This window comes from uncultured Fibrobacter sp. (assembly GCF_937877005.1).
Taxonomy (GTDB): Bacteria; Fibrobacterota; Fibrobacteria; order Fibrobacterales; family Fibrobacteraceae; genus Fibrobacter.
Map to the genome: position 1 here is coordinate 1 of NZ_CALEFV010000286.1, position 52,731 is coordinate 52,731.

At 52.1% G+C, this 52,731-nt stretch carries 47 protein-coding genes, 3 tRNA genes and 1 pseudogene; 20 read left to right on the plus strand and 31 right to left on the minus strand.

Annotated elements, in window-relative coordinates:
- Window positions 1-164 precede the first annotated feature (164 nt).
- Window positions 165-1,739, plus strand: a complete 1,575-nt coding sequence (locus tag Q0628_RS12625) for a glycosyl hydrolase family 8 (protein WP_298771503.1) — start codon at window positions 165-167, stop codon at window positions 1,737-1,739.
- A gap of 64 nt (window positions 1,740-1,803) precedes the next feature.
- Here Q0628_RS12625 and Q0628_RS12630 read toward each other — a convergent pair whose 3' ends face one another.
- Entirely contained in the window at window positions 1,804-2,871 is a 1,068-nt protein-coding gene (locus Q0628_RS12630; RefSeq protein ID WP_298771506.1) for a glucokinase, read from the minus strand.
- 175 nt (window positions 2,872-3,046) lie between these two features.
- Between Q0628_RS12630 and Q0628_RS15780 the strand changes: the two are divergent.
- The 3 genes and pseudogenes from Q0628_RS15780 to Q0628_RS12640 form a co-directional block, all read left to right on the plus strand.
- A pseudogene (locus tag Q0628_RS15780) lies at window positions 3,047-3,394 on the plus strand (Gfo/Idh/MocA family oxidoreductase); the annotation flags it as partial.
- Between the two features lie 609 nt (window positions 3,395-4,003).
- Window positions 4,004-4,936, plus strand: coding sequence for a transporter (locus Q0628_RS15785; protein ID WP_366979162.1), 933 nt, complete (start codon window positions 4,004-4,006; stop codon window positions 4,934-4,936).
- A gap of 23 nt (window positions 4,937-4,959) precedes the next feature.
- A complete protein-coding gene (locus Q0628_RS12640; RefSeq protein ID WP_298771510.1) occupies window positions 4,960-5,397 on the plus strand; it encodes a hypothetical protein in 438 nt (145 codons plus the stop codon).
- 2 nt (window positions 5,398-5,399) lie between these two features.
- Here Q0628_RS12640 and dacB read toward each other — a convergent pair whose 3' ends face one another.
- Genes dacB through aroA form a run of 3 tightly spaced genes read right to left on the minus strand, consistent with a single transcriptional unit; the run spans window position 5,400 to window position 10,423 of the window.
- Entirely contained in the window at window positions 5,400-7,538 is a 2,139-nt protein-coding gene (gene dacB, locus Q0628_RS12645) for a D-alanyl-D-alanine carboxypeptidase/D-alanyl-D-alanine-endopeptidase (protein ID WP_298771512.1), read from the minus strand.
- A gap of 4 nt (window positions 7,539-7,542) precedes the next feature.
- A complete protein-coding gene (locus tag Q0628_RS12650) occupies window positions 7,543-9,099 on the minus strand; it encodes an extracellular solute-binding protein (protein ID WP_298771514.1) in 1,557 nt (518 codons plus the stop codon).
- Window positions 9,092-10,423, minus strand: coding sequence for a 3-phosphoshikimate 1-carboxyvinyltransferase (aroA, locus tag Q0628_RS12655; RefSeq protein ID WP_298771516.1), 1,332 nt, complete (start codon window positions 10,421-10,423; stop codon window positions 9,092-9,094). Before aroA ends, Q0628_RS12650 begins: the two co-directional genes overlap by 8 nt.
- A gap of 48 nt (window positions 10,424-10,471) precedes the next feature.
- Here aroA and Q0628_RS12660 point away from each other — a divergent pair, with 48 nt between their 5' ends.
- Window positions 10,472-11,236, plus strand: a complete 765-nt coding sequence (locus tag Q0628_RS12660) for an acyl-ACP thioesterase domain-containing protein (RefSeq protein WP_298771518.1) — start codon at window positions 10,472-10,474, stop codon at window positions 11,234-11,236.
- A gap of 5 nt (window positions 11,237-11,241) precedes the next feature.
- Here Q0628_RS12660 and Q0628_RS12665 read toward each other — a convergent pair whose 3' ends face one another.
- Window positions 11,242-12,165, minus strand: a complete 924-nt coding sequence (locus Q0628_RS12665) for a ComEC/Rec2 family competence protein (RefSeq protein WP_298771520.1) — start codon at window positions 12,163-12,165, stop codon at window positions 11,242-11,244.
- Window positions 12,166-12,273: 108 nt separating this feature from the next.
- Here Q0628_RS12665 and Q0628_RS12670 point away from each other — a divergent pair, with 108 nt between their 5' ends.
- Together Q0628_RS12670 and Q0628_RS12675 are read left to right on the plus strand one after the other, a co-directional pair.
- The gene (locus tag Q0628_RS12670) at window positions 12,274-12,639 is read left to right on the plus strand and encodes a hypothetical protein (RefSeq protein WP_298771522.1); all 366 of its coding nucleotides are present in this window, start codon (window positions 12,274-12,276) and stop codon (window positions 12,637-12,639) included.
- A gap of 80 nt (window positions 12,640-12,719) precedes the next feature.
- Window positions 12,720-12,793: transfer RNA gene (locus Q0628_RS12675), tRNA-His, on the plus strand.
- 135 nt (window positions 12,794-12,928) lie between these two features.
- On the opposite strand, the gene Q0628_RS12680 is transcribed toward Q0628_RS12675, so the two are convergent.
- The 7 genes from Q0628_RS12680 to Q0628_RS12710 form a co-directional block, all read right to left on the minus strand.
- Window positions 12,929-14,089: a sodium ion-translocating decarboxylase subunit beta gene (locus tag Q0628_RS12680; protein ID WP_163437804.1), complete on the minus strand. Its 1,161-nt coding sequence runs from the start codon at window positions 14,087-14,089 to the stop codon at window positions 12,929-12,931.
- A 13-nt stretch (window positions 14,090-14,102) separates the two neighbouring features.
- A complete protein-coding gene (locus tag Q0628_RS12685) occupies window positions 14,103-14,462 on the minus strand; it encodes a biotin/lipoyl-containing protein (RefSeq protein ID WP_073321322.1) in 360 nt (119 codons plus the stop codon).
- A 47-nt stretch (window positions 14,463-14,509) separates the two neighbouring features.
- A complete protein-coding gene (locus Q0628_RS12690; protein WP_298771525.1) occupies window positions 14,510-15,364 on the minus strand; it encodes a hypothetical protein in 855 nt (284 codons plus the stop codon).
- A gap of 92 nt (window positions 15,365-15,456) precedes the next feature.
- On the minus strand, window positions 15,457-17,466 hold the full coding sequence (locus Q0628_RS12695) for a phosphoglycerate mutase family protein (protein ID WP_298771526.1): 2,010 nt from the start codon (window positions 17,464-17,466) through the stop codon (window positions 15,457-15,459).
- Between the two features lie 111 nt (window positions 17,467-17,577).
- Window positions 17,578-18,789: a histidine phosphatase family protein gene (locus Q0628_RS12700; RefSeq protein ID WP_298771528.1), complete on the minus strand. Its 1,212-nt coding sequence runs from the start codon at window positions 18,787-18,789 to the stop codon at window positions 17,578-17,580.
- Between the two features lie 18 nt (window positions 18,790-18,807).
- Window positions 18,808-21,135, minus strand: a complete 2,328-nt coding sequence (locus Q0628_RS12705; protein WP_298771530.1) for a histidine phosphatase family protein — start codon at window positions 21,133-21,135, stop codon at window positions 18,808-18,810.
- A 92-nt stretch (window positions 21,136-21,227) separates the two neighbouring features.
- Window positions 21,228-22,715 (minus strand): acetyl-CoA hydrolase/transferase C-terminal domain-containing protein, encoded by a 1,488-nt coding sequence (locus Q0628_RS12710; RefSeq protein WP_298771532.1) that lies wholly within the window; start codon window positions 22,713-22,715, stop codon window positions 21,228-21,230.
- A 126-nt stretch (window positions 22,716-22,841) separates the two neighbouring features.
- Between Q0628_RS12710 and Q0628_RS12715 the strand changes: the two genes are divergently transcribed.
- A complete protein-coding gene (locus Q0628_RS12715; RefSeq protein WP_298771534.1) occupies window positions 22,842-23,255 on the plus strand; it encodes a GtrA family protein in 414 nt (137 codons plus the stop codon).
- A gap of 186 nt (window positions 23,256-23,441) precedes the next feature.
- Here the strand turns inward: Q0628_RS12715 and Q0628_RS12720 are convergent, their stop codons facing one another.
- Window positions 23,442-25,892, minus strand: a complete 2,451-nt coding sequence (locus tag Q0628_RS12720) for an OmpA family protein (protein WP_298771535.1) — start codon at window positions 25,890-25,892, stop codon at window positions 23,442-23,444.
- Between the two features lie 141 nt (window positions 25,893-26,033).
- On the opposite strand from Q0628_RS12720, the gene Q0628_RS12725 reads away from it, so the two are divergent.
- The 3 genes from Q0628_RS12725 to Q0628_RS12735 all read left to right on the plus strand — a co-directional run bounded on the left by Q0628_RS12725 (window position 26,034) and on the right by Q0628_RS12735 (window position 28,719).
- On the plus strand, window positions 26,034-26,783 hold the full coding sequence (locus Q0628_RS12725) for an ABC transporter ATP-binding protein (RefSeq protein ID WP_298771537.1): 750 nt from the start codon (window positions 26,034-26,036) through the stop codon (window positions 26,781-26,783).
- 23 nt (window positions 26,784-26,806) lie between these two features.
- Window positions 26,807-28,012 carry an ABC transporter permease gene (locus Q0628_RS12730; RefSeq protein ID WP_298771539.1) on the plus strand — a complete coding sequence of 402 codons (1,206 nt, stop codon included), beginning with the start codon at window positions 26,807-26,809 and terminating at the stop codon, window positions 28,010-28,012.
- 77 nt (window positions 28,013-28,089) lie between these two features.
- Entirely contained in the window at window positions 28,090-28,719 is a 630-nt protein-coding gene (locus tag Q0628_RS12735; protein WP_298771541.1) for a bifunctional 4-hydroxy-2-oxoglutarate aldolase/2-dehydro-3-deoxy-phosphogluconate aldolase, read from the plus strand.
- Window positions 28,720-28,867: 148 nt separating this feature from the next.
- Here Q0628_RS12735 and Q0628_RS12740 read toward each other — a convergent pair whose 3' ends face one another.
- Window positions 28,868-29,731, minus strand: a complete 864-nt coding sequence (locus Q0628_RS12740; RefSeq protein WP_298771543.1) for a diguanylate cyclase — start codon at window positions 29,729-29,731, stop codon at window positions 28,868-28,870.
- A 98-nt stretch (window positions 29,732-29,829) separates the two neighbouring features.
- Complete coding sequence (locus Q0628_RS12745) at window positions 29,830-30,651, minus strand: menaquinone biosynthetic enzyme MqnA/MqnD family protein (protein WP_298771545.1); 822 nt, start codon at window positions 30,649-30,651, stop codon at window positions 29,830-29,832.
- 84 nt (window positions 30,652-30,735) lie between these two features.
- Between Q0628_RS12745 and Q0628_RS12750 the strand changes: the two genes are divergently transcribed.
- Both Q0628_RS12750 and Q0628_RS12755 read left to right on the plus strand, forming a co-directional pair.
- Window positions 30,736-31,026, plus strand: coding sequence for a hypothetical protein (locus Q0628_RS12750; protein ID WP_298771547.1), 291 nt, complete (start codon window positions 30,736-30,738; stop codon window positions 31,024-31,026).
- Between the two features lie 33 nt (window positions 31,027-31,059).
- Window positions 31,060-32,139 (plus strand): glycoside hydrolase family 5 protein, encoded by a 1,080-nt coding sequence (locus Q0628_RS12755; protein ID WP_298771549.1) that lies wholly within the window; start codon window positions 31,060-31,062, stop codon window positions 32,137-32,139.
- Between the two features lie 74 nt (window positions 32,140-32,213).
- On the opposite strand, the gene Q0628_RS12760 is transcribed toward Q0628_RS12755, so the two are convergent.
- From Q0628_RS12760 to Q0628_RS12805, 10 genes are all read right to left on the minus strand, one after another.
- A complete protein-coding gene (locus tag Q0628_RS12760; protein WP_298771551.1) occupies window positions 32,214-32,684 on the minus strand; it encodes a TraR/DksA C4-type zinc finger protein in 471 nt (156 codons plus the stop codon).
- An 82-nt stretch (window positions 32,685-32,766) separates the two neighbouring features.
- Window positions 32,767-33,684 (minus strand): MlaD family protein, encoded by a 918-nt coding sequence (locus Q0628_RS12765; protein ID WP_298771553.1) that lies wholly within the window; start codon window positions 33,682-33,684, stop codon window positions 32,767-32,769.
- Window positions 33,677-34,693 (minus strand): HPr(Ser) kinase/phosphatase, encoded by a 1,017-nt coding sequence (hprK, locus tag Q0628_RS12770; RefSeq protein ID WP_298771555.1) that lies wholly within the window; start codon window positions 34,691-34,693, stop codon window positions 33,677-33,679. The genes Q0628_RS12765 and hprK overlap by 8 nt, the downstream gene beginning before the upstream one ends.
- Window positions 34,694-34,720: 27 nt before the next feature.
- On the minus strand, window positions 34,721-35,038 hold the full coding sequence (gene raiA / locus Q0628_RS12775) for a ribosome-associated translation inhibitor RaiA (RefSeq protein ID WP_072979834.1): 318 nt from the start codon (window positions 35,036-35,038) through the stop codon (window positions 34,721-34,723).
- Between the two features lie 151 nt (window positions 35,039-35,189).
- Window positions 35,190-36,821 carry an RNA polymerase factor sigma-54 gene (gene rpoN / locus Q0628_RS12780; protein ID WP_298771558.1) on the minus strand — a complete coding sequence of 544 codons (1,632 nt, stop codon included), beginning with the start codon at window positions 36,819-36,821 and terminating at the stop codon, window positions 35,190-35,192.
- 78 nt (window positions 36,822-36,899) lie between these two features.
- Window positions 36,900-37,637: an LPS export ABC transporter ATP-binding protein gene (lptB, locus tag Q0628_RS12785; RefSeq protein ID WP_298771560.1), complete on the minus strand. Its 738-nt coding sequence runs from the start codon at window positions 37,635-37,637 to the stop codon at window positions 36,900-36,902.
- Complete coding sequence (locus Q0628_RS12790) at window positions 37,634-38,974, minus strand: hypothetical protein (RefSeq protein WP_298771562.1); 1,341 nt, start codon at window positions 38,972-38,974, stop codon at window positions 37,634-37,636. The genes lptB and Q0628_RS12790 overlap by 4 nt, the downstream gene beginning before the upstream one ends.
- Entirely contained in the window at window positions 38,971-39,780 is an 810-nt protein-coding gene (gene lptC / locus Q0628_RS12795; protein WP_298771564.1) for an LPS export ABC transporter periplasmic protein LptC, read from the minus strand. The genes Q0628_RS12790 and lptC overlap by 4 nt, the downstream gene beginning before the upstream one ends.
- A 92-nt stretch (window positions 39,781-39,872) precedes the next feature.
- Window positions 39,873-40,211 (minus strand): hypothetical protein, encoded by a 339-nt coding sequence (locus Q0628_RS12800; RefSeq protein ID WP_298771566.1) that lies wholly within the window; start codon window positions 40,209-40,211, stop codon window positions 39,873-39,875.
- A 166-nt stretch (window positions 40,212-40,377) separates the two neighbouring features.
- Window positions 40,378-40,466: transfer RNA gene (locus Q0628_RS12805), tRNA-Ser, on the minus strand.
- A 137-nt stretch (window positions 40,467-40,603) separates the two neighbouring features.
- Here Q0628_RS12805 and Q0628_RS12810 point away from each other — a divergent pair.
- Window positions 40,604-43,921, plus strand: coding sequence for a transglycosylase domain-containing protein (locus tag Q0628_RS12810; RefSeq protein ID WP_298771568.1), 3,318 nt, complete (start codon window positions 40,604-40,606; stop codon window positions 43,919-43,921).
- A 24-nt stretch (window positions 43,922-43,945) separates the two neighbouring features.
- Window positions 43,946-45,181, plus strand: a complete 1,236-nt coding sequence (locus tag Q0628_RS12815) for a hypothetical protein (RefSeq protein ID WP_298771570.1) — start codon at window positions 43,946-43,948, stop codon at window positions 45,179-45,181.
- A gap of 64 nt (window positions 45,182-45,245) precedes the next feature.
- On the opposite strand, the gene Q0628_RS12820 is transcribed toward Q0628_RS12815, so the two are convergent.
- The 6 genes from Q0628_RS12820 to Q0628_RS12845 all read right to left on the minus strand — a co-directional run bounded on the left by Q0628_RS12820 (window position 45,246) and on the right by Q0628_RS12845 (window position 49,357).
- Window positions 45,246-45,704: a hypothetical protein gene (locus Q0628_RS12820; protein ID WP_298771572.1), complete on the minus strand. Its 459-nt coding sequence runs from the start codon at window positions 45,702-45,704 to the stop codon at window positions 45,246-45,248.
- Between the two features lie 64 nt (window positions 45,705-45,768).
- Window positions 45,769-46,875, minus strand: coding sequence for a glycosyltransferase family 2 protein (locus Q0628_RS12825; RefSeq protein WP_298771574.1), 1,107 nt, complete (start codon window positions 46,873-46,875; stop codon window positions 45,769-45,771).
- Between the two features lie 41 nt (window positions 46,876-46,916).
- Window positions 46,917-47,417, minus strand: a complete 501-nt coding sequence (locus Q0628_RS12830; protein ID WP_298771576.1) for a thioredoxin family protein — start codon at window positions 47,415-47,417, stop codon at window positions 46,917-46,919.
- Window positions 47,417-47,830, minus strand: a complete 414-nt coding sequence (locus Q0628_RS12835; RefSeq protein ID WP_298771578.1) for a hypothetical protein — start codon at window positions 47,828-47,830, stop codon at window positions 47,417-47,419. Before Q0628_RS12835 ends, Q0628_RS12830 begins: the two co-directional genes overlap by 1 nt.
- A 3-nt stretch (window positions 47,831-47,833) precedes the next feature.
- Complete coding sequence (ftsY, locus tag Q0628_RS12840) at window positions 47,834-48,754, minus strand: signal recognition particle-docking protein FtsY (RefSeq protein ID WP_298771580.1); 921 nt, start codon at window positions 48,752-48,754, stop codon at window positions 47,834-47,836.
- Window positions 48,755-48,775: 21 nt separating this feature from the next.
- On the minus strand, window positions 48,776-49,357 hold the full coding sequence (locus Q0628_RS12845) for an ATP-dependent Clp protease proteolytic subunit (protein WP_298771582.1): 582 nt from the start codon (window positions 49,355-49,357) through the stop codon (window positions 48,776-48,778).
- Between the two features lie 126 nt (window positions 49,358-49,483).
- On the opposite strand from Q0628_RS12845, the gene Q0628_RS12850 reads away from it, so the two are divergent.
- The 5 genes from Q0628_RS12850 to Q0628_RS12870 form a co-directional block, all read left to right on the plus strand.
- A complete protein-coding gene (locus Q0628_RS12850; RefSeq protein WP_298771584.1) occupies window positions 49,484-50,254 on the plus strand; it encodes a type I 3-dehydroquinate dehydratase in 771 nt (256 codons plus the stop codon).
- A 63-nt stretch (window positions 50,255-50,317) separates the two neighbouring features.
- Complete coding sequence (locus Q0628_RS12855; protein ID WP_298771585.1) at window positions 50,318-50,782, plus strand: PTS sugar transporter subunit IIA; 465 nt, start codon at window positions 50,318-50,320, stop codon at window positions 50,780-50,782.
- Between the two features lie 47 nt (window positions 50,783-50,829).
- A tRNA-Val gene (locus Q0628_RS12860) sits at window positions 50,830-50,904 on the plus strand.
- A gap of 85 nt (window positions 50,905-50,989) precedes the next feature.
- Entirely contained in the window at window positions 50,990-52,294 is a 1,305-nt protein-coding gene (locus Q0628_RS12865; protein WP_298771587.1) for a TolC family protein, read from the plus strand.
- Window positions 52,295-52,501: 207 nt separating this feature from the next.
- Window positions 52,502-52,731: Hsp20/alpha crystallin family protein (locus Q0628_RS12870; RefSeq protein ID WP_298771589.1), on the plus strand; the 230-nt coding region annotated here is incomplete at its 3' end.

Sequence of the window (52,731 nt, forward strand, 5' to 3'; positions counted from 1 at the left end):
CAAGGCCCACCAGAAGTAAGACGGCGCAGCGGGGTAAATCGCCCCGAGCCTAAAAATTAAAAAGGCCGCGACTAAAAGTCGCGGTCTTTTTATTCATCCTAAAACATAGCATCCACTTTTATTATATATTTGAATGGAGAGTGTTCGGGCATGTTGGAGATGTCATGAAAATTTCAAAATATACCCCACTCTGTATCGCTGCAACGTTTTCTTATTCGCTAGCAGTCCTCGACCTGCCAAATGCACAACCTAAAGTAGACGCTTCCTACTGGAAGGCCGCTCTTGACAGTACTTGGCAAGGTTTAATTCGTCGCAACATCGACCCCTATTCCGAAGGCAAGGGACTGATACACCGCCCCAAGAGCGAAACGCCGGGCGACGCCGTCAGCGAAGCCGTCGGTTACGGCATGCTGGTTGCCCTGTACGCCAACGATCAGGACCACTTCAATACCATCTGGGATGCGGCCAACAACAAAATGTGGGGCGGCTGCTACTACAACTGGCAGATGGCCCCCAGCGGAAATATTAGCGGCAAGGGTGCAGCCACCGATGCCGAAGAAGATGTAGCGTTAGCCCTGATTTTCGCAGACAAACTCGTATCCGCCGGCAAGTGGAAGCCCTACACTTCGACAAAATTCGGCTATGGTTATGCCGATCATGCAAAAAAAATTCTCGACTGCATGTGGAGCACCAAGCAGATTACAAGCAACGGAATTCTCGCGCCCGGCGCAGACTGGGGTGGAAACGATTTTGTGAACCCCGGTTACTTTTCCCCCGCATGGTACAAAGTTTTCGCCAAGTTCGACAGCAACGGCGATCGCTGGAACAATGTTGTCAACAAGACATACGAAATCTTGGAAAATAGTCCTGGTTACAGCATGGGCATGATTCCCGACTGGATGCGCCCTGACGGCGGCTGGGCCGGAAGCCTCGGCTACAACGCCTACTTCAATAGCCGAGCCTTTTTCAAGGACGCCATACGCATCCTTTGGCGAGTCGCCATTGATGCCGTATGGTTCGACGAATCTCGCGCCAAGGCTTTTCTCAAGAACTCCCTCAGTTTCATTAATTCAAAAGGCGGCGCAGCGGCCGCCAACTACTACCAGATCGAAAATCCCGGAGAACTCCTGCCTGCCGACGACATCTGGACCGATTTCAACGACAGCAAGAACAAGGACACCTGGCGATACCGCAGAGAACACAGCCACTTGACAATCGGCATGTGGTCCACGGCGGCGCTTGCCGTGGGCGAATCCAAGGACCGAATCGATTTCAGCGAAGAGCTCGGCAAGTTCTATGAAGGCGGCGACTACTTCGGATTGGCCGTCGACCCGACGGGTGGCCTCGAAGACACCCTGCACAACGAGATGTACTTCGACCAGTTCCTTGCCTGGTTTGGAGCATCCATGATGAGCGGCACCTTCGTGAACGTCATCGATGCGATCGACAATCCCCAAACCGCAACGCCGGGCGATTCCTCCTCGCTCACCTCCAGAAAAACCGACGCCCTCTTGACCAAGGCTACCGCACCGGGCAAAATAAGATTCAACCGTATCGGGAACGATATCCTTTTCTCGACTTCAAAGACGGCCTCGTGGCATGTCTACGACATGAACGGGAACGAGATGACCACGGCCAATGGTAGCGAATTTCTCTGGAAAGACGCTCGACGCGGCATGTACATGGTCACTGCACGCGGAGCAGGCTTCCGCCATGCACAAAAAATCGTGATCCGATAATGTTCCTATCATGAAACATAAAAAAGGCCGCATCAATGCGGCCTTTTTTATTCTTCTGCAACAATTACTTCTGCAAGTTCAGGCTCGCATTCGCAGCGCCGTACAGGCTGATGCTGTAATCCTTGATGATGTACACCGGAATCTTGTTCAAAAGCGGACGGATGTTCGGGTTGTAGTTCTTTTCGAAATACTTCATGAACAGGTTGTCGCGTTCGAGCCAGCGCAGGTCCTTCTGCACCGTGCCGCCAGCCAAGTAGAAACCACCGAGCGGGAGGAACAGCGTTGCGGCGTCACTTGCAAAACGAGCAAGCATCTTCACGAACAGGCGCATCATTTCGGCCGCCACCGGATCGGTATCACTTGCGCGGCTGATGTACTTCGGGCGATCGTTAGGTTCAGTTTCTTCAATCTTCTTGAAGGCTTCGTTATCGGGAACGCCGCGGGTCTCCTTCCACCATTCGTACATGTTGCGGAGCCCCATGCCAGAAACGAGCGGTTCCACGCCGGGAACCATGCCAATCTTCTTTTCCATGTAGTCATGAAATTCTTGGGAGTCCTTGTCGAACGGAGCGAAAGTGGAGTGTCCGCCCTCCGAAGAAGCGGGGATATACTTTTCGCCATCGAACGCCAGGAAGCCGACGCCCATGCCAGTTCCCGGACCAATCACGGCCTTCGTCGCCTTCTGCGGGGCGGGCTGACTGCCATCGGTATGCGTGAGCTTGAATATCTGCTTAGGGTCGTCCACGTCGAGTGTCGGGATACCGTAGCTGATGGCCATGAAGTCGTTGATGACAAGCGTCGGGATACCCGTCGCAACCGTCAGGGCATCACCATCAACGCTCCAGGGCAGGTTCGTCATGACGCACTTGTTATTCGCCACCGGGCCCGCAGCGCTAATGCAGATATGCGAGGGCTTGAGGTCGGCACGGGATTCAGCAGCGAGCTTGAGCGTTTCGCGAATGGGGGCGTCGAGGCCGTCAATGTCCTTGCTGGGGCACACGGTTTCAAGAATCAAGGTGAACTTGCCGTTCTTGTAGCCAACCAGGCCAAGGTTCGTATTGGTTCCACCAATATCGCCTGCCAGTACGAGGCGGTCAAACTTTGCATCGGGATTAAGCCATTTGATTTCCATAATAAAGCTCCATGTTTTACGACGGGAATATAGGTATTTTTTGGTCCTTTCGTTAATGACCATTCGCATTATTCCATGTTTACACCTGAATCCATTTATGTGGATTTTCCACCAGTTTCACCAAGCGAAATAGCCTATATTTTGAAAACTAAATAGGACACCAAAAGGAGCCGTCATGAAACTTGGAATACTCGGAAGCGGATACATCGCAGGCAAGATGGCCGAAGCGGTCAAGGCTCTCGAAGAAAAGGGATTGGGCGTCGAGGCATACGCGATTGCCTCCCGCGACTTGAGTCGAGCACAGAACTTCGCCAAGGAAAGAGGGTTTCAGAAAGCTTACGGCAGCTACCTGGAACTGGCCCGGGACCCGGATTGTGACCTGATCTATGTCGCCACGCCCCATTCCGAGCATTATCGTGACATTCTACTTTGTCTAGAATACAAAAAAAATTTACTCGTTGAAAAGGCTTTTACCGCAAACGCCTTGCAGGCATCCGAAGTCACGGCCTTGGCAAAGGAAAAAGGGGTGTTCTTATGCGAAGCCATGTGGACACGATTCCTGCCCGCCGTGCAGATAATCAAGGACCGCCTTGTCCAGGGATGCATCGGAAAGGTGGAAAGCATCGAAGCGGATTTTTCGCAGCCAATTTCTCATGTTGAACGTCTACAAAATCCATCTCTTGCCGGCGGAGCCCTTCTAGACCTCGGTATCTACAGCCTCACATTCGCAGACCTCTTCCTGACCGACCCGCAGATCGGCGGCGACAACAACCATATCGTCAAGACACAGAGTCACTGCGTCAAATTCCACACGGGCGTCGACGCTAGCGACTGGATTGATCTCACCTACAAAAACGGACAGATTGCCCATCTCAAGACATCCATGGTAGCGCCTCTCCACAACGAAGGTTTTATCTACGGTTCCAAGGGTTTCATCAGGGTACTGAACTTAAATGACATGGTCGAGGCCCAAGTTTACGACAACTCCGGGACCCTGACCGAAACCATCAATCCGCCGCGAATCGCGAACTGCTACGAATATGAAGTTCTTGCCTGCAAAAAGGCTCTGGAAGAAGGCCATACAGAGTGCACCGAAATGCCGCTCGTCAAGACCATGCAGATGATGACGCAAATGGATGGGCTCCGTCAGAATTGGGGAATCGCCTACCCCTTCGAACAGAGCGCAAGCGAAGTATGGGACCGTTCCGGCGACAAGTCCTTCTTGCAAATCTACAACATTGAAACAGGCGAAACCAAGCTTCTCAAGGAATTCGACCATGTCATCGAGGCTCCAAACTGGAGTGCCGACGGAAAGTTCCTCACCTACAATGCGGGCGGACGTATTTACCGCTACGATATGGATAGCGGAAACATTTCCGAAGTTCCTTCGTACTATGTGAACAACTGCAACAACGATCATGTTCTCGCCCCTGACGGGACGGGGCTCTACGTCAGTCACCATACCAAGGAAGACGGACTTTCGCGCATCTACAAAATTTTCTTTGACGGCAGGATGCCCGTACTCGTCACGCCGCTTGCGCCTAGCTATCTCCACGGCATTACCCCAGACGGAAACACGCTCGCTTACTGCGCCGAAAGAAACGGAGAATACGACATCTACACTATCCCCGCCATCGGAGGAAACGAAAAACAGCTCACAAATGCCCTAGGGCTAAACGATGGGCCTGAATACGACATGGACGGGGAATACATATGGTTCAATTCCGTACGCACGGGCCGCATGCAAGCCTGGCGCATGAAAGCCGACGGTTCCGAACAGACCCAGATGACCGAAGATCCGCATTGGAACACCTGGTTCCCGCACATTTCGCCGGACCGCCAAAAAGTGGTGATGGTCGCCTATCATGAAAAGGACGTGCGCCCCGGAGACCACGTGCCGAACAAGTGGGTCGAGCTTAGACTCATGACCGGCAGCGACAAGAACGGTTGGAGCGAGCCACGAACGCTTCTCAAGCTCTTCGGCGGACAGGGCACGATTAATGTGAATTCCTGGTCCCCCGACAGCAAGCAATTTGCCTTCGTTAGCTACGAGAGAACGAAATAAATTTTTTTAGCTATAATTGGGGCATGGCTCCCAACGAGATCAATGCTCTCATCAAGAAACTTTCGCCCTTTCTGGACGAAGGTTCCGAAGTGTTTCAGGAACTCTCCCGTTTCTTTGGAGAGGGGAGCAAGATTGATGTCCACCACGGGGATCTTTCCAAGTTTCTGGGCGCCAAGAGGCTCTTCCGCGTCATCCGTCTGAAAGGGGAAAGCTACAAGGACTGCGTCTACCAGCTAGTGGATGACCATCCCGAATCGATGGAAGCTCTGGGAATGCTGAGATACTACAGGTCTCCCAACGGGCCCATCCACTGGGAAGAAGTCGAAGCCGCCGAAATCGCCATGGGAAAGGAACTTACTACCAATGCCTACGGCTGGAAGCCCGATGCATGGACTCTTTTTGAAGGGAACGACACCGCCCACGAACTGACGGCCATTCTCGCCTTTGACTACGGCGACTGATTTTAAGGCTTTACGAATTCAAAGAAGGTAACGCCCGGAACCTTGGCCCTGCTACGACCCTTCAGGTAATCAACTAGCGGAAGTTCCAGCACTTGCTTCTTGAACGCAGCATGGCGAAGCACAGGCTGTTTTCCCGGACGGAATATGACAAGCCCCGTATGAGTCGCATCCAGGTTCTGCTGCGGTGCAACGAACGCAATCCCCGTCACCATGAGTGGGCCTTCATAGACCTTAGACGCCATTTCAACGGCACGGTCATAAGGCAGGTAACGGAGATTCATCGGGACATCTTCCTTGTCCCATTTTAGTTTCTTCGACTTGAACAAGGCCTGTTTCGCCATCGTGCGCCGAACAACCGTATCACCCGCCATGGGCATGACACGGGCAAAGCGACCTTCGTAAACCCAATCGGCAAGCAAGTAATGCTTACGATGAGTGTATTCAATAATGCCGTCGTAATAGCGAATCTTCTGCAGCGTACTGAAAATTTCGTTTTCATTCGGGGCTATAGCCATGGCGAGCACATGTTCAATGAATGTCACGCAGTCTACGGAATCCATGTACACCACAGGCTTGTTCTCTATCGAATCCAGATAGCTTTCGCCCATGGGGCCGAGCCTATACGGAGTTCCCATCATCTTTTTCGAAAAGTAATCAAGCCTTTCCGGAAGTCCCGCCACATACTGTCCCGAAAGCCAGAACTGCTTCATCTTCATCAGCGAAGTGTAATTGTCATTCACCTGATAGATGATGCGAATCCACAAGGTATCAAGCACATCCTTGAGCGTGGCATCGGAATTCTTTCCCGTTTCGTTCAGATACATGGCCACCGCTAGGGTATCCCCGTCAAGAGTATATATATACCCCGCCAGGGCATGCGCTCCACCGATAAATCCCGTCTTGAAACGCGTAAGCCACGGATAAGGCAAATCAAGCATCCGTTTGCCCCCCGTTCCAAGTCCTGGGCCAGCGAAACTGTTGATGTAATACTTGCCCTTAGGATGCCGCGCCATCGTTGCAAGCAGTTTCGTTTCCGTCGAAGGCTGCACCTTATTTTTTGGAGAGAGTCCGCAACCATCCCAAATTTCAAAATCAGCCGTATCAATTCCTATTTCCGTCAAGAACTTCATTTCCATCGCACGACCGCCCTCGACACCGCCCGTTCCCGCCTTTTGAGCACCCAAGTTGCGGAAAAGCGTTTCTGCATGCATGTTCTGACTACGCTGATTGATTTCGTCCAGGATACTCAGGAAAGGCGCCGCGGAATAGGAAAATTTTTTTATCTGAATTCCATCCGTTTCGTTAGCCTTTTCGACAAATGTCACGCCACGTTCGCTAAGCGCATGAATAAAGGCGGCCTTGAAATAGGCAATCGGATTGCGCACGGGGAGAACAAGCTGGCTCGAATCAACATCGATACCAATAGCACCTCCAATCGTAATTTCAGGCTTGGCGGAATCGAGTGCCCATGTCCATTTTCTCTTTTTCCCAGGCACCGTCAGCATCTCATTTTTAAGAACGACATAACCGACATCAGGCAAAATTTCTGCACGAGCCGTATCCCCCACCTTCTCGCCCGGTTTAAAGCGAATCATGGTACAGTTGTCATTAAATCCGAGAGGCGCAATTTCAGCACCGTACCAGGCATCATAAAAATTCTTGCGCCAATGTTCAGCGCGCCACGGACCCGTGTAATAGCTGGAATCCAGATTAATCTTTCCTCGGACCGTGTCAATGCCAAGGGCATGTATAGAATCGGCCATCAAATACAGCATATAGAACGGATCCGCATAATAGCGTCCCGAGAAATTCGGATCGCCTTCGCCACGAATTCCTATGGAACCGACGAAAACATTCCTGCGCACGCTACCATTCAACGACACTTCCGTCTTGGGCGCATAATCCAGCGGCAAGTAATGAAGCGCCGTCGCCGTCGTCAAGGTTTTCAGGGTACTTGCCGGAGTAAATTTTTCCGTGCCGCGAACATTTCCCAGTTCCTTGCCGGTCTTCACCGAACGGACCGACAGCCCGTAACGAGAACCCGGAACCATCGAGTCAACATACGCCTGAACGGAATCCAAGTCCAAAGCAGCACTGGCAAGTGCAACAAGCAAGCAGACCAATCCAACCAGTTTCTTCATAAGACTATCGTTTACGGACACGGATAATGTATACCAGTAACAAAACGATTGCAACGAGACCTAAGGCAAGGACAACAACCAACCGCATGCTTACATTCGACTTTTCCTCTATACCGATTTTACCCATATAAAGTTCCTCTTCAACCGGCTGCATCAGAATCTTCTTGATACGGGCTATTTGCAGTCCCCGATCCATTTTGTCTTCGCGCCCTAGAACCTTGTTCACGTTAACATGCGTGTCGTAAACCAACCCCGCAATAGTTTCATTGATGTCGGAATTCTCTCGAGTCAGACTTTCGCCAACCTTATTCACCATCGCATTCACGAGGGTCTCGATTTCACTCCACTCGGGAATGTTGGGACAGCTGCGTCCAGCTCTTTCTAGATCGTTGACTAGTTGACTGTACCGGGAATCCTGCATCCAGATGCGAATCAGGCTACGATCCGATGGAATAAAGCCGCTGTGTCGTGAATAGAAGTCAATATTGTCGGCGCGCAACATGAAAAGGAAAAATTCCCTGGCCAAGTCCTTCTTCGCGAGCGCGTTGTTCTGGGCTAGCGCCAAATGGCTTCCTCCGACAAAGGTAAACGCTCCTGCAGGCCCCTTCGGCGCCGAGACGGTAATCAGGCCATCCTTGGCAATCGGAGATTCCATCAGTCCACCGGAAGCATTATCGAACTCGATTTTTCGAATCAGCTCGGAGGTGCCATATATAATTAGTTGTTCCGAACGAATAAAGCGATCCGCCGCACCACTTGAGTTTTCATGCAAATTATATGGAGAGACATCAACATCGCGCAGGAACTTGAAATAATGACGCAGACCAACTAATGTCAGCGAGTCAACGAGCGCACTACGATAGCTGCCGTTTTCTTCGGCGACGAAATCACCGCCGAAATTCCAGAGGATTGGAGCCATCTGCTGATAGCCCGTCCAGTCTCCCTTGACGCCATATTCAAAAGGCACCACCTGGTTTCCCGCCTCATTCTGAACATTGGCTTCGGCTACGGCTCGCAACACTCCAAAGAATTTCGGGAACGTTTCGATGTCGCCATCGTGAAGTCCCAGTTCAAGCCAAGCTTTCTCGTTCACGAAAAAGCAACGGACATCCAGGAACCAAGGCAACGAGTAAAGTGTATTTCCGCGGCCGACATAGGCAGACTTCATAGACTCTTCATAAAAGCGACTCGTATCCGCCCGGTCAATCAAGTCTGTTATCGGAGAAATCAGTCCCTGTTTAGCAAAGTACGGCACCCAGCTGGAGCCCAGCTGCAGCACGTCGGGACCTGCACCTTCTTCTGCAGATGCCGACAGGGCATGAGTCAGCACGTCAAATGCCGAACCCCAGTCAAGAAAACGTATCTTGACCGGAACACCCGTCTGCAGAGTAAACTTACGCGTGAGTTTCTGAAGTGAACTTCCCGTATTAATTCCCTGATCCATGACCCAAAGGGACAGCGTATCCATTTTCGCAGGACCCGCATGTAACTCAGGAACCGCTAGCGATAGCACCGGCAGCAAGGCAAGAAGCGCACCTATTTTTGACCAGCATCTAGGCATTTTTCGAATTTCTCAGGAAGTCCTCGAAATATTTCGGATAGGTCTTGTTCACGCAAGCCGGATCCATGATTTTAATGGGAACCCCGGCCAGAGCAGCCAGGCTGAAGCACATGGCCATACGATGGTCGTTATACGTTTCGATAGTAGCCGCCTGAATATGTTCCGGAGGTGTCACGGTAATGGAATCGTTCGTTTCCCGGACTTCGGCACCGACCTTGCGGAGTTCGGCCGCCATCGCCGCAATGCGGTCCGTCTCCTTGACTCGCCAACTTGCGATACCGCTGATAGTCATCGGCGCATCGGCAAAAAGAGCAAGAACCGCCACCGTCATTGCCGCATCAGGAATCTTGACAGCGTTGAATTCACCTAGGCTCTTCAGCTTGCCCGAAGGACCGATACAGTCAATCCAGTCATCGTCCATCGTCACCGTAGCGCCCATCTGCTTAAGCACATCCACGAAAGCGATATCCCCCTGACGCGAGGCGCTGCCGACTCCAAGCACGCGCACGCGGCCGCCACTGACGGCCGCCGCCGCGAGCGGATAGCTCGCGGAACTCGCGTCACCTTCGACCATGTAATCGCCAGGACTCCTGTACACGCCCTTGGGAACATAGAAATCCGTAAGACCGTCATGTTTCACTTCGATACCGAACTGCTTCATCACGTCGAGCGTCAAGAGAATATACGGTGTCGAAATCAGTTCTCCTTCGACATGAATATGTAGCGGAGTTTCCGCATAAGGAGCACAAATCAAAAGGGCGGTAAGATACTGGCTCGAGATATTGCCGCGGACCGAAACCGAACCTCCAGTCAGTCCATGAGCCCTAATATGGACCGGAGGAAAGCCCTCCGTTTCAAGGTAGCGAATATCGGCCCCCAAGGAACACAGTGCGTCCACCAGATCGCGAATCGGCCGTTCCTTCATGCGTTCTTCGCCACTCAGCTTGAACTCGCCCCGTCCGAGGGTCAAGGCAGCACAAAGGGACCGCATGGCCGTACCGGCATTTCCCAGATAAAGATTCGCCAAAGCGTTTCCCGACGCATCCACAGGGGCTTCAATCGCAGCGCCACGGCCGACGATTACCGCCTCGGTAAAGTCTCCGGACATCTTTACATCAACACCAAGAGCGACAAGAGCCTCGCCCATATAGCGCGTATCGTCGCTCTTGAGCAAGTTATGCAGACGGGTTGTTCCTTCGGCAAGGGCCGCAACCAGCAGCACGCGGTTCGTGATACTTTTTGAACCGGGCACGCGAAGTTCGCCCTCATAGGATTTCAAAGCGGGAATCTGAATATGGTTGGGACGAAAAAAAGGTTCTTCCATACCGCAAATTTATAAATTAAACAAAGGATCATTAAACGAGAGGGCTCCATGGCAAGCGAAATCAACGACCTTAAATTCTCCGTCCGTTTTTCAGACTGTGACGAGCACAGCCGTCTCAAGCTTTCTCGCCTTTTCCAGTTTATGGAAGAAACCGCCATCGCCGATGCCGAGCGCAACGGATTCGGCTTCTGGAACATGATGAAGATGGGATACACGACCGTCATTACGCGCATGAAAATTCGCTTAAACCATGTCCCGGTTCTAGGAGAAGATCTGAGCGTTTCCACTTGGATCAAGGAAAACTACAAGGACAAGGTCCTGCTGAAAGATTACGTGATTGTGGACGGTCAAGGACACGCCCTGGTCGAAGGAACATCATCATGGCTTCTTGTCAACCTCAAGACCGGCATGGCCGAAAATCCTTCCCGCACGCCGTTCCAACTTCCCATTTTCGAAGGCAAGAGCGCCATGCCCGAAATGCTCGACATCCTTCCCAACGGTGAGGATCCAAAATTAGTTTATCAGGAACAGGCTCGCAATACCGACCTCGACATCAACCACCATGTCAACCACTGCCGCTATGTGGATTGGATCATGGACTGCCTGACCCGACAGGAAATCAAGGAACGCGGCATTCGTTCCATCCAACTGAACTTCATCAACCAAATTCCCCTCGGCGAACGCATCAACATCGTCCGTTTCAAGGACTCCAACCACCACGCCGTCCTATTCGGCATGAACGCAACAGAGACAGAACGCGATCCGAGAACCGCCCGATGCCATTTCCAGGCTCGCATCGGCTTCAAGTATTAGGCCGCCTACTGCTTGATTATTCCGATTTCAGGCCACAGTTCAAACGAAACGCTCCCATGCAGATCGGTACGAAAGACCAACGCCGAATCTCCCATGACATACTTCAATTTCTGAAGCACTTCCGATGACGGATGCCCATAGCCATTGTTCCTCCCGACGCCAATCGCCGCATATCTCGGCATAACTCGCGAAAGGAACTTAAGCGTGGAACTTCCCGCAGAGCCATGATGCGGGACCTGCATAAGTTCCGCAGATAAATCGGGAGACTGTTCCAGCAGGCGCCTTTCGCCGACTGAATCCAGGTCGCCCGTCAGAAGCACCGACGCACCGGCATCTTCTGCACCGGGCATGCCATCCAACGACACCTTCATCACAACGCTAGCGCGATTTTCCCCATAGCGGCCATAAGAAACAGGCCAGAGCACCTCAAAACGAATCCCCTCAGCAAGCCAGACCGTGTCCCCACGGACAAGCGTATCAACCGGAATCCGCAATTGCAAAGCGAGAGTCCGCAGCGAATCGTTCACTAGGCACGCCGCCGTATCGGGCCCCAGCAGGAGCCGGCCCACGAACAGACGTCCCGACGCCACCGCCGCCCTCATTTCCATGAAACCTCCCGCATGGTCCCGGTGTCCATGGCTCACCAAGATCCATTCCAGAGAGTCGATACCGCGAGAGAGCAGCGAATCCACGACACCAGCTGAATCCGGTCCCGTATCGTAAAGCGCATGGTGGCCATCGTATTCCAGCAAAACCAAAAGTCCCTGCCCAACGTCTAGAAACGTCACCTGAAGCGGGCGGGATTCTTCGACCGTTCCGGATTCATAGGAGCAACCTTCAATGCACAATACCGCCACCGAAACCCAGAACGCAAGACACAGCCATATCTCCAACAGAATCCACAAGTTGGAGCTTCCCTTAGGCTTCATGTTCGACCTCTCCTTTTCTGCATCATACTTGATATACACGCATTAAAAAGGCCATTGTCCCCCTCAAGTCCCTTTTTTTACTATCTTTTAGTGAAATTCGAGGACTTTATGCAATTACCTAAGTACAAGAAAAAAAAGCGCATCAAGTTGAAAGTTTGCCAGGAGCCAGGCTGCGGCCGTGAATTCTGGGGCCACCCGATTGCCAAGTACTGCGAATTGCACCGCGACATCAAGCAGCGCCAAAAGCAGAAGAAGGACGTCGACAACATCGAATCCAAGAATATCATCTTCCGCCATAACTACACGGAGTCCATGGACCTCACCTTCAGGTGCTGCCTCGAAGGGTGCGACGAAAGGTTCACCATACGAGTTTTTCCGAAACAGTACATATATCCTCGTTTCTGCGACGAGCATCGCAACGACTTCAAGCGGTCGAACTTCCTGCGCATCATGGCGAAGCTGAAAAACGACTAATTTTATAGGATTTTTAGTAAAAAATTGACGGCCACCCTTGAAAAACGGGGTGGCTTTTTTATATTTGGCACACACTCATGGTGGGTGTAGCTCAATTGGTTAGAGTCCCAGATTGTGATTCTGGATGTTGTCGGTTCGAGTCCGGTCACCCACCCTTAAAAAGACCCTGCAAAAGCGGGGTCTTTTTTTTACAAGAGCTCTTTTTGCCTACCCGAAAACGATCCATGACGAAAAAAAGAACCCCCGGCGCACTGCCGGGGGGGGTCCTTGATTTGCTTTTAGACTAGTCTTACGAGAGTCTGGAAATCATGTAACCGGCGCAGACTGCGGTACCGATCACGCCAGCCACGTTCGGGCCCATGGCGTGCATCAAGAGGAAGTTCTGCGGGTCATACTTGGCACCTTCCACCTGGGAAACACGGGCGGCCATCGGCACGGCGGACACGCCAGCGGAACCGATGAGCGGGTTCACAGGGTTCTTGGGAGTGCACTTGTTCATGATCTTGGCAAGGAAGAGGCCTGCTGCGGTCGAGAAACCGAAGGCCACCACACCCATAGCGATAATCATGAGGGTCTGCGGACGCAAGAAGATGTCTGCAGACATCGTGAGACCCACGGAAGTACCGAGGAAGATAGTCACGATGTTCATGAGTTCGTTGGAAGAGGTCTTCACCAGGCGTTCGACAACGCCGGCTTCCTTGAAGATGTTACCGAGCATGAGCATGATGATAAGAGCAGAAGCATCGGGCACCACGAGGATGCACACGATCATCACCATCACGGCAAACACGATGCGTTCGGCCTTGGACACCTTGCGCAGAGCCTTCATACGGATCTTCCTTTCCTTGTCGTTGGTCATGAGGCGCATGATAGGCGGCTGGATCAGCGGAACGAGGGCCATGTAAGTGTAAGCTGCCACGGCGATAGGTCCGATGAGGTGCTTTGCTAGTTTGTTTGCAGTAAAGATGGAGGTCGGACCGTCGGCACCGCCGATGATACCGATAGAGGCTGCTTCACCGAGAGTAAAGCCACCGAAAGCCACGGCGCAGAACATGGTCGCAAACACGCCGAACTGAGCGCCACCGCCGAGGAGCAGTGTACGCGGGTTAGCGATAAGCGGTCCGAAGTCCGTCATGGCACCCACGCCCAAGAAGATGATGGGCGGGAAGAGTTCCAGGTGGATACCCTGGCTGATGTAGTAATAGAGACCGGCAGTCGGGGTAAACATACCTTCGATGCTCCAGCCACCATCGTAGAATCCCGCACTCGGGATGTTCACCGCCAGTGCGCCGAGCGAAATCGGCAAGAGCAGCAGCGGCTCGTACTTTTTGACAATCGCCAAGTACATCAGGACGAAACTCACGATCCACATCACGATCATCGAAGGGGTGACGTATGCGAATCCGGTGTCGCCTGCGAACTCAACGACCGAATTTAAAAGAGAACTCATTTATCTGTACCTCTTAGGCGATGGTCATGAGAGTCTGGCCGTCGACGACAGTGTCGGTTTCCTTGACGGCAATGGAGTTCACGGTGCCGGCGCACGGAGCGACGACCGGGTTTTCCATCTTGAGAGCTTCGATGATAGCCACTTCCTGGTTGGCAGCAACGGTGTCGCCGACCTTGACCTTCAGTTTGAACACGGAGCCAGCGAGCGGGCTCTTGACTTCGGTACCACCGGCAACAGCAGGAGCGGCGGCAGGAGCCGGAGCGGCAGCGGGAGCTGCAGCAGGAGCGGCGGCAACGGCGGCATTGGAATCAAGAACTTCTACTTCGACATCGTAGGTCTTGCCTTCGAAACTGATACGGACGGTTTTCTTCATTTTGATATTTCCTGGCTTAAAAGCCTGTTGAGTTTTAAAAGTTTACCTTACTTGACGATCGTCCAAGCAGGAGAGTTGATGTTTCTGTAAGCAGTCACGCGGCAGGGCTGACCGATAGCCTGGGTCGCCGCTGCGGTCACGAGGGCGAGGAACTGGTCGTTGCTCATGCCCGGGTGTTCTTCGAGGGCTGCCACGGCGGCAATGCCGAGGAAAGCCTGGAGCTGCTTGTTGGTGAAGCCCGGATGAACGCTCTTTGCGTTCGGATCCCAGTCGCAGTGGGCAGGACCGATAGTTACCGGAGCTGCGGCGGCGGGAGCGGCGGCCGGGGCAGCCTTAACTGCAGGTGCCGGAGCCTTGTCCTTGTTGAGGCCGAGCTTGGCCATGATGAAGTTCATGAGGTAGCAGAGCACCGTGAGGCCCACGATAACCACCATCACCACGATAAGACCGGTTGCCTGGAATTCGATCAGGGAGCCGATACCGAAGGTGTCGGAGTCGCCCTTACAGCCCTGTTCGGTCGAAAATTCGCCCTTGCAGTAGGTCGAGCCCAGCTTGGCCTTGGCGATGGGCAACACCTTGTGGCCGCCGGCGTTTTCGATAGAATCGCGAACGTCGCGTGCAAGAACTGCCTGATCGTAGGTCTTATAGAGAACCGAATGGTTACCAGAGTGGGTTTCCACGATCTTGTAAACCATGTCGTCATTCATACCCGGCATAGAAAGCTGCGCCTGAACCTGGGCGGCATCGGAGGGGAGCATGAGTCCGAGCTGTTCGTCGAACTTGCCCTTCACCTTTGCTGCAGGCTGCGGTGCAACGAGAGCCGGCTGCTGCACATCCTGGGCCGGGGCTGCGGCGGGAGCCACTTCCTGAGCTTCGGGTGCATTGGTCTGTGTTTCGTTCATATTGGATTCAATCCATTCTTTTGGGTTTCTGTTTTGTAAAAATCAGCGGTGAAAATTTAGAAAAAGCGGCGCTTGGTTTACGCCGCCAAAAGCTACATCACCCCGGTTTCGAGGCCTTTTACGGGGATATAGCGTATGGAACCGTCCGGAGAGATAATCATGGCCACCCCGGCCATGTAATTCACCCATTTCCATTTTTCGTAATACTTCACGTTCGCGTGCCCGTTTGTCGTGTAAGCGAGCAGGGGCACCACCAAAAAATCGTGCGTACACATGATGTTCACTCGTTTCATGGTCGCAAGATTTGCAAGCACATTGTCCTTGAGCAATTCCTCGCTGCGAATTTCCAAATCGTAGAATGCATCCGAATACGCGCCGGTAAAGCCGTATTTGGAATACACCACCCATCCGCCGCCATCGGAATTCATGTAACTCTCGACCAAAGCGTCATCCTTCACATACCAGTTGCCATCCATGTACGGTAGAACATCGAGACTGTAGTCGCTTTGGCCCTTTCCCTGGGCGATATTTTCGCAGGTTTCCTGGGTACGCGTGTAGCCCGAATAACCGTAATAGAAATCTTCCTTGGCAACGGCAGCAAATCGCGCGCCCAGATCGCGGGCGTACTTTTTCCCGTTATCGGTCAAGTGGCCACTCGGACCCGTATCATCGGTGCGTTCGCTGTGACGAATAATGAATACCGCCTTTTCGTCGGATTTTAGATTCGCATACACTTCCACTATATCGGTGAATCCGTCCGCTTCCTGCGGAGTCGCTACACGCCAGGCACCGGCATCGTAAATGTAATAGTTGTCATGAATCACGCGACCTTCGCGAATTTCCCGATCATACGCACCCGGGCCAAATCCGGCCGTATCCTTTTCCATGGGCTGCGCAACGCGCCACTGTTTCGAACCCGCATCACAGATAAAGCGCACGGTCGAATGATCCGCATGTTCATAGTCATTCGCAAAGCATGCGCTCTGTCCCTGATTCACATAGGTGACTACGCCCGAATTCGCATCGGTGCAGGGCTCAAAGCCATACGCAAGCGGGATAAAGGCCCGCATGTAATTTTCAAAGTTGGGAACAGGTCCGATTCCCCATGACGAGACATTGTTACGGATGTCATTGTATTTCCAGGAAGAATCCAGACCCACGACCCAATCCGCAATCTTGATTTTCCAGTTAGGATCATTCCATACTCCATCGCCCCTGATATCCTCGGCAAAATTATTCACCAGATTCATCATCTCATTTTCGTCGAAGCCCGCCTGAAGCATCATCGACATGGCCAGAAGCGCCGCATTGTACTCGGTATTCCCCGTCAAGCTCAAGTCCTCGGCATGAGGCTTGTCGGTACGGCCATCCGTAAAATAGTTCTGCGAATAGAGTTGCACCGTATCTACCCCGAACGCAGCAAAAAATTCCCTTTCCGCCTGACCCGTCACGGAATCCAGATGATTCATCAGAAGTTGCTGTTCACGCGGAATACGAAGATGCGTCAATACATTTATGTTCGCATTTAGCGGGTTACACGTATTTGCCGACAGCGTTACGGGGCTGTCCGAAAAACGACCGTTCGTACCATTTCTATAAAAACCCGTCGCCGTAATCTTCACGCAGGACGCGTTGGTGCTGACATTATTCAGGACATACTTTCCGTCATTACTCAGGATACAGCCCTCGGCAACACCGATCGATTCATTGTCCAACGCGGCAATTTTCACGCTCGTTCCAAAAATAAACGGTCCCGATGTCGCAAAAGCAGTCCCGCTAAAAGGCGCATGGCGATATCCCGTCAGCATGACCGTATCCGGATCAAAATATTCCGGGTGTTCAATCTTGTCCACCGCATGCAAAAAACCGTCACTGCAGGTAATGCTGAAATCTGTAGAGTCTGCGGCACTACGCCATGTTCCCTTCACACAGAAATGGGGCAGATTGTCGTTGCGCACAAAGAACGCTCGACCTTCCCGACTCGCATCGCAGGCAGGCAAATCACCCGCCCCCTGCACCATCAGGGTATCAAAAATTGAAGGCCGAACTTCTGGTTCACCGTTTTCCGAGCGAGCCGTCTGTCCCTCATCGCCCTGACTCACCGCATTATCATCCGAACCGCAAGACAGCAGCAGAAACGGCGATAGGAAAAATACCGCACTAACAAACCGCCCTATCGAACACCTGTTTTTCAAATTCATCTACCAACCAAATTATTTAGTCATCGTTCCAGAATCGAGTCCCCTGACTGCATAAAACACGCGAGTGCCATCCGGCTTGAGGACGATGGCTATGCCTGCAAGATAATTTAGCCAATTTTTATTCACGTGATATTTCAAGTCTATATTCCTAGACGACACATACAGCACTAGGGGAACCATCGCGACATCATGCGAAACAAAAAGGCCCACCGACTTTTCTGACTGAATCAGCGCAGGAATCAGAAAATCGTCAATCAGTTCCGTACTGCGCATTTCCAAATCGTAGAATGCATCCGTATAGGCATTTTCGTACACCCACTTGGAAGCGGCCTTCCATCCGTCGCCGGCATCCTTCTTGGCCTTCTTGTAGGCTTCCGCATCCTTGACATACATATCGTCATTCAAAATCGAAAGCGTATCGGCAAGCGTATCCTGTTCATCACGCCCCTTGGCAATGTTGTTGCAGGTCTGATGCGCACGGACATATTGCGATGCCCCGTAATAAAATGTCAAATCGCTCTTGAGAATCCGTCCAAGTTCCAGAGATTGACTTATTCCATTTTCATTCAATGGTCCCGTTATCGAATAGTCGCTACCGCGTTCTGCATGACGGAGCACCAGGATAAGTTTCTCGCCCTCGGCCAAGTCTTTCGCGACAGTCTGGATCGGGACAAACTCCTTGACGGCGGAATTGTAAATATACTGGTTATTCCAATCCACCTGAGTTGCAGTACGCCACAAAAGCGTTTTCGAATCGCAGATAAAATGACGGTTTTCTTCGTTGATGGTCGTCGACTTGATGACATCCGAGTTTTCACGGGTACACTTGCCAAAGTAATGTTCCGGATCGAACAGGACAATACTATCGACCACATGGACGCTATCGACGATATTCAAGCTATCGATGACATGGATACTGTCAATGACATTTATACTGTCTATCATATTGATAACGCTATCAATGACATTCAGACTATCGACGATGCGAACACTGTCCACCACATGGATACTGTCAACGATATTCAGGCTGTCAACGACATTGACCTGCACACTGTCGACAATACGGACGCTGTCTACCATGCGGATGCTGTCGCGGACAACGACCGAATCACGGAAGGTCACTTTTTCGGAATTGTCGGAACTTCCGGTGCTGTCCTCACAAGAAACCAGCGCAAACAGGAGCAATGCGCCAAGCAGAAAACCAATCCCTTTTCCGTATTTCATTACCTTACCTTAGAGTCCCTACATCGTCATTGATCCCGACTCTAGCCCCTTCACCGGCACATAACGAAGATTTCCCTTCGAATCCATGATAATGGCAATTCCCGCCAGGTAATTCGCCCACTGTTTCGTATCAAAATAGCGCCAGTTGACCTTTCGGTCCGAACAGTAGGCCGTCAAGGGCACGACAAACGTGTCATGCGAAATCCAGACGCCTACGCGCTTCACGTTAGCAAAGTGCGGCTTGACTATTTCCTGTAAAAACTGTTCACTGCGTTCCTCAAAGTTGTAAAAAGCATCGGTACATATTCCACCCTTGTAGGCATACGCCGAATTGACATTCCAGCCGCCTCCGTTTCCGCTCTTGCAGCTCTCGTAGCTGGAACTGTTCTTCACGTACCATTCGCCGTCTAGTTCCTCTATCGTATTTTCCGTATAGGTTGTCCCCGCTCCGATAGCGATATTCTCGCAAGTTTCCTTGCTACGCGTATAGGTCGAATTCGCAAAATATATCGATTCGCCCTTCAGCTTTTCGCCCACCGACTGGGACTGCGCCTTTCCGTCATTCGTCAGATGTCCATTCTTTCCCGTGTCATTGGAACGTTCCGCGTGGCGCAGGAAAAAGACGACCTTTTCGCCCGTCTTGAGCCCCGCATAGACATCCTTGATATCGGTGAAGTCCATGATGTCATCGGGAGTTGCCGCACGCCACTTTTTCTGTTCGTATATATAGAACTTGTCCGTATTGACGCGGCCATTCTTGAGCTGTCCCTCATATTCACCCGCACCAAGGCCATAGGTATCCTTTTCGACATCGGTCGCTGCACGCCACTCATGCGTCGTGGCATCGCAGATAAAACGGACTTTCGGCCCCGGCAAATCATAACCGGATACAAAGTAGGCGCTCAAGCTATTGCTGATAAACTTCACGGAATCTGCATTGAACGAGTTACATTCGCCAAAGTTATAGACCGTCGTCCAGAAATGCCTCAAGTGCTTCTCGAACTCGGGTACATCACCTAGCCGCCAGGAAGCAATGTTATTGCGAATTTTAGCGAAGGATCCGCTCGTGTCAAGCGCCATGAGCCAGTCCGCCAGGTCCGCCTTCGCATTGTTATCATCCCAGTTGCCATTTCCCTTGATGCGTTCGGCAATCCCGGCCGCATACTGCAGCATGTCGTTTCCGGAACCCTGACGCTGCATCATGATCGACACCGCAAGCAGGGCACCACTATAGTCGCTACCGTCAAAGAGGCTCACATCTTCGGCCGCAGTACCGTCCGTGACGGTCGTCTGCTGTTGTTGCTGCTGACCAAAGCCCCAGTTGCCAAAACCAGTGTTGCCGCCACCCGTCGACGAGCCGCCCAAACGGATTTCGAAGGAAGAAAGAATTTCACCGAGCGCCTGCGACTTGAACAACCCAATAGGCTGATTGTTACCTGTATTTTCAACAAGTTTCATGACACGAGGTGCCGCCATGTGAGTCAGCATATTCACGTTCACGGAATCGCGTTCGCTCATATCCACGACCGCGTTCAAGGTAACAGGCGTAGCGGAAAGGCCTCCCGTCAACTCATTGCGGAAATACCCGCTCGCTTCGACACGCACATAAGGGGAAACGAGGTCGACGCTATCGAAACTAAAATTGCCATCGGCATTCAGGATACATGTTTTGTGAATTCGCCTGGAATCTGCCAGGCGCTGCATGCTATCCAGTTCAACAATTTTCACGGACGTTCCGTAGCGGAACGGTCCCTTTTGGGCGACCCCCATGATACGGACGGCAGTCCTGCGCGGCACCGCCGTAGAGTCATCGATAGACGGCGTATTGCCGTTAAGATTTCCCCACGGATTCATGCTCACGTCTCCGCCCGTGGAGGTTTCGTCATCCTCTTCGCCAACGGTCAACACGCCATTGCGACAACCGATCCTAGAAATCGTCGATACGGTTTCCGATTCCACCCACGAACCGCCTAGACAGAAATAGAGCGTATTTTCGCTTTCGACCATGAAGGACTCGCCCTCGATCGCGGCAGTACATTCGGGCAACCGGTTCACGTCCGTTACGGTCGTCGTATCAACAATCAGCGTATCCTCGATTACGGAAACCGGAGCAGGCGACGAGCTAGACGAGGAACCTCCATCGGCAGATATGTTGCCACTGGATATCGGGTTACCTAGGGAATCATAAGCGACTACTCCGCTGGAACGATAATCCGAGAGGGAATCCTGACCGGCGCTAGATTCAACAGCTAATTCGTCCGGACTCGAAGCAGAGCTGTCCGAACCACAGGCGACCAAACACAGGGCGGCCCACAACAAGGGTATAATCAAAAAAAGGCGAATCATTTCGTCGTTCCAGTATATCTTACCGGAATATAAAAAGGCGGAGAAAATACGCCAATTAAATTTTTCTAAACATGGGCTTTAGAGGCGAAAAATCAAATCATTTTCCCCGTTTCCAGGAAACGCGTGTGCATTTCGAAGGCTCGAGAAAGGGCGACCGGGATATGGACACCCTTAGCATGCTTCAAACTATATTCCAGGAAATCCGTCAAAGGTTCGCGATAATCGGGATGGGCGCAGTTCCTGATAATGAGCCGCGCACGTTCCTCGGCAGCAAGACCACGCAAGTCTGCAAGCCCCTGTTCCGTCACAAAGACCTGCGTATCGTGATCCGGGTGATCCAGATGGCTCACGTAGGGCACCACCGAACCGATAGCACCATCTTTTGCCACGGAAGGCGTCATGAAAAATCCAAGGGCGCAGTTGCGCGCAAAGTCCGCCGCTCCACCGATGCCGTTCATCATCGACGAACCTGCAACAAGCGAACTGTTCACATTTCCAAAGATATCGACTTCAAGAGCCGTATTCATCGATATCACGCCGAGACGCTTGATGACATCGGCGCTGTTGCTCACTTCCTGCTGGCGAATGATCAGGTGCTTTTTCCATTCCGCACTGTTTTCGACAAACTCTTCTTGCGCCTTTTCAGACAAAGTAAGAGCCGTTCCTGAAGCGATACCGAGTTTTCCCTTTTTAAGAAGCGGGAAAACGGCCTCCTGAATGACTTCGGTATACAAGTCGATTGTTCCGAGGCGGTCATCGTCGGACATTGCACTGAGAACCGCATTCGCCACCTTACCCACGCCACTCTGGAAGGCTAGTCCCTTCGGAAGCCGGCCACGAGTTTCTTCGAAGCGGATAAAGTCTAGAATGCGTTCGCCAATATTTCTGGAAATCTCATCCGGTTCCACGAACGGATTGACCTCGTCCAGACGGGATGTTTCAACAATGGCCACAACCTTACTCGGGTCCACCTTCACAAAGGAATCGCCGACGCGGTCTCCCGCACTATAAATCGGAAGCGGTCTCGCATGCGGCGGCAATTCCGGCAAAGCCACATCATGTATTCCCGTAAAAGAATCCCCTAGACGCATATTCAATTCTAGGATTATCCTGGGAGCCATATCAAGATAGCAGGCGGAATTTCCGCCCGAAGTCGATAGGCACACGCGACCATCGGGCAATATGGCAGACACCTCAACAATCGCTACCGTCGGAGCGGGAACCGCACCCGTACGGACCAAGTAACCCATCTTACCCAGATGGGCATCGATATACTTGATTTCGCCAGAATTGATCGCCTTGCGGAGCGACGAATTACTCTGGTAGGGCATGCGTAACGAAATTGCATGCGACCGGGCCAGGGCTCCGTCACAGCTATCGCCCGTCGATGCACCCGAGAAAAGCGTAATCTTAAAAGTTTTTCCTTCGGCATGCATTTGCTCGGCACGGGCGGCCAATGCCGATGGAACTTCCTTGGGGTAACCCGCTAGCGTAAAGCCAGATACACCCAGCACGTCCCCATCGTTAATCATTGCCGCGGCATCGGCAGCCGAACACTTCTTCGAGTCAATCCAATTCATAGTGGCTAAAAAATAAATAAAAGTGGCTAGTGGTTGGTGACTAGTGGTTAGGAATGTAACAAGAACATTCAACATCCCTGTTTACTCACCACTGTTTACTGTCTACTATTTTCTATTTTCCTCTTCGTGAAGCATTTCATCAAATACAACTTGATTGGCGTCATGAACACGCTCATCACCCTCGCCTCGGTTTGGGTGATGCACCAGCTACTTGACTGGAACCTAGAACTTTCCAATTTTCTCGGGTTCGTTTTTGGCGCCATCAACAGCTACCTGATGAACCGCATTTGGAATTTCAAAAGCCACAACCGCAAACGAGGCGAAATCGTACGATTCGTAATCGTCTTCATTGCCGCTTATCTGCTAAATCTCGCAACCCTCGAAGCCACCGTCTACGCGCTCAGCACAGCCCAGTGCAAACCATTCACCGAATTCATTTCGCAATTCATGAAGCCCGGCTTCTTCGCAAACATTGTCGCGAACGGCGTGTACGTGATTGCAAGCTTTACACTATACAAGAAATGGGTTTTCAAAAAATAAGCTACGTCATTGCGAGCGAAACAAAGTGAAGCGCGGCAATCCAAAACGAAACAGGCCTATTTATACTTTTACTATAGATTGCTTCGCCCCCTACGGGTTCTCGCAATGACATACAAAACAAAAAGGGCTCGCTTTAAAGCGAGTCCTTTTTTGCTGCGTCGCAGCAGTTTATTTCAAGAATTCCGATTAGAACGGTACGAGTTCAACGCGGCGGTTCTTGGAGCGGCCCTTCTTAGTCTTGTTGTCGGCAATCGGCTTATCAGAACCGAAGCCCACCGCGCGAACGCGATCAGAGGAAATGCCGTTCTGCAGGAAGTAATCCACCACGGCCTGGGCGCGTTCCTGAGAAACTCTCTTGTTCGCTTCTTCGGAACCCGTGTTATCCGTATGGCCCTGAACTTCCAGGTTGGCCGTACTGAACTTCTTCATCAACTTGACGATATCGTTCAAGGTCTTGTAGCTCGACTTGGTCAGCTTGGTAGAACCCGTCTTGAAGTTAATGCCCTTCTTCAACTGTTCCAAATCTTCCTTCTTGTTGAGCGGGCAACCCTTCTTGTCGATGCGGACACCTTCGAGAGTGTTCGGACACTTGTCAATAAAGTCGGGCACACCGTCACTGTCGGAGTCTACCGGGCAACCCGTGGAATCGACACCGGCACCCTGCGGGGTATTGGGGCACTTGTCGAGACCGTCATAGACACCATCCTTATCTTCGTCCTTGCTGCAGCCCGTAGAATCGACGGGAACGCCGACCGGGGTGTTCGGGCACTGATCAATTCCATCAGGAATGCCGTCCTTGTCGTAATCGAGCGGGCAACCGGTATTGTCGACAGAAAGACCAGCCTTGGTGTCCGGACACTTGTCAAGAGCATCGGGAACGCCATCCTTGTCGGCGTCAGCCGGGCAACCCGTAGAATCGACAGCCACGCCCTGCTTGGTGTTCGGGCACTGGTCAATAGCATCAGGAACACCATCTCCGTCAAAGTCACCTTCGCAACCTTCGGCATTCACTTGAGCTCCTTCGCGGGTTTCCGGACACTTGTCAAAAGCATCGGCTACGCCATCCTTGTCCGCATCAGCCGGGCAACCGAGGGAATCAACCGGGAGGTTGGCCGGAGTATTCGGGCACTTGTCAAACGCATCGGCTACGCCGTCCTTGTCCGCATCGGCGCCACAACCAGTAGAGTCTACAGGCAGACCGGCAGGAGTATTCTCGCACTTATCGATGCCATCATAGACGCCGTCCTTGTCCGTATCCTTCGGGCAACCGAGAGAGTCTACCTTCACGCCAGCCATCGTATTCGGACACTTGTCAAGGACATCGGCTACGCCATCCTTGTCGAAGTCCGGTTCGCAACCAGTAGAATCGACACCGGCACCTTCGCGAGTGTTTTCACACTTGTCAATGCCATCAAAGATACCATCCTTGTCGGAATCGATCGGGCAGCCCACGGTATCAATCGTAGCGCCCGCCGGAGTATCCGCACACTGGTCCAGACCATCCGGCATGCCATCATTATCGGAATCAACCGGGCAACCCACAGAGTCAACCACAGCCTTGTTCGGAGTATGCGCGCACTTGTCATCGCTGTCCGCAACGCCATCGCCGTCCTCATCGCTCTTCGCATTGCCGCCAAAACGCCAAGTGAGGGCGGCGGTACCTGCAATCGTCGGAGTCGGAGCATAGCCATAGTAATTCTTGTTGCCATTTTCGCTCACATAATGGACAGTATGGCATTCAACGCCATCCATCTCATCGGCGCCGTCGTAACCAAGGTTACCCAAGGTACGGATAGCAATATCCAGACCCATTGCAAAGTCGATATTCCACGGCAGGTGGAAACGGATACCCGGAGTCAGGAGCATCGGATCGTCCATCGGATCGCGGCGATAGGCACCGTCCTCGACACGCATTTCACCAGAATATTCCACAAAGATGTCCATCCAGCTGGTCGGCATCACGTTCACGCCCGTACCATAGACCAGGGTGTTCGTTCCGTCGCCAGCATAGACAAAGCCCACATGGGTATTCCACAAGACAGGCACCCCGAGTGCACCAAAATTCAGGGAGAACACCAAGGTTCCGGCAAAGTTGAATTCATCAGATGTATAAGGGTTAGTCACACCGGCATCGTCATTCAGATACCAGGCATGGCGAGGGCGCACACCGGCCCCTGTTTCACCCGTCGGGATATAGACATCCACCATGGCGGCCAGAGCAAACACGCTCTTGGCGTTACCCACGATACCGGCCTTCAACCATACATCCAGGTCACCACGGCTAGGCTTCCAGAGGTCGCTTTCGCCTTCACCCTTCAAATTCGCATGGTCGTAATACAGCGGGATCGCAACGCCCAGGTCCAGGAAATTCAGGAGACCGATGGCGGCATGGACATTTCCCGAAAGAGATCCGGCCATTTCGTGAAATTCGCGCTTCTGATTCGCCACATTGATGATACCACCACGAGAATGGGACCAGGAGTCAAAAGACACATCGCCACCCGTACCGAGTTCGACGCCCCACTGGCCCAAAGTATAGGCATTCTGTTGATGGATGCCAGAAGTTCCACCCATTAACCCAGACTGGGCAAAGGCGAGACCTCCGGCGACCAATGATAAAGCAATGATTTTTTTCATTGATACCCTCACATGTCTTTATTACATTTCGTTCTCAATGTAGTATTTTAGGAACGGAAAACCCCATTGTGATTTTACTCACACCCCTAAAATCATACAAAAAGCAACCAAAACTCCTTGTTAGGCATCAAAATAGCGATTATGAACCCAATTTTGTCCATACAGAATATCCGCCGCGATTTCAAGATGGGTGACGAGACCGTCCACGCGCTGCGTGGAGTTTCTTTTGATATCTACCCCGGCGAATTCGTGACCATCATGGGCACCAGCGGTTCTGGCAAGTCGACCATGCTGAACATTTTGGGTTGCATGGACAAACCCTCCTCCGGGCAGTATATTCTGGACGGGGAGCACACCGAAAAACTCAAGCGCGACGCACTCGCAAAAATCCGCAGCCAGAAACTCGGATTCGTGTTCCAGAGTTACAACCTCCTGAGCCGCACCACGGCCATCGAGAATGTAGAACTCCCGCTTTTATACAATTCGAAAATTTCGGCAGCGGAACGCCACCGTCGCGCTATCGAGGCGTTAAAGATGGTCGGGCTTGAAGACCGCATGAACCACTTGCCGAACCAAATGTCGGGTGGCCAGCAGCAACGAGTCGCCATCGCCCGCGCGCTCGTAAACGACCCGGTCATCATCTTGGCCGACGAAGCCACCGGAAACTTGGACACGCGCACCAGTTACGAGATCATGATGATTTTCCAGAAGCTGAACCGCCAAGGAAAAACAATCGCCTTCGTGACGCATGAACCCGACATCGCGACTTTTAGCGGGCGCACCATTACGCTGCGCGACGGACTTTTGAAAAAAGATGTGAAGAATGAATCCGTTCAAGACGCCAAAGCCGCCTTCGAAGCGCTCCCACCCCCGGAGAATTTTGATAATTGATGATTGATAATGGATAATTGACGATGTCCCCACTAACTCTCATAAAAATCTCCCTCCGCGCCTTGTTGCGTAACCGCATGCGCACCTTCCTTTCGGTGCTCGGCATCGTGATCGGTGTCGCGGCAGTCATCACCATGGTCGCCATGGGCGAAGGTTCCAAAAAATCCATCAAGGAACAGATGACCGCCATGGGCACGAACGCCATCATCATCATGCCAAACCGCGACCGTCGCGGCGGCGTGCAAATGGAATCCACCGAATCGCTCGAAGAAGCCGACGTGATTGCTATCCGCGAAAACGCCACCTACATTAACGGAGTCTCGCCCATGATAACCGTAGGCGGGCAGGCCATTGTAGGCAACAACAACTCCCCCACGGCATTGAGCGGCGTATCGGCCGACTACCTGAAAATCCGCAACTACGAAATCGAAGACGGCGTCATGTTCGACGACCAGGCAGACCGCATGGCCAAAGTCTGCGTCATCGGCCAGACCGTCGTGAAAAACCTGTTCCCCGAAGGCGACCCCATCGGCAAAACCATCCGCTACAAGAGCATTCCGCTCAAAGTCATCGGTACCCTAAAGGCGAAAGGCTCCGGCGATTTCGGACAAGACAACGACGACGTGATTTTTACACCCTACCAGACGGTGATGAAGCGGTTCAACGCCACCACGAACATCCGCCAGATTTATGCGAATTCCATTGGCGAGGGCTACGCGGTGCAAGCCACCGAAGAAATCATGGGAATCCTGAAGGAGCGCCGCAGCTGGACAAAGCCCACCGACCCCTTCCGCGTTTTTACCCAAGAAGAAATGATCCAGATGGTCACCAGCACCTCGGACATGCTCTCGCTGGTGCTGACCGCGATTGCAGGAATTAGTTTGTTTGTAGGCGGCATCGGTATCATGAACATCATGTACGTGTCGGTGACCGAACGCACCAAGGAAATTGGCCTGCGTATGGCTATCGGTGCCCGCGGCCGCGACATTCTGTTGCAGTTCCTTTTTGAATCGGTCATTATCAGCCTGCTCGGCGGCGCCATCGGGATCGCCCTTGGCATTGCCGCTTCCGAGACGGTCAAGATTGCCATGAACTGGCCCATGAGCGTGTCCATCACGAGCGTTATCGTGAGTTTTGGCGTGTGCTTTGCCACCGGAGTCTTTTTCGGGTGGTACCCGGCCCGCAAGGCATCTCGCCTGGATCCCATTGAAGCCTTAAGGTTCGAATAATAACCAACAACTGTCTATTTTTTCTAAAAAAGCATTTTTTATATGCACATCACACCCTTTTTCTGTATATTTAGGACATGAATCTGCTTGAATTTTTACAACCGATGCCGGTCGTGGGCATTCTCCGCGACATTCCCCAGGGCGCCGAAGAAGCATGCGTCAAGACCGCCGTTGAATGCGGACTCAAGGCGATTGAAGTCACCATGAACACCGCAAGCGCCGAATCGATTATTGCAGCCCTCAAGGCCGCCGCAAAGCCTTACGGCATTGCCGTAGGTGCAGGCACGGTCCGCCACGGGAGCGACCTCGACAAAGCCATTGCCGCAGGTGCCGAATTTATCGTGACGCCCAATACCCGCAACGAAATCATCCGCCTTTCAGCCACGGCCCGCATCCCGATTATTCCGGGCGCGCTGACACCCACCGAAGTGCAAAAGGCTTTCGACCTGGGCGCCACCGCCGTAAAGATTTTCCCGGTGAACTGCGTGGGCGGCCCCGAATACATCAAGGCGCTGCGCGGGCCATTCCGCGACATCCCGCTCATGGCATGCGGCGGCGTGAACCCGGAGAACGCCGCAAGCTACTTGAAGGCCGGCGCAAACCTGCTTTCGTTCGGTGCAAGCATTTACGACCCGAAGCTAATGACCGCAGGCGACTGGGCAACCATTGCCGAGCGCCTGAAAAAGCTCCTCGCTTCGATTAAGTAGACGAATCCATTTAGACAAAAAAAGTCCCGCTCAAGCGGGATTTTTTTAGATCCTTCGACTCGTTACACTCGACCCAAAGGGCATAACTCAACTAGAGAACTAAAGTTCTAAGTTTCGTTTAGCTCAGGATGACACTTCTGTCTACTGCCTACTTTTTCCTCATTTCCTGTTTCATCTTGTACATGGAGACATCTGCGCTGTGCAACATGTCGTCCATTTCCTTGTAGTCTTCGCTAGAATGCGCGATGCCAAAAGCGAAGGAAGCCTGTTTGTCGACGATCGTAATCTCCGCAACAGCCTTCTGCATGCGTTCGGCACATACGAATGCACCTTTCTTGTCGGTCTCGGGGCAGAGCACCATGAATTCATCGCCACCCATACGGAACAGGAGGTCCGTTTCGCGCAATATTCCCTGCACGGCATGAGCCACGGAACGCAACAGAAGGTCCCCTGCCTGATGCCCGTATTGGTCATTCGTACTCTTGAGGCCATTCAAATCAAAAAAGATAATGGCAAACTGCGTCCCGTAGCGTTTGCATCTCGAGAACCATTCTCGCAGCGAAAACATGCCATGTCTACGGTTGAAGCACCCCGTCATATCATCGGTCAAGGAAATATCCCTCAGGTTGCGCAACGAACGAGAAAGACGGATATGCACATTCACACGAGCAAGCAGGATATCCGAAATGGCGCTCTTGCTTACAAAATCCGACGCACCCGCCAAGAAGCCCTTGGCAACGCTATCCGAATCCTCGCGGCTCGTGAGGAACACGACAGGAAGGTCATCCAGGGCGTAACGCTGTCTAATCTTGAGACAGACATCGTAACCATTCATGCTAGGCATGTTGATGTCGAGCAGAACCAGGTCAACCATGTTTTCGTTCAGGAAATCGAGAGCCTCTTCGCCCGAAGCCATGCAGACGACCTTGTAGCCGACCTGCGTCAGCAGGTCACTCGTTTTAGACAGGACTTCGGCATTGTCGTCCACTATCAGGATTTTTTCTTCAACCATAAACAGCTCCTCTTCGTCCTAGGACGAAGGTTTCTCCGTAAAATAATATTGTTTATGGCAAAATGCCACCGCCGGGCATTTTTTTTACAAAACGAGCCCTAAAAAGGCAGAAATTCCAATGCAGGGGCACGCTCAATCAGTCCGAGCGACGCTGCATACTCAAAAAACACTGAAAGGGAGCGCTTGCGCTCGTCGGTAAAGCGGTAATCTAGAGCCGAATAGTAATTCTCGATGACGGAACGGGGCAAATCAACCGGATAGCGCCTTAACCACCGATCCAAGGCGAGCGACGGGTTGGCTCGAAATTTTTCGACACTTTCGCGAGTCCAGCACAGGTAATCCTTCAAGGACTGCACTAGATCGGGTCGCAAGGCTATCTTGGATACAATCCAGGCACCGAAGACAAACGGCATTTTCTGCCAATCCTGCCATAGAGAGCCTAGATCGTAATCGTAGGCAAAACGATGTCGTTCATTTTCTTCTAGCGCCTGGTCCCCGATCAGAAGACAGGCATCGTCGTCCGGCAGGCAAGATCCCCGCAAGTATTCGGGTTCGACCCCAAAGCGTTCCTGCAGCAATATCTTCAAAAGGTTCACTGACGTCATGCTCTGCGCCGTCAGGCGCAGCTTCTTGCGCGACAGTTCCCCTATCGGATATTTTGCAAACAACTTAACGGAACGGACTTCAAAGGAGCAAGAGGTACAAATATCCGGTGCGAGAACGAAGTCGCCAGGCTTCTGCGCAAAGGTGATCGACGATGCCGGAGACAGGTGAATCGAGCCATCCTTCAGTCCGGCGCAATGAAGACTCGGAGGACCGTCCAGGAATTCGATATTGCGAAATTCGGATTCCCGTCCTATAAAGTCATGAAAAAACGGCGCACAGACCAAAAATGGGATTCTTCCGACACGTAAAGCCATGCAAAAAAGTTAATTTTTCGGCACGGCCTGCAACAGGGCCGAAGAACAAATAACAGAAAAATAACCGAAATTGGCTAAGGTATAATGGCTGTATTCCATGTAAAGAAGACATCGCTCGGCGACGACCAGACTTCTCTGGTGTTCAAGGGCAAGATTGTTGAAGGGCCCATCAGCAAGGGCATGACCATAGAAATTCCCGTCACTCAAGAGGCGGTGGTCAGAATGAAAATTTTCGATGTCGTCCTGTTCGAAAAACAGAAGGACGAATCCAAGAAAGTTGGTTTGGTCGTCGATTTCAAGGACCTTCCCGATGACATGGAAGTCATCATGAGCTTGAACATCGCCGAAGAAGACCTCACGATCGTAAACGAATAAGGCAATTCAGCCTTTTCAAAAACGGATGATACAATGAAAAAAGAAAGACTACGGGGAGTGAATTTGGGTGGATGGTTCAGCCAGGTAGACTGCATCCAGGAAAAAGATCCCGTAGGTTTTCCGGGGATCATCCCACACATCAAGACGTTTATCGGCGTCGACGATTTCAAGCGCATCCGCAACGCGGGGTTCAACCACGTGCGCCTGCCGGTAGACTACTTCAATCTTTTCGACGAGGGTACGCTTGCGCCCAAGGACGAAGTTTTCGCTCTTCTGGACAAGGCTCTCCGGGAAATTCAGGCTTGCGACCTCGACGTCATTCTCGATCTGCACAAGTGCCCGGGACATGACTTTCACCTAGGTTGCTCCCAGGAACAGCCGTTCTTTGCTAGCGCCGAAGCCCGCAAGGACACCGCAAAGGTCTGGGCCTACATGGCCGAACGCTACAGCAGCGAACCACGCGTAATGATGGAAATCCTGAACGAACCCGCCGCTGCGGATTCCCTGGTTTGGGACAAAGTAAAAGACGAAATCTTCTGGGCGATTCGCAAGCACGCCCCGAAGAACACCATCGTGGTTGGATCCAACAAGTGGAACAGTGCCCGCGAATTCAAGTATCTGACTCCGCTCGACGACGACAACGCCATCTACAGTTTCCATACCTACACCCCGGTGACATTCACGCACCAGCACGCAGCCTGGATTGGCGATCCGTTCTTCCACATTGACCGTCCGTGGCCCGGCGACTACGCCGCTCCCGCTCCCGACGCAAGCGGAAAGACTCGCCTCGATGTCGAATACGGCAAGTGGGACAAGGCTCGCTTGCAGGAAAGCATCCAGAACGCTCTCGACTTCCGCGCGAAGTACGACCTGCCCGTCGCCTGTAACGAGTTCGGCGTCTACGTGCAGGTCGGCCGTGAGCACCAGATGGCATGGATGCGCGACTTCATGGAAATCCTGCGCGACGCAGACGTCGGTTACAGCTACTGGAACTACAAGAACCTGGACTTCGGCATCATCTCGAAGGGCGAATCGCTGCACGAAAACCTCAAGCAGTACGACAACCCCGAAAGGCTCGACTACGAACTGATGGAACTATTGGCCAAGGGCTAGAAGCGTCGCCGAAAATAAAATTAAACCATCAGCGTCAAACGCTGATGGTTTTTTGCAAACGGGCAAATAGGCCTTTATTTTCCGGCAGCCTTTTTGAGCATCTCGCGACGCTGTGCTTCCGCAAGCATACGGGCCATTTCAAGACGGCTATCTTCCTTTTCCTTGCGCTTCGTTTCTTCCTTGCAGTTCACGCACTTCGTTGCAGTCGGAACGGCAATGAGACGAGCCTTGGGAATGAGTTCGCCGCATACTTTGCAGATACCGAAGGTACCCTTCTTGATACGCTTCAGGGCCTCTTCGAGATACACCAGATACTTACCCTCACGGGCCGCCAAGGAGAAATTCGTTTCAAGGGCGTTATAATCGGTAGCAAGATCGGCGCTGTTCGATTCACCACCTTCGCCAGCCTGTGCCTGATTCTTGAAGGATTCCGTCTTGTCAAAATCCGTCTGCGCCGTCACGATCTGGCGGCGTTTCTCGATAAGCATGTCTTCAAAAAACTTCAGGTCTTCATCGCTCATTTTTACAGGTTTCTTCTCAGCCATGGTATTCTCCTTAGTTGCTATGGCACACAATCTACCGATAAAGTCATAAATAACTTTTTTTTTCGGGAAAAGGTAAACTTTTTTAAAAAATATCGATATTCAGCTTGACGCCGTTCTTTTTTATATCGTTTTTAAACTGATCTATGTCAAAAATAAGCTTATCCACTTCCTTGGCATACTCCGAAGTGGAACCAAGAAACAGGCCGATATTATTGTCGGTACGATCCAGCTTTTCAAACACTTCATCTCCATACTGCTTCAGGGACTTCACCCTTTCCAGCAATTCATTAGTACGGTCAATCAGCGAGCTCACGGTATCAAGCTTTTTCCGACCATCGGCCGAAATTTCTCTCAGGATCGTCTTCGTCTGGCTAAGGGACCCATCCAGTTGATCCAGTATTCCGGAAACCTGTTCCTTCCACGCCTGGACATCACTCTTGGTCAGATCCACAATGCGCCCCGCCTTTTTCACCGTCCTCTGCACGCTCTTCCCGGCCTCGCCCACCGTGATGGAATCTACAAAAGCCTTGAGCGTATCCCTGATTTCGGAAACATCATCCAGAATCATCGCAAGTTTCTTGCCGACACCGGTCATGCCTTCGTCATAATGACCAATCAAGGTATCTCCGGGAGCGATCAGCTTGTCGCTGTCCCCCGAGAGGATGCACATTTCGCGTTCACCCATAAGGCCCGAATTGATCAGCCTGAACTCCGAATTGACCGGAATCCTCGTCGATGCCAGGACCTCTACGGTCACGTAGACGGCATCTTCCGTCAATTCAACCTTGGCAATCTGACCACACGAAATGCCACGGACTTCTACACGGTTTCCCGGCGAAAGCGTTCCGATGGCATCGTAGGAAACGACAAACTTGTACCGGTCGTGGTACGGACTCGACGGATGCAGATAGTACCAGGCGCCGGCGCAAGAAACCGCAATCACCGAAAAGACGATGAACGGCAAGAGGTTTTCTTTGACGAGGCGCGTGAATCTATTCATAGTAAGACCAATTCTGATAGTCGAAATCTAATAAATCATCGACATACTCGCCCTTGGCCTTGGCCTTAATCTTTTGCATTAAGGCCTCATTGAAGTCCTGAGCCACGTTCTGGCCACTATATTTCATCAAAGTATTCATGGCAATGACCTCGGAAATAACCGTCAGGTTCTTGCCCGGAGCGACTGGAATGACCACCTTGGGAATCTTGACTCCCATAATTTCTTCTTCCTGCTCGTTGAGCCCCGTGCGGTCGTAACCGCCATCACGCTGCCACTGCTGGAGTTCCACGATTGTCTCGATTTTCTTGACCTTGCGGATAGCATGGATACCGAACATCGAACGGATATCGAGGATTCCCACGCCACGGATTTCCATGTGATGCCTAATTAGCGGATCGGGGCGGCCGATAATGGAACGGCCCACGTTGCTGATATGCACCACGTCGTCGGCCACCATGCGGTGTCCACTTTCGACAAGGTCCAGCACGCATTCCGACTTGCCCACATTGCTGTCGCCTACATACAGCATGCCGACGCCGTAGACATCGACCAGGCTTCCGTGAATAATGGCATGGGGTGCAAAAAATTCTTCGAGGATTCGCTGGGCGGCCTTGTTGAACTCGTAAGTATGCAGCGTAGTCGAGAACAGCGGTATGTTCAGTCGTTCGCACATCGCCTTGAGTTCCGGGTGTGGCATCTGGGAATGCGTCACCACCCACATGGGCGCCTTATATACAGACAGATTCTCAAAAACACGGGCACGAGCCTCGGGGCCAATCGACTCCAGGTAATTCCATTCGGTATGACCCACCACCTGAATCTGCTGCGAGCTATAGACCTTAGTGTAGCCCGCCATCGCGAGGCCCGGTCGATGAATACCGCTTTCAGCTATCGGGGAATCCAGGCACGATTCCGGAGAATGGCAGGCCATCTGCAGGTCCTTGCCATAACGCAAAAAAAAGTCCCGCACCAGGAGACGTTCCCGGTGCAGGATCTTGATGTCTTTCAATCTTGACTCAGCCACAATCTTAACCGATTATACGACTTCGGAAACGGGCTGGGCTCGATGATCATTCTGCTTGTCGTTAGCCTTTTTCAGCTGAACCTTGATGCGTTCAAGAGTCACGTCGACCGCCTTGCCCATGTTTTCTTCGTCGGCGGAAGCCACTACCTGCGAACCGGTAATATTCACGGTGATTTCGCAATGGCGCTGGTGTTCCACTTCGTGATCGAGAATGACGGAGGCACTGGTGATATTCGGGTAGAATCGGGCTAATTTATCCATTTCTTCTTGAATACGATCCTGGAGTCCGGCAGAAGCATTGAAGTGACGTGCAGAAAACTGAATATCCATGATATAACCTCCATAAAATAGGGTTCATTCGCGAGGCATCTACCTCACGTCTAGAGTATATACATCTTTTTTTGTTCAAAAACAAAGTTTTTTTTCATTTTTTTTAAGAAAAGTCTATTCCAAGTTGGAATATGGCGTTCCGGGGCATATTTTAGAAGGTTCTTTTACGCTGATTTGCCGGCAAAATGCGCAATTCCTTCTCGCGATACTTGGCCACCGTACGACGAGCCACCTTGATTCCCTGCTCCAAAAGCTTGTCCGAAATTGCCTGGTCCGAAAGAGGCTTTTTCTTGTCCTCGTTATCTACAAGGTTCCTGATGGCATCGAGAATGGTCGCCGAACTGAGTTCTTCGCCGTCCACAGAGTCATCCTGCTTGACACCCGAAGTAAAGAACCTCTTGAGTTCGTAAATTCCATAGGGCGTGTCCACATACTTACCGTTAATGGACCTATTCACTGTACTTACATCGCGCTTGATATCGTCAGCAATATCCTGCTGCACCATCGGCTTCAGAAAGGCGGGTCCCTTGGTAAAGAAATCCTTCTGACGCTTAAAAATCGCGCGCATCACCAGTTCCATAGTCGAGTAACGGTTGTCGAGAGCCTTCATGAACTCTACCGCCTTGGACAAATGCGTCTTTACGTATTCACGGTCCGACTTCGATGCGCGCTTGTCATCGAGAATCGCCTTGTAGGTCTGGTTAATGCGAAGTCTCTTCATCAAGGGAGAACGCACGGATTCTATTTCCATGCGGCCATGCTTATCGACAATCTTCAAATCCGCAGCAACGAGCTGCACACGAGAATTAGACAGCAGGAAACCGGGATGTGGATTGAGACGGGCAAAGCTCGCGACAACCTGCTGCACATCTTCGGTGGAAACACCCAAAGTCTTGCCAATCTTTGCATAGCGTAGCGAAAGCAGGTCATCGTAGCACTTTTCCAGAATCGTGATACCTAGCGGCGGGAATTCTGGCATAGCGTACGCCTGAATCAAAAAGCATTCCCTCTGGTCACGGGCACCTATGCCACGCGGGCTAAATCCCTGCAGAACATGAATCGCTTCGCGGACCGGCAAGGATGCGTCTTCAAGCACTTTTTCTCCACGAATGACCGCCTCGATTTCATTGATAAAGGGATCATCGGAAAGATGGAGCGGAGCCATTTCCGGAGTACTAGCCTTCAAAAAGCCGTCTTCGTTAACGGAGTCAATCAAATACTCCACCAGCGACCGAAACCGTTTCTCGGAACAATCGTGCCTTGCCAACTGTTCCAGAAGTTCATGAGTACCCGACCAAAGCAGCAGCTGGTCTCGGAGACTATCCTGCAGGCTCTTGCCGTAATCCTTGATGGGACGGTCCCACTCCTCGTCCGAATCGTTAGAAGGCGCGTTCAGATCCTTGAAAGGGGCGTCCTCATTCATGGAGCCATCCTTCAGGTAACGGTCGTAATCGATATCTCCGCTATCGTCTCCATCTAGGAAACCGCTGTCCGTCATGGCGCTGTCATCTAGCGAAGAGGAATCGTAATCGTCATAGTTGTCGCCCAGGTCGTCGGTCTTGAGTTCCGCTCCGGATTCGGGAAGTTCGTCATCGCGTACTTCACGTTCTTCCATCGGGGCGGAATCATCGAGCTCCAAGAGAGGATTGCTTTCCAGTTCCTCCTTGATTGCCGTATCGAGTTCCAGGGAATTTTTCTGCAAGATCGTCACGAACTGACGCAACTGCGGCGAGAGAGTCTGCTCCAGCCGCTGGCTTGTACCAAGTTGCATTCCAAGATTCATAGGGTTTCCTAGACGATAGACGAAAGACGATTGACGAAAGATAATTCAGGCGTTGCCATAGACGAAGTGTTTTTTCGTCTAACCAAGGCTGAAACTGTCTCCTAAGTAAATGCGGCGGGCCTCGGGATCATTCGCGAGGTATTCCGAAGAGCCTTCGGTAAGCACCTGGCTCTTGTACATAATGTAGGCGCGGTCGGTAATCGAAAGCGTCTCACGCACATTGTGGTCGGTAATCAAAACACCCATGCCGCGTTCCTTGAGTCCCGATATAATGGACTGGATATCGGCAACGGCAATCGGATCGATCCCGGCAAAAGGTTCATCAAGCAACAGAAAGGACGGGTCGCTAGCGAGGGCACGCGCAATTTCTAGACGGCGGCGTTCTCCACCCGAACAGCTCATGGACTTCGTCTTGCGAATATGGCCTATCTTGAATTCCTCCAGCAGTTCCTCGAGACGGCGCTTGCGTTCGGCGCGCTTCAGGTTCTGTGTCTCGAGAATGGCCATGATATTGTCCTCGACACTCAGTTTACGGAAGATGGAAGCTTCCTGCGGCAGGTAACCGATTCCAAGGCGAGCACGCCTGTACATGGGTTTGTTGGTCATCTCGATATCGTCCAGAAAGATATGTCCTGATTCCGGACGAACCATTCCGACAATCATGTAGAAAGAAGTCGTCTTGCCGGCACCGTTCGGACCGAGGAGACCGACAATTTCGCCTTGCGACACACGGATAGAAACATCGCTAACGACTTGACGACCGCCGTAGACTTTGCGCAAATGCTCGGTGCGTATGGTACTGACTAAATTTTTCATGGTTCCTCCCCGCTACTGGAAGAATTTACTAAATCCGTCGAAGAAGATTTATTTTTTTTGTGATTTTTCTTTAAATTCATGAACCCGCGTTTTGCATTCTTCGCAACGCCGGAAGAAGCCTTCGTGGCCGTTTTCGCTATGGCGACCGAGTCCCGTTCCGTGCGTACATTCAATAGGGAGTCCTGAATGGCCGCCTTCTTGTTGCGCTGTTCCTTTTCCATATCGATATAGCGGCCGCTCGCCATCGTGCCACCACCGAGAAGCCGAAGCGACTTTACCGCATTCTTCTGGGCATCAAACAGAATATGAATCGTATCGCCAGCAGCCTCGTTCTTACCCGCCACGGAACGGTCCTTCTTCACGTAGAAATAGGTACTCTGAGCCTTGCCCGAAACGACGGCCTTGTCCATCTTCCCTTGATTGAAGTATAGATCGAGACGATCCCCATCCATCAAGTTGCGATATTCCTTGAGGTCAGTCTCATAAAAAAATCCGCGCGCATTCAGATTCACGTAGAGTCGTTCAATCTTATCCTTGCTAAATTCCGCATATAGCGTATCGCCAAAGGCTTCAGTTACACTTCCGGGAGCGTTACGCTTCGGTTTTTCATGCTGAACGCCATGAGCATTTCGAATCACGAGAGCCGACTTGAGGGACTTTCCCGTAGAATCAAGCACCAAGAAAATGGAGTCGCCCGTAAGGTGGTAATTCTTAAGGTCGCAGGTCGGGTGTCCTTTCATCGAAAGCCAGTTGTTCTTGCGGTCAAAATACCCCGTATCGCAAGTCACGACCATTTCCTTCTGCGTCACCCGGACACTGTCAAAAGCCTCGGCAAAGGCGACACCCTTGTTGTATATAATCCGTTTTGCCGAAATCGTGACGGTATCGATATTGCCCTTTTTCTGCTTTTCAAACTGAAAGAGCTTTGGCTTGGAAGGCATCGTGAGAATTTCCTTTTCGCGATCGTACTCCAGGTATTCTCCAGTAAACAAATAAGTGTTCGCGGAGTCACCCGCATGTACGTCACCCGACGCCGTCGCAAGGCCACTCTTCTTTTGATACTGTCCATTATGGGCGTTAATGTAACCCGATGGATGCGTAAAGAGGAAACCTCCGCTGCACTGCACCATTTCGGCGTCCTTGTTCCAGAAAGCGCGCTGCGTGCGAAACTGCACGCTATCGTGCACGAAGTGCACGCGACCTTGCAATAGCAAGGTTCCGCGCTTTCTTGCGACAGCAAGGCTATCGGCATGCTTCATGATTAAAGGCGATGTCTGCGCAAGCGGGCTTTCCACTAGGAAAAGGAGGATTAGCAGGAACAGCGGCAGGATTCTCATTGCACTCCTCTGGCCGTTGCACTCGCCCTCTGGGCGCGCATCCTTATCTTCTGGAGCCGAGCCTTGTCTGCTGCGGACTCCGCCGTATCACGAGCCGATGGCGCGGACACTTTCGGAGGAGCTACCTTCGGAGGCTGGGGAGCGCTTTTCTGCATTGCCTTCGGTACGGGCGGGCGCTGGACCGCTTCCAGGCTATCCCTTTTCTCTATTTCCTTCGCCTCTTTCTTGTCTTCTTCCTTTAAACGGCGGGCGGCATCCTGAAAGATTCCCGTTACATTAGACAGAATGCGCCAGTTGTCCATGTGCGCATCGCTCACAAAACCTCGTCCCTGCAGGACATCGCCTTCCTCACTCACCACGCGCACCGAACTTTCCGTCGTCACCAGGTTGTCGCGCTTATTCCAGATAAGCGAATCGGAACGCACGGAAGCGCCCTTGGGCGTGAGCGCATAAACATGGCCATAGGCATAGACATAGGTGAATTTCAGATCCATGCGTCCGGAATCCGCACGCAGGAAGGCTGTCCGTTCTCCAAGCGAATCGTAAATATCCACCAGAATCGGACGAACGAAAACGATATCCTTGTTTCCCCACCGTTCAAGATAGGCAGTCTTTAGCTTCCAGGCAAGCACCCCCTTGTCATAGCTATCCATGAGGGTCGTATCGGTAAACAGCATTTCGGGACGTTCCACCTGAAGCCACGGCTTTTCGGCCTCTATTTCTTCGCATCCCCAGAACACAGGACACAAGCAAAGAAGAACCAGCGCCACGTTTAGGGCGCCGTGCTGAACCTTTTTGGACAACATGTTAAGCAAAAAATGTGCCACGAGGATAAATTTACAAAAAAATCCGGATTTCCTGCGAAATCCGGTACAATTCTAGCATAAATAAAGTTGTCTTACTTACCCGCTTCGAGCTTGTTCAGTTCGCCGGCCTGCTTATCGCAAAGATTCTTCAGATTTTCAATTTCGACATCCTTCTTTGCAACCTGGTCCTTAAGATCTTCGCACTGGGCGGCATAGGTCTGCTCGGACTCGATACGGGTATTCAGTTCGTTCCTCAAGCTGTCCATGGAACTATTGAGTGCCTTGGCAGCATTTTCCGCGTCTCTAAGAGCCGAACTGTCGCATTCGCTGGACTCGTCATCGTCAGCGCAAAGGGTCTTGATTTTCTTAGAAACGAGAACGGCAGCGGCGGCGCCCATGGCAAGACCGGCCAAGAAACTAGATGCTTTCATTTTTAAACTCCTTAGGTAGAATCCTTTCCTATAATATCACTTTTGAAAATAGAAAAATCAAGTAAAAAATGACCATCGGGAGCAAAAAAAGCCCCAACATGCACAAAAAAAGCCTTTTTTTGCGCAAAAAACAAAAATCCCCCGGAATTCCGGGGGACCTTTGCAGCGGGAAGAGCGAGATTCGAACTCGCGATAGGATTAAGTCCTATACGTCCTTAGCAGGGACGCGCCTTCGGCCAGCTCGGCCATCTTCCCATCTTGGGGACACAAATTTTAGATAAAAATTGCCAAATTTTCAAGGGTCCACTCCCAAAAACACTAAAATTCGCCTCGTTATCGCTCTTTTTTTTACAATTCATCGAGCAAAAATCCAAAATTTCTACATTTTCGGCATGCGTCTTTTCATCAAACTCTTGAAAATTCTGGCCGCCTTCGCGCTGGTCGGACTGATATGCTGCATTCCCGCCTATATCGTCATCTTTAAGATACTGCCCGCCCGCGATCCCGACAACCAGTTCAACCGAGCAACCATCCTTCAGGTTCTTTCCGGAGAAACCCGAGTCTATTACAACGATGGCGACCAACTGCTGGGAGCCTTCTTCGACGCAAACCACCGAGTATACGTTCCCTACGGAGACATTCCCACCAATATCGTAAACGCCCTGATTGCCGCCGAAGATGCCGGCTACTGGCACCACGACGGTTTCAGCATCTACGGTTTCACCCGCGCCATGGTCTCGAATCTCAAGAGCGGACACATGCGTCAGGGAGGATCCACGCTCACCCAACAAACCGTCAAGAACATCTTCGGCCGCGAAGAAAGAAGCGTGAAGGAAAAGGGCAAGGAGCTCATCAATGCCCTGCGCATGGAAAAACATTTCACCAAGGAAGAAATTCTCGAATTCTATCTGAACCAGTTCCATGTTTCGGGTACAGGAAAGGGCGTCGCCATTGCCGCACAGTATTTCTTCAACAAGGAACTCAAGGACCTGACCCTCGCCGAATGCGCCTTTATTGCCGGTTCCGTCAAGGGCCCCTTCAACTACGATCCGTTTATCCAACGCAGCACCGAACGACGCGAAAAGGCTCTCGCCCGCGGCAAGGAACGTCTCCAATATGTCTTGGGACGCATGGTCGATGAAAAGTATATTTCGCAAGAAGACATGGATGCCGCTCTTGCAAAACCGTTGGAATTCAACCACGGCAACTTCCGTTTCAGCGTAAGCACAATACTTGACCGCATCGAGGAGAAGCTTGACGGAGACTATTTCCAAAAGACGTTTGAAGAAGAGGGCATCGAGGACTGGCGCAAGGCTCAGCTTTCCATCACCACGACGCTCGACGCCAGAAGCCAGGATGCGGCAAAGACGGCTCTCCAATCAAACATCAGTGGACTGCAGATGCAGCTGGGCGGTTTCGTATTGCCGAGGGCCCAATTTGCAAACCGAGCTCAGTCCGCGCGCAAAGGCGACTATCTGTACGGCACCGTCGACAGCATCATGGTCGACGACAGAGGAAACCTCAAGGCACTCACGCTCAGTTTCGGCCAGCTCAAGGGACTTGTTTCCGAAACAGCCGTAAAGGATTTCGCCAAGAAAGCGGGCGGCGACGTGAACAAGATTCTCGCCCCGCAACTCAAGAAGGGTGCGATTCTTCTTGTGAGCGTTCTGGACGACAAGACTACAGACGGTTTCGCGCCATGCCAGATTGAAACAGAACCAGTCCTGCAAGGAGCCCTTTTTGCCCTGCAGAACGGAAATGTAATAGCGAGCCAGGGCGGATTCCACAACACCGGATTCGACCGTAGCTTCAAGGCTGTACGCCAACTCGGTTCCAGCTGGAAGCCGCTGCTCTACGCACTCGCGCTAAAATATCACTGGAACTATCTCGACATGCTCGAGAATGACTTCAACGTATTCCAGTTCGTCAACCAGTTCTACTTTCCGCGTCCGGACCACAAGAACAAAGGCGACATAGTGAGTGTCGCATGGGCCACGACCCGTTCCGAAAACATCGCTAGCATCTGGCTTCTGGAACACCTGCTCGACAAACTTTCCCTCGAGGAATTCAACGATGTCGCAAAAGAGAATGGCTATGCCCGCAACGACGACGAAGATACCAAGAAATACTTCGAACGCCTGCGCGACAAGTTCGGCCTAATCCTGAAGGAAGATTCCAAAAGAGAAATCGAATTCACCAAGGCACGAGACGCCTTGGCAGAACGCTACAGGAACGAGGGCAAGGAGGACCTGGCCCGCGATGTTCAGAACATGCGTTACGGCACTTTCAATGAGGTAGCCGTCAAGCAGGCGAAAAAAGACGCAAAGATCATCGGATTCATCAACCACAACTACAAGCGCTATTCCGAAATTCTGCGCGACCGCCAGGCCAAAGAGCTCGATCCGACCGCCGTATTGCCTCCGCTTGATTCCGTAGTTCTCTTCAACCACTTTACCCTTTCTGACATGAAGCGCCTTTCGACAATGATTGAACCCGTCGACAGCGAAACCGACTACCTGGACGCAGAACACATCCGTTACTGGCCTGATTTCCGTCGCTCTCTTTCTTTTGCGGAATACGCACGCTTCGCCAAGGAAATCGGTATTCGACAGAAACTGCAAAAGGTCTTCAGCATGCCACTCGGCGTGAACGACATTACGCTTGCGGAAATTTCGACGGCCTACCAGACCCTACTTACGGGAAAGGTGTTCAAGTGCCTAGACGGCGACTGGACGGAGCCCTGCTTCATCAAGGAAATCAAGAACCGCGACGGCAAGGTGATATTCAGGAACAAGGTCGAAAGCAAGGTGCTGCTCGGCGATACCATCACCTCACAGATGGCTGTCATGCTTCACTCGGTTTTCACAAACGGTACCGCCCGAAGCCAATACGCAAACATCACGACAACCTCCCCCGACAGCTCCATTACACTGCGCTACCCTGCCCTCGGAAAGACGGGCACAACGAACGACTATAGGAACGTGGCTTTTCTCGGAGCGATTCCCACTTATGTAAACGAAAAGAACGGAATCTCGACGGACTCCGTGATCGCTATCGGAAGCTATGTCGGTTTCGACGACAACAAACCCCTGAAATCAGGACGCACGCGTATCGCAGGTGCAAGCGGTGGCCTTCCGCAATGGGCCGACTTCGCAAAGAAGGAAATAGAAATTCTTGGCATTCCGCAAAAAATCGACTTTCTTGACATTTCAATGCTCGCCGCAGGGGAAGTACCGCTTGTCCTGACCAACGAACGCGGGCAACTGACCGTCGACCCGATGACCGGTGGAGTTATGGCCGGTGCCGCAGCCGAACAAGGACGCCCTCTCCCGTGGCTCGAAGTACCGGGATTCACGCCGCCGCAGATCCAGGCCGCAGCCGCCGAGACCGCAGCCGAAAACGGAATCATGGTAAGCCTGCCCACGCCGGCCGAAACGGCCACGAACGACTCCACCCTCGCCGCTCAGGAAACCGCTCCGAGCGCGACGACGGCGGACAGCTCCGTAGCCGAAACTAGCGACTCCTCAAAGACTGCTACAAACTCAATCCCGGAGGCTCCAACGGCACAGCCCGCCACCCCCGCAGCTCAGCCAACTACACCGGCACAACCGACAACGCCGAAGGCCGCAGCAATGCCCAAGGACGACGACTGGGACCTGCCCGACGGATTTGACAACAAGAACGCTTTCGTACCGATAGAAGCTGAATAGTAGATTGCAGGAAGAACAGAGACCATGTTTAACAAATTAAGATACAGTGTTCTGGCAGCAGCGGCATTCGCGTTCACCGCATGCGTCGGTAGCGCCCCCGCCCCCGAAACCAATCCTCAGACAGAGCAGGAGTCTTCGGCAGAATCCGCTATTTCTGCTACCGAACAGGAGTCGGTTCCAGCCAATCAGTCCCATTCCAGCGACGCCAAGGAACTACAGGCTGCATCCTCCGAAGGCAATCAAGGCGGCATCTATTTCGATTCACAGGCACTGGACAGTCACCGACTGAATACTCCCGAACACATTCCGTCGACAAGTGCCGGCAACGTATCCGCCGTCATCAATACCGCTCCTACTGATCCCTACACGGCAATTCCTGCCATGGTTCAGAGCATTTTCGATTACGCCGACACCTTGTACAAGGCGGGCTATACGGACTCCGCAACGGCCTACCTGGAAAGATTCCGGGTCATCAAGCCGCTCTGGGCGCAGTGGGAAACCAAGGCCGACTCAATGCTGAATGAATTCGGCAAGACTCGTGCCGAGAAGGCAAAAGCCTACGAACCGATGGTGTTCCAGATTCAAAACATGAACCGTGCCAGTTCCGACTATGGCCTAGTCGCGCAAACCGTCGACAGCCTTATTGCGCTCGCTCCAGGTGATTCCCTGACTCAATGGGCCAAGTCGCAGAAAAACATCGCATTCAGAAACACGCTTGCCAAGGCCAAAAAGGAATACGCCACCATCAAGGGGCTTGCCGACAACCAGGCTCGATTTGCCGAAGCCGAAAGGCAGGCTCTTACGCTGCAAATGCGCTACCGAGACTTCGAAGATTCCCTAAACACGCAAGGACTTATCGACTACATTCGTGAAATCGCGGCGACATCCGATTCAACCGCCGCCAAGTACTGGGAAAAGAACGACCCGACGCAGGCATTGGCCAAGGCAGACTCCCTGCTGCAAAAGGAAAATTTCGGCGAAGCCAAGGAAATTCTGAACAAGCTAAAGGCAAGCAAGCTTCGAAAGGAAGCAAACGAGCTCTATGCGAAACTTGCCGACAGCTACTGCACCAAGCAGCGCAAGATGACTAGCCAGCTATTTGCCAAGGCACAGAAGCAGAAAGACGCCGAAAAGAAGAAGGCCTTGCTACGTGACGCAATCGCTCCGCTGGACAAATGCCTGACGGAATATCCGGACAATCCGCAAAAGCAGAAAGTCGAAGAGAACAAGAAGTTTCTGGAAACGGAATTAGGAAAGTAAGTTTTGTGAAATGTGAAGCGAATAATCACTCATTTCACATTACGCACTACTCATTACACATTTTTTATAGTTCTACCAGAATTCCCGCCTGCACGTAGGCATAGCCCTTGCCTTCGTGATCCAGGAACTGATAGCCGCCCATCAGCATGATCGACGAATAGTCCCCGTTCTTGATATCAAAGCCGCCTCCGGCGCGCCAGAACATCTGATTATTTGAACCGAAAAGATAGCCCCAGTCACCCGTAGCCACCGGAAGCGTACGGTTTCCGATCGGGAGACGGATCCAAACACTACCCGATACGGGAATGAGACTCACATTGTCTATTTCCTGATAACCGGAACCGATACCGAAGAATAGCATCTGGTCAATCGGATACCACCAATGACCATATACATTCAAGTTGAAATTCTTGAGTTCACTCACGTGATTCACGATACCGCCCTGCACGTCCATGGTGAAGGCACTTGCCGGCACTACGGCAAACACGAGCGTAAACAAGATGGCAGTCAGGATTTTTTTCATACGGCGAACACTCAAACTCAAATATAATCTTTCATTTCACATTCAACACCACACATTTCTTTTTTTACTCGTCACTGCGGGCTTCACGGGCCCAGCCACCACTCTTTTCGGGCTTGAAGGCCATAAAGAAGCCTTTAAGGATTGCATAATTCATGGAAAGAAAATAGTAACCGCTCGGAACAATCTTGAATGCAGCAGCCAGGCCACCTGCAACCATGACGCCAAAGAATATCTGATAGAAGAGCCCGCTCGTCAGCAAAAAAGCATTCGCAATAAACAGAAGAATCAGGATGTGCGGCGAGAACCAGCGTAGAATCTTATGTGAAAAGAACAAATAGGCAAGCAGCGGACGAAGCGGGTTCAACAGGGGCAGATACGAGAAAAGGAAATTGAAGTTCGCACGACCGATACGCACCTTGCGGCGGAATTCACCGCTTGATTCCTTCGAAGTCTGTTCCGTTCCAATGGCTGTTGTGACAAAGGTGCAATAATATCCCTTTTCAAGCACCTTGGTCGTGACAAAGAAGTCGTCCATGACGCTCTTTCTGACCGGCAGTTCCGTATAAAGTTCGCGGCGTATTGCATAAAGGGCACCATTACCGCCAATCAGCAAATCCAGGACACCTTCGAACTTTTTGATTTCCGATTCCAGATCCCAGTAAGAGCTTTCGCCTCGGCCAAGCGTGGAACCGCTCTTGTCGGACAAGATCAGGTGACCACAAGCACATCCGATTTTCTTATCCTGGAACGGAGTCACCAGTTTGCGCACCACATTCGGGAAAAACATCGTATTCGCATCGCAAAAGAGCAGAATGTCATTTTTCGCGATCTTGTTCAGTCGGTTCAGCATGGCCGCCTTTCCCGCGTTTTTCGGAGCCTTGACCAGGGTGATTCCCTGATCGGCATAGCGAGCCACAATTTCGGCGGTCCTATCAGCGGATCCGTCATCGCCAATCAGCACTTCGAGCTTATCCTTGGGATAATCCAGTTCCAGAATGTTTTGAATTTTGCGTTCAATGACTGCCTCCTCGTTGTACGCCGAAATCAGGATCGAGACTGTCGGAAGCTCAACATCTCCCTTTTCGATCAACTTACGGCGCTTGAAAATTTCACTCACAAAAGGAAGCGTCATCGGAAAGAGCAGATAGCAATGCGCGATCAGAAAAAGCATTACCCAGAAAATGATTTGTGCATAAAAAAGGACCTGTTCATTCATCTGGCGATCCACTCCTTCTCTTTTTCCAGGAACTGGTAAAGCATGTACTGCAAATCTTCGACGGTCATGGACTGCGTTACCGTCAGGATACTCAACCCCTTGGGTGCCACGAGCACAAAGGCGGGCAACGCATTCAATTCCCACACGTCATAATAGCAACGCTGCACCGTCTTTTTCTGACCATCGCACGTAATCGTATCCTGCGAATCGGCATCAAGCTTTACAGCATAGAAACGAGAATTCAACAACGACGCAACGGTCGGGTTATTGTAAACATTCGCATCCATGATACGGCAAGGAACGCACCAGTCCGCATACAGGTCGACAAAGACTAGCTTCGGTTCCAGTTTCGCCTTTTCAAGAGCCTCGTCATAGTTCATCCATTGGACTAGGGACTTCGGAGAATCCTTCGCTTTCGACTTGGACTTATCCGAGGCGGCTATCGAGAAGGCGGCAAAGCAACATAGAAGGACAACTATTTTTTTCAGGAAAGTCACTAGTCGTCGCCTCCCTTACTCTTGCGCAAAGGGATCTTTTTTATGTTATCGAAAATATTCTTCTTTGCATCCAACGAGGCCTTTTCAGTTTGCGGCGCCGGACTGGGTGTCGCAAGCAGGGTGTCTATACGCGCCACAACCGCTTTCTGAAACGGCACCCACTGGCGTTCATCTTCAAGTATTTCATCCGTTTTTGCAAGGAACTCTTCGCGAGTGTAGCCAGCAGCCTTCAAGGCGTCGCGCCGAACCAAGCGCGCCATCGGCGAATCCTTGCCGTAAGTCATTTCGGCAAGGCGCAATTCTACGAACAGGTTCACAAAATTCTGGTCGACGGACACCTCGTCAGAACATCCCGAGAACAGCCCCGCAAAAGGCAACGCAAGCAGGAACAATGCTACGGGCAGGATGCGCAAGGTCTATTCCTTTTCTTCCAGGGCATTTTCGAAGAGGCCGTCCACGTAATCACGCTTATTGAACTCCACCAACTGGTCGATACGTTCTCCCATGCCCACCCAGCGGATAGGAATCTGCAACGAGCTCGCAATCGAAAGGACCGAGCCTCCACGAGCCGTACCGTCAAGCTTGGTCACCACGAGGCCGGTGAGCGGAAAACTCTGGTTGAATATCTTCGTCTGGTTGATGGTATTCTGTCCAGTGTTGCCGTCGATTACAAGCCACATATCGTGCGGCATGTCGGGGCTTACCTTCTTGATGACGCGGACAATCTTCTTGAGTTCTTCCATCAAATAGTCTTTATTGTGCAGACGGCCGGCGGTATCGATGAGGACCACGTCGCAGCCGCGGGCCACCGCAGCGTTGCAGGCGTCGAACGCCACTGCCGCGGGGTCGGAACCTTCCTGGTGCTTCACGAATTCGGCACCGCTACGCTCTGCCCAGGTTTCAAGCTGGTCAATCGCTGCCGCGCGGAAAGTGTCGCAGGCCGCAATCATCACCTTCTTGCCTTCGCCCTTGAGACGAGCGGCAAGCTTACCGATAGTCGTCGTCTTACCGGCGCCGTTCACGCCAATCACAAGCACCACATGCGGCTTGCCTTTGAGCTCAAACGGAGGAGGATCCTTGAGCAAGCGTTCCGCTTCGTTACGCATGATATCGAGAACCTGTTCCGTCGTGAGCGACTTGCCCAGGGCATTTTCGCGCAAGGCATCCGTCAAAAGGAACGCCGCCTCGACACCCACATCCGCCTTGATCAGGTGTTCCTCGAGTTCTTCAAGCGTTTCGTCCGTAATCTTTCCGGCACCGACAATTCCCTTAAGTTCGCCCATCAGGGCGTCGCGGGTCTTGGCAAGACCACTCTTGATGGCAGAAAAAAGTCCCATGCAAAAAATTCCGTAAAGTCGTTAAACGATGCTCTCGACCTTGTCAACCAGGCCGTACGACTTGGCTTCTTCGGCGCTCATGAAGTTGTCGCGTTCCGTGTCACGGTCAATTTCTTCCATGGTGTGGCCAGACGTTTCGGCGAGAATCTTGCCCGTAATGTTACGGATACGGAGCATTTCTTCGGCCTGAATCTGGATATCGCTTGCAGGAGCGACAATTTCACCGTGAATGAGCGGCTGGTGAATCATGATGCGGGCGTTGGGCCAGGCATAGCGCTTGCCCTTTGCACCCGAAGTCAAAAGTACGGCACCCATGGAGGCGGCCTGACCGCAGCAGACCGTGACCACGTCGCTCTGGATAGCGTTCATGCAGTCGTAAATGGCAAGGCCGCTAGAAATCACGCCACCCGGGCTGTTGATGAAGAAATAGATGTCATCGTGGTTCAGGGAATCCAAGTACAAAAGTTCCTTCACGATGCGTTCGGCGCTTTCGTCGTCGACACCGCCCCACAAGAAAATTTTGCGCTTGGAGGCAAGGTATTCTTCAGCCTTCTTCATGATCTCGGAAGGGGCATTCTCTTTCTTTTCGTTGCAATCAGCCATAATAAATCCTTTTTGTTCGGGTACAATTTAGAAAATTCAATATATTATCGTTTCGAAAAACCCTATTGTCAAACGCTTTTCGCTGCGGGATGCCTAGCTACGCCTACTTTTGCTATCTTTGCGCACATGCCATCCGATTCAGCAAAATACCTCGTCGGACTCATTAGCCCCGACACGCTCGAAGCCGCCGAAAGGGACCCGTTCCATCCGGTGCGACTTGATCTAGACTGCTGCGACGCTATCGAGATCCGCTACGACTTCTTTGACGAAGCCCAATGGGAAAAACTGTCAGAAAGAGTCAGAAGCATCGTGTCAGACAAGTTGCAGATAGGCACCATCCGGCTCCAGAGGGACGGGGGGCGTTTTCCCGACGCACGCGTTGTTGAACGTCTGCCCCTTTGGGAAAGAATCCTACGCGCCCCCCAAGCCCCCGAATGGCTTGACCTGGAACGCGACTGCCTTGCCGACTACAAGGCGCTAAGCGCCCTGGCACGACCCAAAGGCACGAGCCTGCTTATTTCAGAGCACAACTTTACACGTATCCCAAACGAACTGGAACTCGAGACCTTCGCCGACGATGTCAAGCGCGTCGGAGCCCCCGGCCTCAAGATTGCAGCCATGAGTACTTCCGAAACCGACTGCGACCGCCTATACAAGTTCGCCAAGAAATACGGAAAGAAGTTCCGGATGCTCGCCGCCTTCGGCATGGGCGAAACCGGCAGAGTCAGCCGCCTATGGTCGCTCAAGGAAGGGGCGAACCTCACCTACGGGTCCATCGGGCATTCCGAAGCCCCCGGACAGATCGATGTCGCCATCATGAAAAAAGCCCTGGAACAATCCGAAAAATTACATTCCCAGATGGAAATATTGGCGTTTTTGAACGCAATGGTGCCCTAAGCCTTTAATTGAACCCATTTTTTTGCTAAATATCTATATAGTTATTTACAAAAGGAAGTCAACATGCGTCTTTCCGAAAGATTTGTCGACAACTGCATTCTGATCAATTCTACGAGTTCATCCAAGGAATCAATCCTGAACGAGCTTGTGGACACCCTCTGCAGTGCCTACAAATTGGAACACCGCAACGAAATATTTGATGCCGTCTGGAGCCGCGAACAGAGCCGTTCTACCGGTATCGGTTGCGGACTGGCCGTGCCCCACGCCAAGATCGATTACGTGGACCGCATGTGCATGGCGGCAGCCACCATCGAAAACGGCCTGGATTTCGCCTCGTTCGACGGCGAACCCGTCTATCTGATTATCCTGATCGTGAGCCCGGGCAACACCGTGGGACCGCACCTCAAGGCACTTTCCTCCGTGAGCCGCCTGCTCGCCGACGGCAATGTCCGCAAGGACCTGATTGCCTCGAAGACCCCAGCCGAGTTCCTGACCATCCTCCGCGCCGCCGAGGACAAATACCTCTAGCGCCCCTTGACAAGAGCAAATCGCTTTTCTATATTTGCTCGCACCTCGGACGGTTAGCTCAGTTGGTTTAGAGCGCTGCTTTCACACGGCAGAGGTCACTGGTTCAAATCCAGTACCGTCCACGAAAAGGGCTCCACGGCGGAGTCTTTTTTTGTTATCTTGTCACCACCGATGCAACGAATTCATTCGCACGGGCATCTAAAAGGCATGACTTATTCTAGAGCTTTACATACCGGAATTCTCGCGGCCATCACCCTCTGGACGACGGCAGCCGCAGCCGGCACCTGGACGCTCGAGGAATGCCTCGTCCAGGCAAAGAAGGCGAGTCTCAAGCTAGAATCCGCAAGGCTTCGCGAACAGCAGGCGGACATCTCGATAAAGCAAGCACGGACTAGCAATTCCCCGACCGTAAGCGCAAGCATCCAGAACACGCTCTACGACCACCCCTTTGTCCACAACGAGGACCACTACCGGCTGAATGTCGGCATCTCGGGTTCCTACACACTGTGGGACGGTGGCGCCACCAGCCTGAACGTGGAATCCAGGACCCTTTCAAAAGAAGCAAGCCAGCTGGCTACGCAACAGACGGAGCGCGGAGTACAGGAAAGCGTGCTGAACGCATACATGAGCCTCCTGGCAGCAAGCGAGAACCAACGTATCGCGGATGCGTCCGTGGAACTTGCCCAGGCGGAATTCGAGCACTACAGTAAGCTCTTCGAGGCAGGATCCATCACCAAAAAGGACCTTACCCAGTCGCAGTCCAACGTACTGCAGAAGCAGGCATCGCAACTGACGGCTCAGCTCTCCGTAAACACGGCTAAAACGACTCTCAGGCAACTGCTCGAGCTTGACGATGGCGCAGAATTCGACATTTCTGCTCCAGAAACATCTATCGAAAGCCCGGACTCGATTGCCCCACTTCCGGATTATGCCCAGCTGAAGGCCGACGCCCAGAAGGCGAACCCCGGACTCAAATCCGACAGCTTATCGGTGAAAGCGGCTCAGAAGAACACTCAGGTCGCAGGCAAGGGCAGCTCCATCACGGTGACACTCGGTGCAAATTCCAGCACAGGCCTGCAGGCCTGGGAATCCGACCACTACGGAGACCAGCTCAAGTACGGTTGGCAGAACTCCATCACGCTCGGCATCAACATCCCGATCATAGACGGCGGCGCAACCACCAACAAGGTCCTGCAGGCACAGGTAAGCGAAACCGAATCCCAGGTGAGCCTCAGGGAGAACGCCAAGACGCTCGAAAACAACATCGAGAAACTCTACCTGAACGCGGTCAGCGCCGATATGCAATGGAAGGCGGCCATACTCCAGGTTCAGGCCGAAAGCGAAGCCCTCGCCGTCGCCGAAGAACAGCGGGGCGCTGGCGCCCTCACCTACACAGACTTTCTGACGCAGAAGAACAACCTCGAAAAAGCCCGCATAACCCTTACGAACGCCAAGTACACGAGCCTGCTTTCGCGAAAGCTCCTGGAACTCTACCAGGGAAAGCTGGACTAATCAAAAATAAACAGCAGATGTTGCGCCCCTGAAACAAGGGGCGTTTCTTATTGAACGACCTTAGCACAAACGGCCCTCTTAAGCCGCAAAGGGCCCAAAATTCAAAGTTGGCACGCCTTTTGCTATTAGGGGTGTGAAGACAAAAACAGGGCTCCAAGCCAAGGCAAACCACCAAAGATTGGGCCCACATCCAACGAGGTTAAAATTATGACACAGTTTATTCCGAACACTTTCTACGGCATCCAGAACTTTCTTGACAACTTGAACGCTTGCAATGCCCAGAACGAATGCAGTTACACCCCCAAGGCCGACTACTACGAAGTCGACAACGGCTTTATGCTTGAAGTCGAGCTTCCGGGCGTGAAAAAGGAAGACTTGGATGTCCAGGTCGAAAAGAACATCATCACCGTCAAGGCAACCCGTGCCCGCAAGGAAAG

Bases quoted from the DNA above. Each gene is read 5' to 3' on its own strand.
- Q0628_RS12650 (WP_298771514.1), bottom strand. From the start codon at position 9,099: ATGCCTAGATGCTGGTCAAAAATAGGTGCGCTTCTTGCCTTGCTGCCG.
- Q0628_RS12855 (WP_298771585.1), top strand. From the start codon at position 50,318: ATGCGTCTTTCCGAAAGATTTGTCGACAACTGCATTCTGATCAATTCT.
- Q0628_RS12765 (WP_298771553.1), bottom strand. From the start codon at position 33,684: ATGAATAGATTCACGCGCCTCGTCAAAGAAAACCTCTTGCCGTTCATC.
- aroA (WP_298771516.1), bottom strand. From the start codon at position 10,423: ATGGAAGAACCTTTTTTTCGTCCCAACCATATTCAGATTCCCGCTTTG.
- Q0628_RS12750 (WP_298771547.1), top strand. From the start codon at position 30,736: ATGGCTGTATTCCATGTAAAGAAGACATCGCTCGGCGACGACCAGACT.
- Q0628_RS12725 (WP_298771537.1), top strand. From the start codon at position 26,034: ATGAACCCAATTTTGTCCATACAGAATATCCGCCGCGATTTCAAGATG.
- Q0628_RS12825 (WP_298771574.1), bottom strand. From the start codon at position 46,875: ATGCTTTTTCTGATCGCGCATTGCTATCTGCTCTTTCCGATGACGCTT.
- lptC (WP_298771564.1), bottom strand. From the start codon at position 39,780: ATGTTGTCCAAAAAGGTTCAGCACGGCGCCCTAAACGTGGCGCTGGTT.
- Q0628_RS12640 (WP_298771510.1), top strand. From the start codon at position 4,960: ATGGCTCCCAACGAGATCAATGCTCTCATCAAGAAACTTTCGCCCTTT.
- Q0628_RS12790 (WP_298771562.1), bottom strand. From the start codon at position 38,974: ATGAGAATCCTGCCGCTGTTCCTGCTAATCCTCCTTTTCCTAGTGGAA.
- Q0628_RS12820 (WP_298771572.1), bottom strand. From the start codon at position 45,704: ATGAAAAAAATCCTGACTGCCATCTTGTTTACGCTCGTGTTTGCCGTA.
- Q0628_RS12670 (WP_298771522.1), top strand. From the start codon at position 12,274: ATGCAATTACCTAAGTACAAGAAAAAAAAGCGCATCAAGTTGAAAGTT.
- Q0628_RS12665 (WP_298771520.1), bottom strand. From the start codon at position 12,165: ATGAAGCCTAAGGGAAGCTCCAACTTGTGGATTCTGTTGGAGATATGG.
- Q0628_RS12810 (WP_298771568.1), top strand. From the start codon at position 40,604: ATGCGTCTTTTCATCAAACTCTTGAAAATTCTGGCCGCCTTCGCGCTG.
- Q0628_RS12690 (WP_298771525.1), bottom strand. From the start codon at position 15,364: ATGAACGAAACACAGACCAATGCACCCGAAGCTCAGGAAGTGGCTCCC.
- Q0628_RS12705 (WP_298771530.1), bottom strand. From the start codon at position 21,135: ATGATTCGCCTTTTTTTGATTATACCCTTGTTGTGGGCCGCCCTGTGT.
- Q0628_RS12865 (WP_298771587.1), top strand. From the start codon at position 50,990: ATGACTTATTCTAGAGCTTTACATACCGGAATTCTCGCGGCCATCACC.
- Q0628_RS12845 (WP_298771582.1), bottom strand. From the start codon at position 49,357: ATGGCTGATTGCAACGAAAAGAAAGAGAATGCCCCTTCCGAGATCATG.
- Q0628_RS12680 (WP_163437804.1), bottom strand. From the start codon at position 14,089: ATGAGTTCTCTTTTAAATTCGGTCGTTGAGTTCGCAGGCGACACCGGA.
- Q0628_RS12625 (WP_298771503.1), top strand. From the start codon at position 165: ATGAAAATTTCAAAATATACCCCACTCTGTATCGCTGCAACGTTTTCT.
- Q0628_RS12660 (WP_298771518.1), top strand. From the start codon at position 10,472: ATGGCAAGCGAAATCAACGACCTTAAATTCTCCGTCCGTTTTTCAGAC.
- Q0628_RS12730 (WP_298771539.1), top strand. From the start codon at position 26,807: ATGTCCCCACTAACTCTCATAAAAATCTCCCTCCGCGCCTTGTTGCGT.
- Q0628_RS12630 (WP_298771506.1), bottom strand. From the start codon at position 2,871: ATGGAAATCAAATGGCTTAATCCCGATGCAAAGTTTGACCGCCTCGTA.
- Q0628_RS12700 (WP_298771528.1), bottom strand. From the start codon at position 18,789: ATGAAATACGGAAAAGGGATTGGTTTTCTGCTTGGCGCATTGCTCCTG.
- Q0628_RS15785 (WP_366979162.1), top strand. From the start codon at position 4,004: ATGGATGGGCTCCGTCAGAATTGGGGAATCGCCTACCCCTTCGAACAG.
- dacB (WP_298771512.1), bottom strand. From the start codon at position 7,538: ATGAAGAAACTGGTTGGATTGGTCTGCTTGCTTGTTGCACTTGCCAGT.
- Q0628_RS12720 (WP_298771535.1), bottom strand. From the start codon at position 25,892: ATGAAAAAAATCATTGCTTTATCATTGGTCGCCGGAGGTCTCGCCTTT.
- raiA (WP_072979834.1), bottom strand. From the start codon at position 35,038: ATGGATATTCAGTTTTCTGCACGTCACTTCAATGCTTCTGCCGGACTC.
- lptB (WP_298771560.1), bottom strand. From the start codon at position 37,637: ATGAAAAATTTAGTCAGTACCATACGCACCGAGCATTTGCGCAAAGTC.
- Q0628_RS12740 (WP_298771543.1), bottom strand. From the start codon at position 29,731: ATGGTTGAAGAAAAAATCCTGATAGTGGACGACAATGCCGAAGTCCTG.
- Q0628_RS12800 (WP_298771566.1), bottom strand. From the start codon at position 40,211: ATGAAAGCATCTAGTTTCTTGGCCGGTCTTGCCATGGGCGCCGCCGCT.
- Q0628_RS12850 (WP_298771584.1), top strand. From the start codon at position 49,484: ATGCCATCCGATTCAGCAAAATACCTCGTCGGACTCATTAGCCCCGAC.
- rpoN (WP_298771558.1), bottom strand. From the start codon at position 36,821: ATGAATCTTGGAATGCAACTTGGTACAAGCCAGCGGCTGGAGCAGACT.
- Q0628_RS12815 (WP_298771570.1), top strand. From the start codon at position 43,946: ATGTTTAACAAATTAAGATACAGTGTTCTGGCAGCAGCGGCATTCGCG.
- ftsY (WP_298771580.1), bottom strand. From the start codon at position 48,754: ATGGGACTTTTTTCTGCCATCAAGAGTGGTCTTGCCAAGACCCGCGAC.
- Q0628_RS12735 (WP_298771541.1), top strand. From the start codon at position 28,090: ATGAATCTGCTTGAATTTTTACAACCGATGCCGGTCGTGGGCATTCTC.
- Q0628_RS12685 (WP_073321322.1), bottom strand. From the start codon at position 14,462: ATGAAGAAAACCGTCCGTATCAGTTTCGAAGGCAAGACCTACGATGTC.
- Q0628_RS12710 (WP_298771532.1), bottom strand. From the start codon at position 22,715: ATGAATTGGATTGACTCGAAGAAGTGTTCGGCTGCCGATGCCGCGGCA.
- Q0628_RS12755 (WP_298771549.1), top strand. From the start codon at position 31,060: ATGAAAAAAGAAAGACTACGGGGAGTGAATTTGGGTGGATGGTTCAGC.
- Q0628_RS12745 (WP_298771545.1), bottom strand. From the start codon at position 30,651: ATGGCTTTACGTGTCGGAAGAATCCCATTTTTGGTCTGTGCGCCGTTT.
- Q0628_RS12760 (WP_298771551.1), bottom strand. From the start codon at position 32,684: ATGGCTGAGAAGAAACCTGTAAAAATGAGCGATGAAGACCTGAAGTTT.